Source organism: Salinimicrobium sediminilitoris (assembly GCF_020866905.1).
GTDB classification, from domain to species: domain Bacteria; phylum Bacteroidota; class Bacteroidia; order Flavobacteriales; family Flavobacteriaceae; genus Salinimicrobium; species Salinimicrobium sediminilitoris.
In genome coordinates, this window is record NZ_JAIVCC010000017.1 from 115,344 (window position 1) to 172,525 (window position 57,182).

At 40.7% G+C, this 57,182-nt stretch carries 62 protein-coding genes (1 of these 62 only partly in view); 29 read left to right on the forward strand and 33 right to left on the reverse strand.

Features of this window, described 5'->3' with window-relative positions:
• Both LA313_RS15375 and dapF read right to left on the reverse strand, forming a co-directional pair.
• Positions 1–118: the 5' portion of a GNAT family N-acetyltransferase gene (locus LA313_RS15375; protein WP_228916570.1), read on the reverse strand. Its footprint begins 404 nt before the window's first position; 118 of the gene's 522 nt are visible here — the first part of the coding sequence; the start codon lies at positions 116–118; its stop codon lies beyond the left edge, outside the window.
• Positions 112–900 (reverse strand): diaminopimelate epimerase, encoded by a 789-nt coding sequence (gene dapF, locus LA313_RS15380; protein WP_228916571.1) that lies wholly within the window; start codon positions 898–900, stop codon positions 112–114. The genes LA313_RS15375 and dapF overlap by 7 nt, the downstream gene beginning before the upstream one ends.
• Before the next feature lie 134 nt (positions 901–1,034).
• Between dapF and LA313_RS15385 the strand changes: the two genes are divergently transcribed.
• The 7 genes from LA313_RS15385 to LA313_RS15415 all read left to right on the forward strand — a co-directional run bounded on the left by LA313_RS15385 (position 1,035) and on the right by LA313_RS15415 (position 9,942).
• Positions 1,035–2,399: a S1C family serine protease gene (locus LA313_RS15385; RefSeq protein ID WP_228916572.1), complete on the forward strand. Its 1,365-nt coding sequence runs from the start codon at positions 1,035–1,037 to the stop codon at positions 2,397–2,399.
• Positions 2,400–2,527: 128 nt separating this feature from the next.
• A complete protein-coding gene (locus LA313_RS15390) occupies positions 2,528–3,976 on the forward strand; it encodes a glyceraldehyde-3-phosphate dehydrogenase (RefSeq protein ID WP_228916574.1) in 1,449 nt (482 codons plus the stop codon).
• A 303-nt stretch (positions 3,977–4,279) separates the two neighbouring features.
• A complete protein-coding gene (locus LA313_RS15395; RefSeq protein ID WP_228916576.1) occupies positions 4,280–4,861 on the forward strand; it encodes a hypothetical protein in 582 nt (193 codons plus the stop codon).
• 66 nt (positions 4,862–4,927) lie between these two features.
• Positions 4,928–5,614, forward strand: a complete 687-nt coding sequence (gene trmD, locus LA313_RS15400) for a tRNA (guanosine(37)-N1)-methyltransferase TrmD (RefSeq protein WP_228916579.1) — start codon at positions 4,928–4,930, stop codon at positions 5,612–5,614.
• A gap of 116 nt (positions 5,615–5,730) precedes the next feature.
• The gene (gene rplS, locus LA313_RS15405; RefSeq protein ID WP_228916581.1) at positions 5,731–6,081 is read left to right on the forward strand and encodes a 50S ribosomal protein L19; all 351 of its coding nucleotides are present in this window, start codon (positions 5,731–5,733) and stop codon (positions 6,079–6,081) included.
• A gap of 535 nt (positions 6,082–6,616) precedes the next feature.
• Entirely contained in the window at positions 6,617–8,842 is a 2,226-nt protein-coding gene (locus LA313_RS15410) for an NADP-dependent isocitrate dehydrogenase (RefSeq protein ID WP_228916583.1), read from the forward strand.
• A 158-nt stretch (positions 8,843–9,000) separates the two neighbouring features.
• Complete coding sequence (locus LA313_RS15415) at positions 9,001–9,942, forward strand: LysR family transcriptional regulator (RefSeq protein WP_228916584.1); 942 nt, start codon at positions 9,001–9,003, stop codon at positions 9,940–9,942.
• Between the two features lie 46 nt (positions 9,943–9,988).
• On the opposite strand, the gene LA313_RS15420 is transcribed toward LA313_RS15415, so the two are convergent.
• From LA313_RS15420 to LA313_RS15430, 3 genes are all read right to left on the reverse strand, one after another.
• A complete protein-coding gene (locus tag LA313_RS15420; protein ID WP_029034693.1) occupies positions 9,989–10,186 on the reverse strand; it encodes a hypothetical protein in 198 nt (65 codons plus the stop codon).
• A gap of 128 nt (positions 10,187–10,314) precedes the next feature.
• Positions 10,315–11,115: a TIGR00266 family protein gene (locus LA313_RS15425; RefSeq protein WP_228916586.1), complete on the reverse strand. Its 801-nt coding sequence runs from the start codon at positions 11,113–11,115 to the stop codon at positions 10,315–10,317.
• Positions 11,116–11,304: 189 nt separating this feature from the next.
• Complete coding sequence (locus LA313_RS15430; protein ID WP_228916931.1) at positions 11,305–11,757, reverse strand: DUF4442 domain-containing protein; 453 nt, start codon at positions 11,755–11,757, stop codon at positions 11,305–11,307.
• A 143-nt stretch (positions 11,758–11,900) separates the two neighbouring features.
• Here LA313_RS15430 and LA313_RS15435 point away from each other — a divergent pair, with 143 nt between their 5' ends.
• The 4 genes from LA313_RS15435 to LA313_RS16385 all read left to right on the forward strand — a co-directional run bounded on the left by LA313_RS15435 (position 11,901) and on the right by LA313_RS16385 (position 14,654).
• Entirely contained in the window at positions 11,901–12,419 is a 519-nt protein-coding gene (locus tag LA313_RS15435; RefSeq protein ID WP_228916588.1) for a DUF4870 domain-containing protein, read from the forward strand.
• Between the two features lie 75 nt (positions 12,420–12,494).
• Positions 12,495–12,839 carry a PadR family transcriptional regulator gene (locus LA313_RS15440; protein WP_228916590.1) on the forward strand — a complete coding sequence of 115 codons (345 nt, stop codon included), beginning with the start codon at positions 12,495–12,497 and terminating at the stop codon, positions 12,837–12,839.
• A complete protein-coding gene (locus tag LA313_RS15445; protein ID WP_228916592.1) occupies positions 12,832–14,523 on the forward strand; it encodes a PspC domain-containing protein in 1,692 nt (563 codons plus the stop codon). The genes LA313_RS15440 and LA313_RS15445 overlap by 8 nt, the downstream gene beginning before the upstream one ends.
• A complete protein-coding gene (locus LA313_RS16385; RefSeq protein ID WP_255702542.1) occupies positions 14,520–14,654 on the forward strand; it encodes a hypothetical protein in 135 nt (44 codons plus the stop codon). Before LA313_RS15445 ends, LA313_RS16385 begins: the two co-directional genes overlap by 4 nt.
• A gap of 56 nt (positions 14,655–14,710) precedes the next feature.
• Here the strand turns inward: LA313_RS16385 and trxB are convergent, their stop codons facing one another.
• Positions 14,711–15,682 carry a thioredoxin-disulfide reductase gene (gene trxB / locus LA313_RS15450; protein ID WP_228916594.1) on the reverse strand — a complete coding sequence of 324 codons (972 nt, stop codon included), beginning with the start codon at positions 15,680–15,682 and terminating at the stop codon, positions 14,711–14,713.
• A gap of 141 nt (positions 15,683–15,823) precedes the next feature.
• Here trxB and LA313_RS15455 point away from each other — a divergent pair, with 141 nt between their 5' ends.
• Together LA313_RS15455 and LA313_RS15460 are read left to right on the forward strand one after the other, a co-directional pair.
• Positions 15,824–16,450 (forward strand): trimeric intracellular cation channel family protein, encoded by a 627-nt coding sequence (locus LA313_RS15455; RefSeq protein ID WP_228916596.1) that lies wholly within the window; start codon positions 15,824–15,826, stop codon positions 16,448–16,450.
• A 157-nt stretch (positions 16,451–16,607) separates the two neighbouring features.
• Positions 16,608–16,961 (forward strand): hypothetical protein, encoded by a 354-nt coding sequence (locus tag LA313_RS15460; protein WP_228916598.1) that lies wholly within the window; start codon positions 16,608–16,610, stop codon positions 16,959–16,961.
• An 80-nt stretch (positions 16,962–17,041) separates the two neighbouring features.
• Here LA313_RS15460 and LA313_RS15465 read toward each other — a convergent pair whose 3' ends face one another.
• The 8 genes from LA313_RS15465 to LA313_RS15500 form a co-directional block, all read right to left on the reverse strand.
• Positions 17,042–17,935 (reverse strand): NAD(P)-dependent oxidoreductase, encoded by an 894-nt coding sequence (locus LA313_RS15465; protein WP_228916600.1) that lies wholly within the window; start codon positions 17,933–17,935, stop codon positions 17,042–17,044.
• Between the two features lie 86 nt (positions 17,936–18,021).
• Positions 18,022–19,563 carry an acyl-CoA carboxylase subunit beta gene (locus tag LA313_RS15470; protein WP_228916602.1) on the reverse strand — a complete coding sequence of 514 codons (1,542 nt, stop codon included), beginning with the start codon at positions 19,561–19,563 and terminating at the stop codon, positions 18,022–18,024.
• A 17-nt stretch (positions 19,564–19,580) separates the two neighbouring features.
• A complete protein-coding gene (gene accC / locus LA313_RS15475) occupies positions 19,581–21,023 on the reverse strand; it encodes an acetyl-CoA carboxylase biotin carboxylase subunit (protein ID WP_228916604.1) in 1,443 nt (480 codons plus the stop codon).
• Positions 21,024–21,070: 47 nt separating this feature from the next.
• Complete coding sequence (locus LA313_RS15480) at positions 21,071–21,556, reverse strand: biotin/lipoyl-containing protein (protein WP_228916606.1); 486 nt, start codon at positions 21,554–21,556, stop codon at positions 21,071–21,073.
• Positions 21,557–21,686: 130 nt separating this feature from the next.
• Positions 21,687–22,052, reverse strand: a complete 366-nt coding sequence (locus LA313_RS15485; protein WP_228916610.1) for a DUF3703 domain-containing protein — start codon at positions 22,050–22,052, stop codon at positions 21,687–21,689.
• 8 nt (positions 22,053–22,060) lie between these two features.
• Positions 22,061–23,398, reverse strand: a complete 1,338-nt coding sequence (locus tag LA313_RS15490) for an MBL fold metallo-hydrolase (RefSeq protein WP_228916612.1) — start codon at positions 23,396–23,398, stop codon at positions 22,061–22,063.
• Between the two features lie 131 nt (positions 23,399–23,529).
• Entirely contained in the window at positions 23,530–24,018 is a 489-nt protein-coding gene (locus LA313_RS15495; RefSeq protein ID WP_228916614.1) for a DUF2231 domain-containing protein, read from the reverse strand.
• Positions 24,019–24,020: 2 nt separating this feature from the next.
• A complete protein-coding gene (locus tag LA313_RS15500) occupies positions 24,021–24,335 on the reverse strand; it encodes a hypothetical protein (RefSeq protein ID WP_228916617.1) in 315 nt (104 codons plus the stop codon).
• A 140-nt stretch (positions 24,336–24,475) separates the two neighbouring features.
• Between LA313_RS15500 and LA313_RS15505 the strand changes: the two genes are divergently transcribed.
• The 6 genes from LA313_RS15505 (at position 24,476) to LA313_RS15530 (ending at position 30,249) form a co-directional block, all read left to right on the forward strand.
• Positions 24,476–24,823 carry a hypothetical protein gene (locus LA313_RS15505; protein WP_228916619.1) on the forward strand — a complete coding sequence of 116 codons (348 nt, stop codon included), beginning with the start codon at positions 24,476–24,478 and terminating at the stop codon, positions 24,821–24,823.
• Positions 24,824–24,911: 88 nt separating this feature from the next.
• Entirely contained in the window at positions 24,912–25,334 is a 423-nt protein-coding gene (locus LA313_RS15510; protein WP_228916621.1) for a DoxX family protein, read from the forward strand.
• Entirely contained in the window at positions 25,315–25,734 is a 420-nt protein-coding gene (locus LA313_RS15515; protein ID WP_228916623.1) for a DsrE family protein, read from the forward strand. The genes LA313_RS15510 and LA313_RS15515 overlap by 20 nt, the downstream gene beginning before the upstream one ends.
• Before the next feature lie 23 nt (positions 25,735–25,757).
• Positions 25,758–26,351, forward strand: coding sequence for a TlpA family protein disulfide reductase (locus tag LA313_RS15520; protein ID WP_228916625.1), 594 nt, complete (start codon positions 25,758–25,760; stop codon positions 26,349–26,351).
• A 50-nt stretch (positions 26,352–26,401) separates the two neighbouring features.
• Positions 26,402–28,465, forward strand: a complete 2,064-nt coding sequence (locus LA313_RS15525; RefSeq protein WP_228916627.1) for a protein-disulfide reductase DsbD family protein — start codon at positions 26,402–26,404, stop codon at positions 28,463–28,465.
• A gap of 164 nt (positions 28,466–28,629) precedes the next feature.
• Positions 28,630–30,249 (forward strand): bifunctional metallophosphatase/5'-nucleotidase, encoded by a 1,620-nt coding sequence (locus LA313_RS15530; RefSeq protein ID WP_228916628.1) that lies wholly within the window; start codon positions 28,630–28,632, stop codon positions 30,247–30,249.
• 172 nt (positions 30,250–30,421) lie between these two features.
• On the opposite strand, the gene LA313_RS15535 is transcribed toward LA313_RS15530, so the two are convergent.
• The 6 genes from LA313_RS15535 to LA313_RS15560 all read right to left on the reverse strand — a co-directional run bounded on the left by LA313_RS15535 (position 30,422) and on the right by LA313_RS15560 (position 34,722).
• Positions 30,422–31,033: a class I SAM-dependent methyltransferase gene (locus tag LA313_RS15535; RefSeq protein WP_228916630.1), complete on the reverse strand. Its 612-nt coding sequence runs from the start codon at positions 31,031–31,033 to the stop codon at positions 30,422–30,424.
• A 12-nt stretch (positions 31,034–31,045) separates the two neighbouring features.
• Positions 31,046–31,663, reverse strand: coding sequence for a class I SAM-dependent methyltransferase (locus LA313_RS15540; protein ID WP_228916633.1), 618 nt, complete (start codon positions 31,661–31,663; stop codon positions 31,046–31,048).
• Positions 31,664–31,667: 4 nt separating this feature from the next.
• Positions 31,668–32,708 (reverse strand): MBL fold metallo-hydrolase, encoded by a 1,041-nt coding sequence (locus tag LA313_RS15545; protein ID WP_228916635.1) that lies wholly within the window; start codon positions 32,706–32,708, stop codon positions 31,668–31,670.
• 5 nt (positions 32,709–32,713) lie between these two features.
• A complete protein-coding gene (locus LA313_RS15550) occupies positions 32,714–33,178 on the reverse strand; it encodes a methyltransferase family protein (protein ID WP_228916637.1) in 465 nt (154 codons plus the stop codon).
• 46 nt (positions 33,179–33,224) lie between these two features.
• Entirely contained in the window at positions 33,225–34,022 is a 798-nt protein-coding gene (locus tag LA313_RS15555) for a sulfite exporter TauE/SafE family protein (RefSeq protein ID WP_228916639.1), read from the reverse strand.
• A 64-nt stretch (positions 34,023–34,086) separates the two neighbouring features.
• A complete protein-coding gene (locus LA313_RS15560; RefSeq protein ID WP_228916641.1) occupies positions 34,087–34,722 on the reverse strand; it encodes a Crp/Fnr family transcriptional regulator in 636 nt (211 codons plus the stop codon).
• 221 nt (positions 34,723–34,943) lie between these two features.
• On the opposite strand from LA313_RS15560, the gene LA313_RS15565 reads away from it, so the two are divergent.
• Entirely contained in the window at positions 34,944–35,729 is a 786-nt protein-coding gene (locus LA313_RS15565) for a TlpA family protein disulfide reductase (RefSeq protein WP_228916644.1), read from the forward strand.
• A gap of 111 nt (positions 35,730–35,840) precedes the next feature.
• On the opposite strand, the gene LA313_RS15570 is transcribed toward LA313_RS15565, so the two are convergent.
• Positions 35,841–37,640: a nitronate monooxygenase family protein gene (locus tag LA313_RS15570; protein WP_228916646.1), complete on the reverse strand. Its 1,800-nt coding sequence runs from the start codon at positions 37,638–37,640 to the stop codon at positions 35,841–35,843.
• Between the two features lie 309 nt (positions 37,641–37,949).
• Positions 37,950–39,842, reverse strand: a complete 1,893-nt coding sequence (gene serA / locus LA313_RS15575; protein ID WP_228916648.1) for a phosphoglycerate dehydrogenase — start codon at positions 39,840–39,842, stop codon at positions 37,950–37,952.
• A gap of 247 nt (positions 39,843–40,089) precedes the next feature.
• On the opposite strand from serA, the gene LA313_RS15580 reads away from it, so the two are divergent.
• The 3 genes from LA313_RS15580 to LA313_RS15590 all read left to right on the forward strand — a co-directional run bounded on the left by LA313_RS15580 (position 40,090) and on the right by LA313_RS15590 (position 42,559).
• On the forward strand, positions 40,090–40,500 hold the full coding sequence (locus LA313_RS15580; RefSeq protein ID WP_228916650.1) for a hypothetical protein: 411 nt from the start codon (positions 40,090–40,092) through the stop codon (positions 40,498–40,500).
• A gap of 144 nt (positions 40,501–40,644) precedes the next feature.
• Positions 40,645–41,952, forward strand: a complete 1,308-nt coding sequence (locus LA313_RS15585) for a rhodanese-like domain-containing protein (protein WP_228916651.1) — start codon at positions 40,645–40,647, stop codon at positions 41,950–41,952.
• 40 nt (positions 41,953–41,992) lie between these two features.
• Positions 41,993–42,559 carry a cupin domain-containing protein gene (locus tag LA313_RS15590; protein WP_228916653.1) on the forward strand — a complete coding sequence of 189 codons (567 nt, stop codon included), beginning with the start codon at positions 41,993–41,995 and terminating at the stop codon, positions 42,557–42,559.
• 118 nt (positions 42,560–42,677) lie between these two features.
• Here LA313_RS15590 and LA313_RS15595 read toward each other — a convergent pair whose 3' ends face one another.
• Positions 42,678–44,147 carry an SLC13 family permease gene (locus LA313_RS15595; protein WP_228916655.1) on the reverse strand — a complete coding sequence of 490 codons (1,470 nt, stop codon included), beginning with the start codon at positions 44,145–44,147 and terminating at the stop codon, positions 42,678–42,680.
• Between the two features lie 134 nt (positions 44,148–44,281).
• Between LA313_RS15595 and LA313_RS15600 the strand changes: the two genes are divergently transcribed.
• The 5 genes from LA313_RS15600 to LA313_RS15620 all read left to right on the forward strand — a co-directional run bounded on the left by LA313_RS15600 (position 44,282) and on the right by LA313_RS15620 (position 48,764).
• Positions 44,282–44,746 (forward strand): hypothetical protein, encoded by a 465-nt coding sequence (locus LA313_RS15600; protein ID WP_228916656.1) that lies wholly within the window; start codon positions 44,282–44,284, stop codon positions 44,744–44,746.
• A 293-nt stretch (positions 44,747–45,039) separates the two neighbouring features.
• Entirely contained in the window at positions 45,040–45,474 is a 435-nt protein-coding gene (locus LA313_RS15605) for an RrF2 family transcriptional regulator (protein WP_228916658.1), read from the forward strand.
• 20 nt (positions 45,475–45,494) lie between these two features.
• Positions 45,495–46,442: a quinolinate synthase NadA gene (nadA, locus tag LA313_RS15610; protein WP_228916660.1), complete on the forward strand. Its 948-nt coding sequence runs from the start codon at positions 45,495–45,497 to the stop codon at positions 46,440–46,442.
• Positions 46,443–46,444: 2 nt separating this feature from the next.
• Complete coding sequence (gene nadB, locus LA313_RS15615; protein ID WP_228916662.1) at positions 46,445–47,974, forward strand: L-aspartate oxidase; 1,530 nt, start codon at positions 46,445–46,447, stop codon at positions 47,972–47,974.
• 58 nt (positions 47,975–48,032) lie between these two features.
• Positions 48,033–48,764, forward strand: a complete 732-nt coding sequence (locus tag LA313_RS15620) for a PepSY domain-containing protein (RefSeq protein WP_228916663.1) — start codon at positions 48,033–48,035, stop codon at positions 48,762–48,764.
• Between the two features lie 126 nt (positions 48,765–48,890).
• On the opposite strand, the gene LA313_RS15625 is transcribed toward LA313_RS15620, so the two are convergent.
• Both LA313_RS15625 and trhA read right to left on the reverse strand, forming a co-directional pair.
• Positions 48,891–49,178 (reverse strand): DUF202 domain-containing protein, encoded by a 288-nt coding sequence (locus LA313_RS15625; protein ID WP_228916664.1) that lies wholly within the window; start codon positions 49,176–49,178, stop codon positions 48,891–48,893.
• Between the two features lie 77 nt (positions 49,179–49,255).
• Positions 49,256–49,906: a PAQR family membrane homeostasis protein TrhA gene (trhA, locus tag LA313_RS15630; RefSeq protein WP_228916667.1), complete on the reverse strand. Its 651-nt coding sequence runs from the start codon at positions 49,904–49,906 to the stop codon at positions 49,256–49,258.
• Between the two features lie 221 nt (positions 49,907–50,127).
• Here trhA and LA313_RS15635 point away from each other — a divergent pair, with 221 nt between their 5' ends.
• A complete protein-coding gene (locus tag LA313_RS15635) occupies positions 50,128–50,472 on the forward strand; it encodes a hypothetical protein (protein ID WP_228916669.1) in 345 nt (114 codons plus the stop codon).
• A 27-nt stretch (positions 50,473–50,499) separates the two neighbouring features.
• Here LA313_RS15635 and LA313_RS15640 read toward each other — a convergent pair whose 3' ends face one another.
• From LA313_RS15640 to LA313_RS15675, 8 genes are all read right to left on the reverse strand, one after another.
• Positions 50,500–50,952: a hemerythrin domain-containing protein gene (locus LA313_RS15640; protein WP_228916671.1), complete on the reverse strand. Its 453-nt coding sequence runs from the start codon at positions 50,950–50,952 to the stop codon at positions 50,500–50,502.
• Positions 50,949–51,578 (reverse strand): hemerythrin domain-containing protein, encoded by a 630-nt coding sequence (locus LA313_RS15645; protein ID WP_333473568.1) that lies wholly within the window; start codon positions 51,576–51,578, stop codon positions 50,949–50,951. Before LA313_RS15645 ends, LA313_RS15640 begins: the two co-directional genes overlap by 4 nt.
• Positions 51,579–51,728: 150 nt before the next feature.
• Positions 51,729–52,484, reverse strand: coding sequence for a LytR/AlgR family response regulator transcription factor (locus tag LA313_RS15650; RefSeq protein ID WP_228916673.1), 756 nt, complete (start codon positions 52,482–52,484; stop codon positions 51,729–51,731).
• A 254-nt stretch (positions 52,485–52,738) separates the two neighbouring features.
• Complete coding sequence (locus LA313_RS15655; protein ID WP_228916675.1) at positions 52,739–53,290, reverse strand: hypothetical protein; 552 nt, start codon at positions 53,288–53,290, stop codon at positions 52,739–52,741.
• Between the two features lie 295 nt (positions 53,291–53,585).
• Entirely contained in the window at positions 53,586–54,944 is a 1,359-nt protein-coding gene (locus LA313_RS15660; protein WP_228916677.1) for a Kelch repeat-containing protein, read from the reverse strand.
• A gap of 196 nt (positions 54,945–55,140) precedes the next feature.
• On the reverse strand, positions 55,141–55,878 hold the full coding sequence (locus tag LA313_RS15665; protein WP_228916679.1) for a carboxypeptidase-like regulatory domain-containing protein: 738 nt from the start codon (positions 55,876–55,878) through the stop codon (positions 55,141–55,143).
• A 187-nt stretch (positions 55,879–56,065) separates the two neighbouring features.
• Positions 56,066–56,710 carry a hypothetical protein gene (locus LA313_RS15670; protein WP_228916681.1) on the reverse strand — a complete coding sequence of 215 codons (645 nt, stop codon included), beginning with the start codon at positions 56,708–56,710 and terminating at the stop codon, positions 56,066–56,068.
• Between the two features lie 112 nt (positions 56,711–56,822).
• On the reverse strand, positions 56,823–56,963 hold the full coding sequence (locus LA313_RS15675) for a type I restriction-modification system subunit M N-terminal domain-containing protein (RefSeq protein ID WP_228916683.1): 141 nt from the start codon (positions 56,961–56,963) through the stop codon (positions 56,823–56,825).
• Between the last annotated feature and the right edge of the window lie 219 nt (positions 56,964–57,182).

Here is a 57,182-nt window from a genome sequence, read left to right on the forward strand (position 1 = left end):
GAACGCTGGTAGCACTAACCTCCCAAAGCTCCTCATTATTCTCCACTTCAAAAAGCAGGTCGAGATCTTCGGGTTCCAGGGCTCGTAAGAAGACCAGTTCTCCTTTTAAGGTTAACATGCTATTTCTCCTTTAAAAACCTGCTTTGCAGGTCCTTTTAACCATATATTCCTGAATTCGTCACCCGAAGGTTCAAAGCTCACCTCAAGTTCACCTCCCGGAGTGTTCAAAGTAACCGAAGTAGAAGAGGTCCTGCCAGAAAAATAAGCAGCCAGAGCAACAGCTGTTACGCCGGTGCCACAAGAAAGAGTTTCATCTTCTACTCCTCTTTCATATGTTCTCACTTTAAAAGTATCTTTATCTATAGGGGAAACGAAGTTTACATTTGTCCCCCCCCGTTCCATGTACTGTGGAGAATATCGCACTGCAGCACCTTCTTTTTTGACATCTTTTCCGGTTACATCTTCAGAAAAAATGACATGATGTGGAGAACCGGTATTCAGAAAAAAGGCATTTTCAGATTCAGAAATCCCGTTTACATTTGTCATTTTCAAACTTACCTTTTTATCCTCTATCACTGCTTCATGAAAACCATCTATGGCAGTAAAAGCTGCCCTGTCTGATATTATTCCAAGGAATTTTGCAAAAGCCACAAGACACCTACCTCCATTGCCGCACATACTGCTTTCATTCCCATCTGCATTGAAATAGACCATTTTAAAGTCTTCTCCTGCATTGGCTGGTTTTTCCAAAAGAATAAGACCATCTGCTCCAATACCAAATCTCCTGTCACAAAGGAACCTGATAAAAGTGGTATCATTTTTGGATAAAAGCAAACTACGGTTATCTACCATAATGAAATCATTTCCCGTACCCTGATATTTAAAAAAGTTCAGCTTCATCTGGCATTTTTAAGGGTTCAAAGATACAATAATATGTAAAAAACGGGAGCAGTTCGATGAGAGTAATGCAGTGGAAGATACATACTAAAGTCTTAAATATTTTGTTCCACAATTAATAAAAACATACAAGAAACATGAAAAGATTCACAAGTGTTCTCATGATCTCTGTTTTAAGCGGAATTCTTACCCTTGGTGGTTACGTCCTTTTTATTGAAGAAGACAACGTTTTCATCCAGGAAAGTAAAGTTCTTCCGGATTACACCCCGGTAAATCTAAATTCCCTTCCTGCAGATGTTAATGCAGATTTTACAGAAGCGGCCAACAAATCGGTAAATGCTGTGGTACACGTAAAAAATGTAGCAACAGTAAGAAAATCACCTTTTTCCTCCAGTACGACTCAAGCCCTGCAGGGAGCGGGAAGTGGTGTCATTATTTCTCCAGATGGTTATATAGTAACCAACAATCACGTTATCCAGAAAGCTAACCAGCTTCAGGTAACCCTTAATAATAATCAGAATTATATGGCAGAAGTCATAGGAACAGATCCTAAGACAGATATTGCCTTGCTTAAAATTGATGCTGAAGACCTTGATTACCTTCCGTTTGGTGATTCGGATAATGCCCGAATTGGAGAATGGGTCCTTGCAGTTGGAAATCCTTTTAACCTTACCTCTACAGTAACTGCCGGAATAATATCGGCTAAGTCACGAGACCTGGGAATGGATTCGAATGTATCTTCATTTATTCAAACAGATGCAGCAGTTAACCCGGGAAACAGTGGGGGTGCATTGGTTAATATTTTTGGAGAACTTATAGGTATCAATACAGCCATTACTTCTCAAACCGGGACTTATGTAGGCTACGCCTTTGCCGTACCCTCCAATAATGCAAGAAAGATCGTAGAAGACATTCTAGAGTATGGTGATGTACAACAAGGTATCCTGGGTATTCGCGGGGTACAGGCAGCTAACGTTCCACGGGATTATGGCGTAAAAGTTTCCGAAGGAATATATGTAGACCAGGTTGAAGAAGGAAGCGGTGCAGATAAAGCCGGAATACGTTCGGGAGATGTGATCACCAAACTTGACAATATTGAGATAAGAAAATTCTCGGACCTTACAGGCTATATAGGTTCTAAAAGACCTAATGATGTAGTAAATGTACAGGTTATTAGAGATGGAAACACCAGGGAATTTGACGTTACACTTACCAAATACGAAGTATTTCAAATAAAGGCCATAGGACTTGAGGTAACTAACGCCACACCTAAAGAACTAAATGAAAAGAATGTTTCCAATGGTGTGAAGGTCACAAGAGGGTTGACTCCTCAAATGCAAAATGAACAACTCTACGGCACAATAATTACGGCCATTGACAATATTCCGGTAAAGAACGTAGGAGATGTTGAAAGAATAATGAAGCAAAGATCTACCGGAGATCCAATCACAGTAACTTTTGTAACTCCCGACGGAGAAAAACAAAAATACGTTTGGCGATAAACTTTACCGTTAAAATTGATATGAAATACCTGCTTTTTGAGCAGGTATTTTTTTTGTTAAAATACTTTTACGAAAACGTTTGAAATATATACTTTTGCGGCAGTTTTAAAACAACACAATAAAGAGAAATGAACTCTAACGAAGTCTACGAAAAAGAATTAGCCTTTCAGGCAGATCGTCGCAGAGCGGCAGTACAATTTATCAAGACCGTAAGTGATCTTTGGTACGATAAGTCGATCGAATTGGTCTTGTTTAGAAATCAATTAATTGATCGTAATGTCAGCGATATTCTGGACCTGCACGAGTATGCAGGAGAATTTGTTCAAAAGCCTATATCAATATTTGATTCGGTCGAGATTGCTGAAGCCATTAAAAAGTTAGATTTTCCACCTGCAAAACTGGACATTGGAAAATTGACCTATGAGTATCACCTGGAGGACGAAAAATATTCTAATGCCACGGCTTTTGTTTCCAGCAAATTGAAGGAAGCAAAGACGGTTGAGGAGCTTACTCCAAAAGATGTGATCCTTTATGGTTTTGGTCGCATTGGAAGACTGGTGGCCCGTGAACTTATGACCCGAACAGGAAAAGGAAGTCAGTTACGGCTTAGAGCAATAGTTACTCGCGGAAAGATTGATGAAACCACTCTTGAAAAAAGAGCAAGCCTTCTTAAAAATGACTCTGTACACGGCGATTTTTCGGGAACCGTTTCTTATAATGTTGAGAAAAAGTGTCTTATAATCAACGGCACCACGGTTCACATGATCTCGGCTAACGAACCGGAAGAAGTGGACTATACTTCATACGGAATAAAAGATGCACTTGTTATTGATAATACTGGGGCCTTTAGAAATGAAGAGGCTCTTAAAAGACACCTTAGCTCAAAGGGAGCTTCTAAAGTTCTACTAACTGCTCCGGGCAAGGGTGTGCCCAACATTGTACACGGCGTAAACCATTTAGAATATAACCCGGATGAAGTTTCCATATTCTCTGCGGCATCATGTACTACAAACGCCATTACCCCGGTATTAAAGGCTGTACAGGATTCTCTTGGTGTTGTTCACGGTCACCTGGAAACTATCCATGCCTATACCAATGACCAGAACCTGGTTGATAACATGCACAAGAAATACAGGAGAGGTCGCGCTGCAGCTCTTAATATGGTAATTACCGAAACAGGTGCAGGACAGGCCGTAGCTAAAGCATTACCCATCTTTGACGGCAAGCTTACCTCCAATGCCATTCGTGTTCCGGTTCCTAATGGTTCGCTTGCAATCTTAAATTTAGAGTTGGAAACTCCTACCACAAGAGATGGAATTAATGAAATTCTCAAGAAATATGCTCTTGAAGGAGTCCTGGTTGAACAGATAAAATATTCTATAGATAATGAACTTGTATCTACAGATATTGTAGGTTCTGCCCAACCATCAATATATGACAGTCACGCAACAATAGTATCTGCCGATGGAAAGAATGCAGTGCTGTATGTTTGGTACGACAATGAATACGGCTACAGCCATCAGGTTATCCGTCTTGCAAAATACATCGCGAAAGTGAGAAGATTTACCTATTATTAATGTTGAGTTCAATTAGTGAAGAGGCCCGTCATTTAAAAGTGACGGGTTTTTTTTGTTCCGCAATGAAACCTGAAGGCAGTAAAAGGAATATTTACGATGAGGACGTACAGAAAACAATAGAAAATTAACTAAAAATATTCCCTTAGGCAGAAAGCCGTGCAATTTTAATTCTTTAGTTTTGCCACCGCTTTCCCAATGGCCACAGATACACAGGAAGTTAAAGAAGAAAAATTTAAAATTTTCTCTACAATAACAGGTAGGCAGGTTCGTTGTTAGAGTGACTGAAAAAATTAATTACTTGCTATGAAAAACATTTTATTTGCCTTCTTATTTTTATTTACTGCTGCCACAACAGTAGCTCAAAACCCGGGTGAGACCACTATTGCTGAAAAGTTCCAGGAATTGATCACCAGTTCCAATAACTTTAAAGGCTATAAGGTAGTTGACACAGATCAACTTACGACCTTGCAGGAACTCACCTCCAACAGGATAGCAGAACTTAAGGAAGAAATCGCTTCTTCTAAAGAAGCTTTTAATGCCCAGGAAGCTAAGATTTCTGAACTACAGGCTGAATTAGATAACCTTACAGAACAATTAAGTACTGTGACAGCCCAAAAAGATGAAATATCTGTTTTGGGAATGTCTTTAAGTAAAGCTTCCTACAACACTGCTATGTGGAGTTTAGTAGGAATTCTTGTTCTGGCCCTTGCTCTTTTTGTAGTGCGGTATAAGAAAAGTCATATTCATACTGCAGAGGCCCGTAAAAACCTGGCAGAACTGGAAAAAGAATTTGATGCTTATAGAGTTAAAGCTCTTGAAAAAGAGCAAAGACTTGGGCGTCTTCTACAGGATGAGAAAAACAAACAGCTTAAAGTAGCGAAGTAGCAGTTAAATATTTTAGGTATTAACTAACTTTGCATCTCAACCCGGCCCGGCCAAACCTCTGTCCCAATGCGACTCGATATTCTTACCGTTGTTCCCGAAATCCTAAAAAGTCCCTTTGAGGCTTCTATCCTTAAAAGGGCAATTGAAAAAGGTCATGTGGAAATTCATCTTCACAACCTGCGGGATTACGTAAGTGACAATTATAAACAAATTGACGATTACCAGTATGGCGGAGGTGCAGGAATGGTAATGATGATCGAGCCAATAGATAAGTGCATCCAGGCTCTGAAGAAGGAAAGGGATTATGATGAAGTTATCTATATGACACCCGATGGAGAGACTTTGAAACAGGGAATTGCTAATGAATTATCTCTTAAGGAAAACCTTATCATCCTCTGCGGACATTATAAAGGAGTAGATCAAAGAGTGCGGGATCATTTCATTACCCGCGAGATTTCGGTTGGAGATTATGTTCTTTCGGGAGGAGAATTGGGAGCTGCGATTCTAAGTGATGCGATAATTCGGCTTCTACCGGGAGTTTTGGGCAATGAAACTTCTGCTCTTACAGATTCTTTTCAGGATAATTTACTTGCCCCACCAATTTACACCAGGCCGGCAGAATACAAAGGTTGGAAAGTACCGGAAATCCTTACTTCAGGAAACACTCCTAAGATTGAGGAATGGCGGGAAGACCAGGCGTATGCCCGCACTATGGCACTACGTCCAGACTTATTAGATGAGGAAGAAAAATAAATAAGACCTTTCTTTTTTGAATCATAAAAATTATTACTTTTGCACACGTTTCTGAACCAACCTCTGGCGATCTCCGTGAATGTTGCTTTAGACTTTATTTTTAAACCATTATAGATATGGAATCCTTAATTAAATTTGTACAAGACGAATTTGTAACGAGTAAAGATTTCCCTGAATTTGCAGCAGGAGATACTATTACTGTTTACTATGAAATTACAGAGGGTCAAAAAACCCGTACTCAGTTCTTCCGTGGAGTTGTTATTCAGAAAAGAGGAACAGGAGCTTCTCAAACTTTTACTATTCGTAAAATGAGTGGAACTGTAGGTGTTGAGCGTATTTTCCCACTTAACCTTCCTGCCCTTCAAAAGATCGAGATCAACAAGCGCGGTAAAGTACGTAGAGCAAGAATTTACTACTTTAGAGAACTTACTGGTAAAAAAGCTCGTATTAAAGAAAGAAGAAGATAATCTTTCAAAATATACCACGAAAAAGCCTCATTTATTGAGGCTTTTTTATTGGAATTTTTTTTAGGAAATATTTACAACTTTCTGGAAGCGAATTACTTGGAGATAGAAAAATTATTTTGTAAATTTAGTATAGAGTTTAAAGTTATAGAATGTCGCAAGGAATTCTTCTTTAAAACTCAATGTAGAGCAAAGATCTTTACATAAGTTTTTACCCTTTTGAATAACAATATGCCCGACATAGTTGGTTTAATTCGGTAAAAACGTTTTGGATGATTTACACACACTCTTTTGGGACATGTAAATCTATCCAGATGAAATAACAACTTGCTTGTGAAATTTAGATTTCACTTGAGAATGTAAAAGTTCAGCAAAGAATGTTATTTCATTAGAGCCATTTCATTATCAAAATAGTGAAATGGCTTTTTTTTTGCCCTGTTTACCCCTCTTTCTCACGCTATCTTAACCTTCCAACCTGTGAAATAAGCTTTAAAAATGGTAAATTGCACACTCTTGATCAAAAATTAAAATATTCAATATGTCAAAAACAGCCAGAATTATTTATACTAAGACAGATGAGGCTCCTGCCCTCGCTACATATTCTTTTTTACCAGTTGTTGAATCCTTTACAAAACCGGCAAATGTCAAACTGGAAACAAGGGATATATCTCTAGCAGGAAGAATCCTTTCCCAATTTCCTGAAAGATTAAAGGAAGATCAGAGAATCTCCGACGATCTTGCTGAATTAGGAGAACTGGCAAAACAACCCGAAGCCAATATCATCAAGCTCCCAAACATTAGTGCTTCCATTCCGCAGTTGAAAACAGCTATAGAAGAATTGCAGCAAAAGGGATACGATCTTCCAAATTATCCCGATGAACCAAAGTCAGATGAAGAAAGAGAAATCCAGTCGAAGTATGATAAGGTAAAAGGTAGTGCTGTAAACCCTGTACTTCGCGAAGGAAATTCGGACAGGCGTGCGCCAAAGGCTGTAAAAAACTACGCAAAAAATCATCCACACTCCATGGGTGAATGGAGCAAAGACTCCAAAAGTCATGTTGCTACTATGAGCAAGGATGACTTTAGACATAATGAAAAATCGGTTACTCTTCAGGAGGCAACAAAGGTTAATATTCAGCTTAAAAGTGAATCAGGAAAAATTACGGTTCTTAAAAAAGATCTTCAGCTTCAAAAAGGGGAAATTATTGACGGAACTTTTATGAGCAAAAAAGCTCTTATTAAATTTCTTGAAGAACAGGTCAAGGATGCCAAAGACAAAGGGGTTCTTTTTTCTTTGCACATGAAGGCGACGATGATGAAGGTGTCCGACCCTATTATTTTTGGTCATGCAGTAAAGGTTTTCTTTAAAGACACATTTGAAAAGTACGGAAATGAACTTCAGGAGGCCGGTTCCGATCCCAATAGCGGACTCGGGGATGTGCTAAATGCGATCAACAACCTTCCCGATGATAAACGACAGGAGATCAATTCCAGGATCGAAAAAGATCTACAGGAAGGACCGGATTTGGCCATGGTAAATTCAGATAAGGGAATTACAAACCTTCATGTCCCGAGTGATGTGATCATTGATGCTTCTATGCCTGCAATGATTCGAACTTCAGGAAAAATGTGGAATGCAAATGGTAATCCACAGGATACGAAAGCCGTGATCCCCGATAGCAGTTATGCAGATCTTTATGAAACCACTATCCAGTTCTGTAAAGAAAAGGGTGCTTTTGACCCAACAACAATGGGTACAGTTCCCAATGTGGGTCTAATGGCTCAAAAAGCCGAAGAATATGGATCTCATGACAAGACCTTCGAATTAAAGGAAGCAGGAGTTGTACAGATCGTAACCGGAGACGGTAAGGTTCTTATGGAGCATAATGTGGAAAAAGGAGACATTTGGAGAGCTTGTCAAACAAAGGATGCTGCGATCCAGGATTGGGTAAAGTTGGCAGTAAATCGTGCAAGAGCTACAGGTTCTCCCGCCATTTTCTGGCTGGATAAAGACCGTGGCCACGATGCAGAGGTTATAAAAAAGGTAGAGCTTTATCTAAAGGATCAGGATACAGCCGGGCTCGAAATCAAGATAATGTCTGTTGAAGATGCTACCAGGTATACTTTGGAGCGCGTTAAAGAAGGGAAAGATACAATCTCGGTAACAGGAAATGTTCTTAGGGATTATCTAACAGATCTTTTCCCTATTCTGGAACTGGGTACAAGCGCCAAGATGTTGTCTATCGTTCCTCTTATGAATGGCGGCGGATTGTTCGAAACCGGTGCCGGTGGTTCTGCTCCAAAGCACGTTCAGCAATTTGTGGAGGAAGGACACCTGCGATGGGATTCTCTGGGAGAGTTTCTCGCACTGGCCGTTTCCCTGGAACACCTTGGAGAGAAGTATGACAATAAAAGAGCACTGATTCTTGCCAATGCCCTTGATAAAGCTACGGAAGAATTCCTGGAAAAAGATAAATCTCCATCCCGCAAGGTCAATGAACTTGATAACAGGGGCAGTCATTTTTATTTAGCTCTTTATTGGGCACAGGCTGTAGCTGAACAGAACGAAGACAAGGAGCTAAAAGAGCATTTTGAGAAGGTAAGCACTAAGCTGAAAGAAAATGAAGAGAGAATCTTACAGGAGCTTATAGATGCACAGGGCTCTCCGGTAGATATTGGAGGCTATTACAAACCTGAAGGAGATAAGGTCACAGCAGCAATGCGACCTAGTAACACTTTTAATAAAATTCTCCGCGGAGAGTGATTTGAGAATATATTTTTTTGGAAAGAGCCGGGATGACCCGGCTCTTTTCATTTTATATAACTTTATTGTTCAAAATCCAATTATAGAGGAATGAACCTTTTTTTATTATTTCTATAGAAAAAATAAATACTTTTGCATCTAAACAAATTCCGGAACCTATGACCATTACACAGTTACACTACGTTTTAGCGGTGGCCGAGCATCAAAACTTCACAAAAGCTGCACAAAAAGTATTTGTAACCCAGCCTACTCTTAGTATGCAGATTCAGAAACTGGAGGATGAACTGGATGTACTTATCTTCGACCGTAGTAAAAAGCCCATTGAGCTTACCGAAACCGGTCGTAAGATCGTTCAACAAGCCCGTAACATTGTGAACGAAAGTGACAGGATTAAAGATATTGTGGATCAACAAAAAGGATTCGTAGGCGGACTTTTTAGACTGGGAGTAATTCCAACTGTCATGCCTACACTCTTGCCAATGTTCTTGCATAGTTTTATAAAGAAATACCCAAAGGTAAAATTAAAAATAGAGGAACTTCATACCGAAGCAATAATTGAGAAACTTGAAGACGGTCATCTGGATGCAGCTATTGCTGCCACTCCTTTGGACTTACCAAATATTAAAGAACAGGTTCTATATTATGAACCCTTTGTTGGTTATACTCCGCCGGGGCACAGATTACATTCTAAAAGTAAACTTGAGGCCGAAGATCTTGACCTGGACGACATCCTTTTGCTGGAAGACGGACATTGTTTTAAAGACGGAATTCTCAATTTATGCAAAGCTACACGTAAATCAAGTGATCAACATTTCCAGCTGGAGAGCGGTAGCTTTGAAACCATGATAAAGCTTGCCAATGAGGGACTGGGAATGACCCTTCTCCCCTACCTTCACACCTTGGATCTTAAGGAAAATGAACAAAAGAATATAAAGATGTTCTCGGAACCTAACCCGGCAAGGGAAGTAAGTCTCATTTACAATAAGAGCGAATTAAAAATGCAGATCGTGGAAGCTCTACGCAGCACAATCGCAGGTGTAGTCAAAGGAGCAATTGCCTTCCAGAACGTGAAGATCATTAGCCCAATTCATAAAAAATAGCAGTTAAAGAACAAAAAAAGCGGCTTTAAATGCCGCTTTTTTTATTTTAAGGATTTAGATAAATTAGACATTTATTTAATTCGGGATTTTGCCGAATCAGGGTAAAAATGTACAACTTCAACTCCTCAATTTCATAAGGTAATAATCGCTGAAGTGCCTTTTTGACCTCTTTGCAGAACAGAGTTACATCAAAACTTACTTTACTTAGTACTGTCTTGGTGTACTCAAACATCGCTCTTGCCATAATGGTAAAAATTAGTTAACCTTGGTTAGAAAAAGTAGTGGTTATCTATAAGCGAAATCGTTTTCGTTAACAGTTATAAAAATAAGCTTTTTTTCCTAAAAGAGAACAAGAAGAAGCTAATTTAACACTTAAAAACGGTTATCTCCACTTACCATATTTCCAAGGCCTCCAAGGATACTTCCTTCACCTTTATCTCTACCGCCGCCTTGTGGTGCTGCAGCTAAAATTCGGCCTGCCAGTCTGCTAAATGGCAAAGACTGAACGAAAACTGTGCCCGGTCCTGTTAGGGTAGCATAGAATAAACCTTCCCCTCCAAAAAGGCTGTTTTTGATGCCTCCTATGAACTCAATGTCATAGTTCACATCTTTGGTAAAACCAATGATACAACCGGTATCCACTTTTAGCTTTTCTCCAGGTTGCAATACTTTTTTTGCTGTAGTACCGCCCGAATGCACAAAAGCCATCCCGTCACCTTCCAGCTTCTGCATAATAAATCCTTCTCCCCCAAAGAAACCGCGACCGAGTTTACGGCTGAACTCTACGCCAATGGCAACTCCTTTGGCAGCGCATAAAAAAGCATCTTTTTGACAAATGAACTTCCCGCCATACTCGGTAAGATCAATAGGGATAACTTTCCCCGGATAAGGAGAGGCAAAACTTATCTTCTTTTTTCCCGGAACCTGATTGGTGAAAATGGTCATAAAGAGACTTTCCCCGGTAAGCAATCTTTTTCCGGCTCCCAGTACTTTCCCTAAGAACCCTTCATTTTGTTTGGAACCATCCCCAAAGATGGTGTCCATCTTGATCCCGTCGTTCATCATCATAAAATTGCCGGCTTCGGCAATTACAGCTTCCTGTGGATCCAGCTCCAGTTCCACATACTGCATCTCCTCTCCAAAGATCTCGTAGTCTATTTCGTGTGCATTCATCTTTATAAGGTTTAAGGTTTAAAAATTAAAGATTTAGTATAAGGTTTGAGTCCTAATAAAGGACTAGAAAAATTCCTCATTTTTAACACATTATAAATTCTAGGTCTTTGAAATATATTAAAAACTTGAACAACGTCATATTCCAAACTCAATACTCAATACTCAATACTCTATACTCTGTACTCTATACTATTTAACTTTAATCGTCCACTCGAATTCAAAGACAGATACCTCCTGTCCTTCCTCATTTAATCCCCGGGAACGCATCCAAAAGGTCTGTCCCTCGCCGGTCTTTATCGTCTCTTCAATAGCTTCAGTGACAAGATGAGCATCATTACATATAAAGGAAATTTTCCCTTTTGCTTTCTTGCTGAATTTAGCGTTATTCTGGGCAACCAGCATTGAAATATGCTCGCCCTTAGCTTGTATGGCTGTCATTACAAGAGCACCTGTACTCAACTCTGCAGCCATAGCCTGCACGGCAAAATACAAAGAGTTGAACGGATTTTGGTTGATCCAGCGGTGCCTTACTGTTGTAAGACAGTGATTTTCATTAATTTCCTTTACTCTTACTCCACAGAGCCAGGCACTGGGAAGTTTAAACATTAAAAAAGAATTTAATTTTTGGGAAGAAACTTCCATAGTCATTGTAGATTTCTTTAAAAGTATTCAAATTTTTCAACATGCTAAAATGTTAAATTTTACAACTCAACAAAAAAATATAGTACTTTGTTTTGCATAATACCATCTTTAAGATATATATTTGTATAAGAAAATCAATCATAATGAACAATCAATCAACAAATCCAGACAAAACCGTAGCAGCACTCATCCATCTGTCTACCTTCAGCCAGTTTTTCTTTCCCTTTGGAAATTTTATTTTTCCTTTGATCTTTTGGACAGCTAAAAAGAATGATCCTTTTGTGAATGAACACGGGAAACAGGCTCTTAATTTTCAAATCAGCCTTTTTCTGTATGTGATTTTTCTGGTCATGGCAGGAATTGCAGGAGCAGTCATAATTGGAATTAATATAAACTTCGATGGTCCATTATACATGAATGAGCATCACCAGTGGATAGGAAATCCCATGGAAGCCAGTCCAATTATTATTTATGTGGTGATCATGGCGCTTCTTATTCTGGGGTTACTTGTCCTTAATATTTACGGGGTAATTTCAGCAACCATTCGCGCCGGGGAAGGTCACTTATATAAATACCCTTTGACCATTAATTTTCTAAATGCAAAGAATATTGACAATTATTCCGCAGCTACAGAAAAAACAGAACCTCAACAGGATCTATAATCGTATCATCAATCAATCATTAATCATCAATCGATCAAAAAATGAACAGTTCATCAACATTCAAAACAAAACACTATGAAGATTGAAAACACAAAGGCACAAATGCGCAAAGGTGTTTTAGAATACTGCATACTGTCTGTATTAAGAGACAATGATGCATACGTAGCCGAAATCCTCGACACCCTTAAAAGCGCAAAACTCCTGGTGGTGGAAGGAACAATTTATCCTTTGCTTACCCGTCTCAAAAATGCCGGGTTACTAAACTACCGCTGGGAAGAATCAACCAGTGGACCACCAAGGAAGTATTACGGGCTCACAGAAACAGGAAAAATATTTTTAAAAGAGCTCACCCATACCTGGGATGAACTGCAAACAGCAGTAACAATTGTAACCACCCAAAAACCTAAAAATCATGAATAAGACAGTCAATATAAATCTTGCCGGCATTTTCTATCATATTGATGAGGATGCTTATGCCAGGCTTCAACATTACCTAGAGGCGATAAGAAGATCTCTCACCAACACTTCGGGCCAGGAAGAGATCATTCATGATATTGAAGCACGTATAGCCGAACTTTTTGCTGAAAAGATCAAAAATGAAAGACAGGTAATTGGAATTAAAGAAGTAGATGAAGTGATCTCTGTCATGGGACAACCCGAAGATTATGTGCTGGATGAAGAGATCTTTGAGGATGAACCTGTATATCGTAAAAAAAGAGGAAAAAAGCTATTTCGGGATACCGAGAACAGCTATATAGGAGGAGTATCATCGGGGCTTGCTCACTATACGGGAATAGATGCCTTATGGATAAGAATCCTGTGGGTCCTTCTAACCATTTTCTCCACCGGTGCTTTCATCTTAATATACATCGCTCTTTGGATCTTTGTGCCCGAAGCTAAAACCACTGCCGATAAACTTGCAATGCGTGGAGAGCCGGTTACCATTAGTAACATTGAGCGTAAAATAAGAGAGGGGTTCGACGGGGTGTCGGGAAAGATGAAAGACATCAACTACGAGAAATACGGTTATAAGGCGCGGTCAGGTGCAAATTCGGCTGCGACTGCAGTAGGTGATGTCGTAAAATTCTTCCTTAACCTTTTTGTAAAACTCATTGGAATCTTCCTCTTATTGATCGCGGGAGCCACCTTGATAGGATTGTTCATTGGTCTCTTTTCAATAGGAACTTTTGGAATCATAGAAGCTCCCTGGACAGACTTTGTGGAGATCGCTGGACCGGGAGCCGACAGTATCTGGATCATTTCCCTTCTTGCTTTCTTTGCCGTGGGAATTCCATTCTTCTTCCTCTTTATCCTGGGACTAAAGATCCTGGTCAAGAACCTAAGATCTATTGGAAGAAGTGCAAAACTGGTACTGCTGGGACTTTGGATAATCTCTGTACTTGGTTTAATATTCTTCGGAATTCAGCAGGCTACCGAGAGAGCTTTTGACGGGGAAGTGAGGATTACCGAAAATCTTCCTGTTACCGCCAATGACACTTTATATGTGAATATGGTGGGGGATCCACAGTTCAATTCCACTCCATATCAGTCAGAAGATTTCAACATATCCTATGACGACAATAACAGGAAGGTGATCTGGTCGCAGAATGTGCAGTTGATCGTTAAATCTACTATGGATTCTTTGGCAAGACTGGAAATCATAAAAGAAGCTGAAGGCAAGAATTACGAGGAAGCTCGTCAAAGAGCCGAAGAGATAAGCTACAACACCAGCTACTCAAGCGGCCGACTTGACTTAAGCGGTTTACTCACTACAGATCCTTCCAACAAATACAGGGAGCAGAAGGTGCAGGTGACGTTATTTTTACCGGTAGGTACTGTGCTCTATGCTGCAGATAACACCTATTCCTTCCACAGGAATACAGATTACTATGGGGACATCCTGCACAATGGATATGAAGAGAGGCATCTAAAGATCACCCGTGAAGGAACGGAATGTCTTGATTGTCCCGCCGAGGAAGAAGATCCCTGGGGAGATTCTGAGAGTGATTGGGATACAGAAGAGAGCGAAGGGGAATCTATAAATGAAGATTTTCCGGATGAAGAATTACCCACAACAGAAACCGATACAATAACAGGACAATGAGCGTACTCATCGAAATTGTAGTAGCCACTTTCTTTACCCTCGTATTTTCTAAAGGGGAAGAAGTTAAACCCGAAGTAGCGGAAAAAGCAAAAACCGAAAAGGTCTGCAAAATTTTTTCTGAAGAATGTTAAGCTAAAAAAAAGAGGCCGTCACAAGACAGCCTCCTTTTTTTTATAAAACTGCTATATTATTTTGCAGCAACCTCTTCATTACTTTCCACAGTTGCCAGATATCTCTCGGCATCAAGAGCGGCCATACATCCTGTACCCGCAGCAGTGATCGCCTGGCGATATTCCTTATCCTGTACATCTCCCGATGCAAAAACTCCGGGCAAATTGGTCTTTGTACTTTTTCCCTTGGTAATAAGGTAACCTGTGTTATCCATGTCAAGCTGACCTTTAAATATCTCGGTATTTGGTTTGTGACCAATGGCAATGAAAAGTCCGGTGATATTAATCTCCTCCTTTTCACCTGTTTGATTATTGAGGATCCTAAGACCTTCTACAACCTGCTCCCCAAGAACTTCATCAACTTCAGAATTAAATCTTACTTCCAGGTTTTTGGTATTAAAGACCCTGTGCTGCATAGCCTTTGAAGCCCTTAATTCATCTTTTCTCACCAACATAGTAACTTTATTACAAATATTAGCAAGATATGTAGCTTCTTCGGCTGCAGTGTCCCCTCCTCCTACTATAGCCACATCCTGGCCTTTGTAGAAGAAACCATCACAAACGGCACAAGCCGAAACTCCGCCGCCTCTCAACCTCTGCTCACTTGGAAGTCCTAAATATTTTGCCGTTGCTCCAGTAGAAATAATAATGGTTTCGGCTTCAACCCAGGTAGAGTTGTCTACACACACCTGGTGGATACCTCCTTTTTCTTTGCTCAATTGCACCTCTGTCACCATTCCCATGCGCACCTGCGTTCCAAACCTTTCAGCTTGTTTTTGAAGATCGATCATTAAGGCAGGTCCGTCAATTCCTTCGGGATAACCGGGAAAATTATCAACTTCGGTTGTAGTGGTCAACTGCCCGCCTGGCTCCATTCCGGTGTACATTACCGGGTGAAGATCTGCCCTGGCGGCATAAATAGCTGCAGTATAACCTGCAGGACCAGAGCCAATAATTAAACATTTTATTCTTTCTCTCGTTTCGCTCATGATAGTAAAATTTCTTACTGTAAAAATAGTAACTTTAAAAGAAATCTTCAGGTTTAATGCATACAGATTTGATATACCGGAATAACTTCTATCATTAGTAGCGGGTTTTTCAGGCTCCTGCTATTGCATTACCTTTGGGCCATGATCGAATTATCCTTATTTAATGTTCTGGATCTTTTAGGAACCATAGCCTTTGCAATTTCGGGGGCACTTTCGGCGATGAACAGGCGGCTTGATCTTTTCGGGATATTTATTATTGCCTTTGTCACAGCCATTGGTGGCGGAACTGTAAGGGACATCCTAATTGGTAATACTCCTGTCACCTGGATGGAAAACATCATCTACATCTATTTGATTGGATTTGTCACTATACTCGCCATTATCTTCAGGAAATACCTCGACCATCTGAAGAAGTCCCTGTTCTTGTTTGATACCATTGGGCTTGGGATCTTTACCATTACCGGGGTGGAAATTGGTATTCAGAATAACCTTAACCCAATTATTTCTATCACCCTTGGCGCCATGACGGGTACTTTTGGTGGGGTTATACGGGATATTCTTTGTAATGAGATCCCTGTTATTTTTAGAAAAGAGATCTATGCAACCGCCTGCATCGTTGGAGGTTTGGCCTTTATAATATTTTACGAACTGGGAATGGCCCAGGATATTATCTATTTGATCACCTCTCTTACCGTGATCCTCATAAGGCTTATGGCTGTAAAATTCCACATCTCTCTTCCTGCCTTTCATCTTTCGCAGGAAAAATAACTCTCAAAAATGCTATTTCTGAAGATGTTTTTTTAACAGGAAAAGATTTACAATATTTTCCCATATTTTCTGTAACGATTTCATTTTCAGGCAGTCTTTAAGATATAAGTTCCTCTCCCCCGAAGAAACTGATTATTAACTTTTAAAGATCTGCATTATGAAACGTTTTAAATTATTACTGTTGACTTTAGCGATCACTATAAGCACAGTTATCTACGCCGAAAAATCTGAGAAAATATATGACCTAAACGGTCTCTCTGCCGAAATTGAGCTATTACTTCGGGATACCAATCATAGTCTTGAAGAAGGAAGTTCTGTTACTGTTTTCTTTTCTGTTGCTGAAGATAACAGCATACAATATGTAGGAGTAACTGCACAGGAGTTGGAAGTAAGCGATCTACTTCAAAAAAAGCTTATGGGCCAACAACTAGACGGTGCCAAATGGAGGGAAGGAATGATCTATGAACTTACCATCTCCGGAAAATCACATGTGGCCTGTGCTTCCCGTTAATGTGGTAAATGCTTCCGAAGCAACCTTAGAAAAGCCCCCCAATGCCCCCACCCGGACTCACCCGGAAACCTGTAATGGGATCACTGAAGAAAATCCCTTACGTTATCCAACACCTTTTCTGAAAGTCTTCTTTGGGTTTCGGCCGCCCAGCCCGCACTTTTAGGGGTTGTGATCACACGTAAAAGTTTTTCGGTTTCTTTGGAAAGCTGCTTTTTTCCATCCCCGTCAAAAATGGCAAAATTCCCCTCCTTTTTTATCCAGTTACTAAAAGCACTTTCTTCAAATGGCAAACCAAGGGAGGTATTAATAAGGATTTTACCCGTTCCAAAAAGTTCAAATTCAGGTGCTTTTAAAGTTAAAGTATTCTTGGGAAGGTGAAGAGAAATAACATCCACCGTCTTCATCAATTCTTTAAGAGGCAGGTAGGTTATTTCATTTTCAAGATCTTTCTTGCGGGTGCGACTATAGTAATAGAGATCGGTTCCAAATGGCAGCAGGCATTTTGCAAGTAATTGCCCTGTAACCCCCAGGCCAATGACACCTATTTTCTTATCGGTTAGTTCCACAGGCATTTCCTTCCATTGATATTCTCCCAGCCCATGGAATAATCTCACTAATTCAGAAACAATGAATTCAGCTACGCCGGGATCCCCGTAATCTCTTATTCCCGTTACTGTGATCCCTTTGCTACGCGCAAATTTGACCGCAACATTAGCCGAAGCATCATCATATAAGCTACACGCCATACCAATGTACTTCAGGTTAGGGCACTGCTCAATAATGTATTCAGGAATTTCTGTTTTCCAGGAAACCAGCACTGCATCTGCATTAGAAATTCTTTGCAGCGTTTCCTCTTTGGAACCAGGCTCATCATGGTACACTACGACCTTCTCTTCACTCATTTCCTGAAGCGCTTCAATGGCCCAGGGTTCAAGTTTGGTATAATCGACACAGACGATCTTTTGGAACTTCATGTTAGATGTGAGATATGAGATTATAACGTAAGACATTAGACGGTAGACGGTAGATTTTGACTCCACAGACCTTGAACTTTAAACCTTTAGAGGGGTATGTTTCCATGCTTCCGGTCAATGCGCAACACTTCTTTGTTTTCGAGCATGCTAAATGCTTTTAAGAGTTTCCTGCGGGTATCTTTAGGTTTGATAACTTCATCAATGAAACCACGTTGGGCAGCTTTAAAAGGATTGGCGAATTTTTCGGCATACTCTTTCTCCTTTTCTGAAAGCTTAAGCTCAGGATCATCGGCAGCTTTGATCTCTTTTCTGAAGATGATCTCGCTGGCACCCTTAGCTCCCATTACAGCGATTTCGGCTGATGGCCATGCGTAGTTGAGATCGGCACCAATGTGTTTGGAATTCATCACATCATAAGCACCACCATAGGCTTTTCGGGTAATGACTGTAACTCTTGGAACGGTCGCTTCACTAAGGGCGTAAAGTAATTTCGCACCATGCAGGATGATCCCGTTCCATTCCTGGTCGGTTCCCGGCAGGAAGCCTGGTACGTCCACCAGCACGAGTAAAGGAATATTGAAACAATCACAAAAACGGGTGAACCGGGCAGCTTTTCTTGAAGATTCAACATCCAGCACTCCGGCGAGACTCATAGGCTGATTGGCCACTATTCCTATGCTCCTGCCTCCCATCCTGGCGAAGCCAACTATTATGTTATCTGCGTAATTCTTATGGATTTCAAAAAAGGTATCTTTATCAATAATTCCTGCAATTACCTCATGCATGTCATAAGGTTTATTGGAACTATCGGGGACAATATTTTCCAGTTCTTCCCGCACTTCCTCGCCCAGTTCAAAAGACAGCCTTTCAGTAACATCTTTGTTGTTCTGCGGCAGATAGCTTAGCAGTTTTTTTATGTCCTCCAGGCAGCCAATATCATTTGCTGAAGTAAGGTGCGTGACCCCACTTTTGGTGGAATGGGTACTTGCCCCTCCCAGTTCTTCGGATGTAACTTCTTCATTGGTTACCGTTTTCACAACGTTGGGGCCGGTCACAAACATGTAGCTGGTATCCTGAACCATTAGAGTAAAATCTGTCATGGCAGGAGAATATACTGCGCCACCGGCACATGGTCCCATAATTGCAGATATCTGCGGAATAACTCCCGATGCCTGCACATTTCTATAAAAAATGTCGGCATAACCTCCTAGGGAACGCACTCCTTCCTGAATTCTTGCTCCTCCCGAATCGTTTAGTCCGATAATTGGAGCGCCCACTTTCATCGCATGATCCATTACTTTACAGATCTTCTCAGCATGAGTTTCTGATAGAGAACCTCCAAAAACAGTAAAATCCTGTGCAAATACATATACAAGTCTACCATTTATAGTCCCGTACCCGGTGACCACTCCGTCGCCATAATACTGTTGATCTTCCATCCCAAAGTCGGTCGTGCGATGGGTGACCAGGATTCCAATTTCTTCAAAAGAACCTTCATCCAGCAGGTAATCTACCCTTTCACGGGCGGTGAGTTTCTTTTGCTGGTGTTGTTTGGCTATTCTTTTTTCACCGCCACCTTTAAGGGCTTCGGTGATTTTTTCATTTAGCTTTTTGGTATTTTGGCTCATGATTTTTGCTTCCGGAATTATTTATTGGGTAATCTCAACTGCTGCCTGTCTTCCAGGTACTGCTTTATTGCCACCAGGGCGGCTATTTCTGCTTCTTCTGTGGTTTGGGATTCCAGCTTTTCGGCCGAATAATATTTTTTCACAAAATGGGTATCAAAATTCCCACTTCGGAAAGCTTCATGTTCAAAAACAAACTTTCCGAATGGTAAGGTAGTGCTTACCCCTTTAACTTCATATTCGCTTATTGCCTTCAACATTCTTTGAATAGCTTCCTCCCGGGTCTTTCCATAAGTGATGAGTTTTGCCAGCATAGGGTCGTAGTAAATTGGCACCTCCATACCTTCCTCAAAACCATCGTCAAGCCTCACCCCTTCTCCAGAAGGACCCTGATATTTTTCCAGCACCCCCACACTTGGCATAAAATCCTCCAGTGGATCTTCGGCATAAACCCGTAACTCCACAGCATGGCCGGTAATCTTGAGGTCCTCCTGAGAAAAAGCAAGAGTTTCTCCCCTTGCTATTTTAATTTGCTGCTCTACAAGGTCAATCCTGGTGATCAACTCGGTTACCGGGTGTTCTACCTGCAGCCGTGTATTCATCTCCAGGAAATAAAAATTCTTATTTTCATCCAAAAGGAATTCTACAGTTCCCGCACCCACATAATCACAGGCTTTGGCAACTTTTATTGCAGCTTCCCCCATTTCCCGGCGCAAATTCGCGTCAAGAACTGCCGAGGGAGCTTCCTCCACCACCTTTTGATGGCGCCGCTGTATGCTGCACTCGCGCTCAAAAAGGTGCAGGATATGCTCGTGGGTATCGGCGAGTACCTGGATCTCGATATGCCGCGGACTTCCAATATATTTTTCAATAAATACAGAACCATCCCCAAAAGCAGATTCCGCTTCACTTATTGCCCGCTTCATCTGGTCTTCCAGGTCTTTTTCTTTTTCGACCACCCGCATGCCTTTTCCGCCACCACCGGCCGAAGCCTTTATGAGGATGGGAAATCCAATTTCGGCAGCAATTTTTTTAGCTTTTTCAGGATCTGTGATAGCTTCATCAATTCCCGGAACCATGGGAATACCATAGTCTTTAACTGCATCTTTGGCCGCGAGCTTGCTCCCCATGATCCTTATGGCTTTTGAACCGGGACCAATCCAGGTGATGCCATTCTGTTCTACTTTTTCGGCAAAATCGGCATTCTCACTTAAGAAACCGTAGCCCGGATGGATCCCATCCACTTCCAGGTCTTTTGCAACTTTTATGATCTTGTCCCCAAGAAGATAGGATTGATTTGAAGGGGCTTCCCCTATGCAGACGGCTTCATCGGCAAATTTTACGTGGGGTGCATTACGATCTACAGTAGAAAAGACAGCAACTGTGCGTATCCCCATTTTTCGGGCCGTTTTCATCACTCGCAAAGCGATCTCCCCCCGGTTTGCTATTAAGATTTTTTTCATTCTAAGACTTTTAATTTCCTGGTATTCAAAAAGGGCATTTTGAAGAACTACTCCATTTCTATAAGTAGCTGACTCTTATCAACAGTTTCCCCTTTTTGAACCTTTACAGATTTTACTACCCCGTCCCTGGGTGCAGTTAATGTATTTTCCATTTTCATAGCTTCAAGAACCAGAAGGTAATCCCCTTCCTTCACTTCATCTCCTTCTTTTACCTGTACGTCAAGAATAAGCCCCGGCATGGGTGCTTTGATATCATTTATCACCTGTGCAGCCGCCAGGCTTAGTCCCATCTCCTCAATTAAAAGGTCGAGTTCATTCGATATCTTCACTTCGTAAGGTTTAGAATTCACCTTTACGGTATATGACCTTCCCAAAAAGTGTGATTTCTTAAGTTCGGTTTTAAAAGAACGGTTGTTTTTTAAAACATGTGCTGCACCTCCAACCGATTTTTGCAGATCAAGTGCTTCGACTTGCTCTTTAGTAAATTCGAACTCCATGTTCCCATTTACCGTTACTTTATATTTTTCTTCCATAAATGCGGTTTTTATGCGCTTTTGGTAAATATAATAAAATAATTATCTGCCAATTTTCAGAAATTTTCAATAACGACCAACAAAAAAGCCACCTTGAGGTGGCTTTTTATAATTTTTTTAGGATTTATTCTTACAATTTCAGTTTAAAGAGCGCCTGGATATCTTCAGGCAAAGGCATAGACTTTAAGGGAGGAACATTTGCTCCACCTGTATTTCCTAAAGGAATTTTGCCAACAAAAGACTTAACCCCACCTACAAGTAATCGGGGGATTTGCCCCAGGATCTCTTTTGCATCTTTTATTGCTAAGCCAAACTTCAGCATAAGCCAGTGTGCATAGGTGTGCTCCCATGGGTAGGATTGACCAATCACATGTGCCCGTTCAAGGTGATGCCACGCATGAACAAGGTTTCCCTGGCTAAATGCAGCTTTGTATAAAACCAATTCTCTTAAATAGTAGTATTTAAGCCGCTTTGGGATCCTGAAATTGAATTTCATCGTATGGATTAATTGAACTTCTTTATATCCTCACTTAGATCAAAAACATCTGTTTTATGAAAAAAGTTCTCGAGAATACTGGCTCCTGCAGTAGACCTGTATCCACCTGCACAATGCACCACTATAGGTTTATTTGCCGGAACTTCATTTGCCCTTTCTCTCAATTCATTTAGAGGAATGGTTAGAGCAGAATCAAATATTTTACCCTCGGCAACTTCACTTTGATTCCTTATATCTACAATAGTATAATTGTCTTTATGTTCTCTAAAATCGTGCAGATTAAACTCTTCTGAAGTCTGGAATGCTTCCTTTGGAAGGGTTAAAATTCCTCTTAATTGTTTTTCATAACCAATTTTAGCAGTCCTTTCAAGGATGTCACTTATTTGCTTCACACTTTCTACCACCAGATAAAAAGGTTCCTCTGGCTTTACAATAGCCCCTAACCAGGTTTCATACTTGTCGTCTTCATTCCGGGCCATAATGTTGATACTGTTTGGCAGATGATTTTCCTTGTACTTGTCTCCGTCACGAACATCGATAACGGTTATTCCTGATTCAACTTTTTCTGTCAACAACTTAAGCTTTACAGCTGCCTTGGTTTGCTGAACATTATCTGCTCCTGTTTTGTTGACATCCACATTAAACCCAAAGTAATGGGGAATGAATGGCTGATCCTTGAGAATAGTTTCAACAAATTTCTCTTCTGTCTGCTCCTGAAAGGCCCAATTATACTTCTTTTCATAGCCTAATGTACTTGAAGAATCTGTACTCATATTCTTTCCACAAAGAGATCCTGCACCATGTGCCGGATATACTATGGAATCATCGGGTAAATCATTGTACTTGTTCTGCATGGTATCATACATCGCTTTTGCCAGCTCCACTCTTTTAGCTGTCATATTACCAGCTTTTTCCCTAAGATCGGGCCTGCCTACATCTCCAATAAACAGGGTATCTCCTGTAAAGAGAGCTGTTCTATGTTCATCCTGGGCAACAATAGTTATACTGTCTGGGGAATGACCGGGAGTATTAAGAGCTTTGAACTTTACATTTCCCACTTTAACAGTATCACCTTCATCAAAAGCCTGATGTTCGTAATCTGCACCCAGTAACTTACTTACGTAAATGTTTGCGCCGGTTTGCTCTCTCACTTGGCAATGACTACTCACAAAATCGGCATGGGGGTGAGTTTCAAACACTGCTACGATCTTTGCATCCTGTTCCTCGGCGTATTGATAGTACTGTAGTGGATTTCGACTTGGATCTATAAGTGCCATCTTTCCCTCACTTACCACTGCGTAAGAATAATGAGCCAGAGGACTGTCTTTAAATTGTTTTATTGTCATATCAATCAGTTTAAAATTAAAGTGCCGGGAGTAACCCGATCTAAAAATTGAAGAGCGAAAATAGCCTTTTTAGGCAGGTTAGTCCGTAACACGGGTTACAGAGCGTTTAAGCATTCAGCTGTAATGACTTACTACTCGAATTCGGCACAGTTTCCCGAAGGTGTATAAACTCCTGCAGCCTGTTGATAAACCAGAGTGGCGCCGAGATGGCCGGTGTAAGTCAGCGTTCCCGTGCCAATAGCCAGCAACAGGATCATAAGCAATCTAAAAAGCAGGTTTCTAAAAATGGGATATTTTAGTTGCCTTAAAAGGTCAACCCCCAGTCCTGCAGAAAAAAGCCAGGCCGTAGTCCAGGCTAGATTCTCGTGGTCTTTTAATACGGTGGGGTCGCAGATCTTTCTGGAAACCACACCATCGGCCAGATCTCCGGTAAAAATAGCGATCCAGACCGTCACAACTCCGGCAATAAGTAATACTGTTCCTCCCCGCTCCCAAACCTCCCGGGAATATTTAAGAGCAACAACTTTAAATAGAAAAGCCACCACCAGCAGGGCGATGGGAAAATGAACAGACAGAGGGTGAAAAACCTCTGTCCGCCAAAAATCTGGTATTTCTTCCATATTTATTCAAGAACCCGCACAGCAAGCGGATTAAGTCTTTTTCCTTCTTTTTCTACATCAACCTCAACTCTCATTCCTTCCTCCAAAGTTGAGAAATCTACTGTACTTCCATCCCGGGTAAGTTCAGTATTGTCTGAGAAATAAAGCTCAAGGGTTTGATCATCATCTGTTTCTACATAAATTTCGGTCTTAGATGGCTCTACTTCCTTAATAGTTCCTTGATAAGTTCCGGACTCCACAACATCTGTGCTTTCCCCACAAGCAAAGAATAAAAGGGTGATAGAGAACATTACAGTCTTTAAAATGTTGGCTTTCATAATTTTGATCGATTAAATAAATTATTTGGTTACTTTCAATCTACTAAATTACCTAAAAACCTGTTCTTCCCAAAACCTTATGAAACTTATGTAACAAATGTGACACATATTTTTCAAGTCAATTATTACTTTTGCTCCTCATGGGTTTTAAAAACTACATAGCGGCATTTTTCGTCCTTCTTTTCCTTGGAAAGATGGTCTCGATAGATGCAAAACTTTTAGGGATCATTTATAGTGCTTCCGAAGTGACGCTGGTAAATAATATGTGTCCTAAACAGCAACTGGATAATGATTCTCCCGATGAATTTGCCCAGGCCGATTTAGAATCCCATTTTGAATTTGACTACCTGTGCCAGGTGGCTTTTGACTTTAAGCCGGACGAGGAGGTCAATACCGTTACCCATAACAACTTCAAAAAACACAGTTACCGGGCGCCGGGGATTTTTTCTATTTCCCGTGACAAATTCTATCCGCCCCCCAAGGTTTAATTTCAATTCCTAAAAATTATTCCGGCTGAAAATCTGGCTCCCTGCCGATTATAACAGCCATTATTCATTCATTTTATTTATTACTACAATGACCACTACAACCATAGTGAACCGTCGTTCGGTACAAATTTTCCGAGTGATGTTAAGCGGGATATTCCTTGTGGCGAGTTCAAGCCATTTGCTCAAGTTGGAAAGAACGCTGCAACGAATAGAGCAGGCCAGTTTTAAAGGCATAGCGTATTTTTTCGGGGAGCCCCGTGTCATGGTGATCGCTTCCGGAATCGTAATGCTCCTGGCTGGAATAAGTTTACTAATTGGGTTCAGGACCCGATGGGCAGCAGCAATTTTACTTGCCGTTCTTATCCCAATTACTCTCACAATTCAAGTAGGACAGATCACAACCCTGGGCCCCTTATTTAAAAACATCGCCATTATGGGCGGGCTTGTTTTCTTCATATTAAACGATTTCGATAAACCTCAAAAAACATATCATGAAAAAGATTTTTTATAGCAGCATACTAATCATGTTCGCATTTTTTACAGTAAGTACTCAGGCACAAACACAGCCTTCAGAAAAAACGAATTATGTAGTTCTTACCAGAAAAGTCCCCCAGTTGAAACCTATTCTGCTGGCGGCACAGGAACTGGCTAAACAAGATGGACATCATTTCGGAGATTTCCAGGTAGTAGTTTGTGGTAAAGCTGTTCAAAACCTCACCAATGAAGAAATGATGAAGGATTTCATCACGCAGGCCGGGCAGGCAAATGTTACCTTAAATGCATGTGGTTTCTCCCTAAAGAAGTTTGGAGTAGATCGTGAAAAACTGCCTCAGAGTTTAAAGGTGGTGGAAAACGGTATTCTATACAACTTTGAATTACAAAAAAAGGGCTATTTAAGTATTGAACTATAACATCAACAAAAAACGATTTTATCATGAATAAGAAACTAAAAAAGAATTTATTAGAATACGGAATTATAGGAGCAGTCTTAATTGGCCTTTTTGTCACCGGCCTCCACACAGAGGTATTTGGATTCCTGCAACGTGGTATTTTGGCAACCGGAATTATGGACCCGAAAATTGAAGAAAAAGCTGATATAGCTGCGGTAACTCCTGCCAAAGGAGCAGTTCTGGACCTTAACCTGGTCAATTCCAAAGGTGAAAAAGTTAATATGGAACAGTTTCGTGGAAAAGTTATTTTTCTAAATTTCTGGGCCACCTGGTGTCCTCCATGTATTGCTGAGATGCCTGGTATTAATAATCTTTACCAGGATGTCAAAAACGACAATGTCGAGTTTATAATGCTCTCTGTAGATCAAAATTTCGAGAAAGCTAAAAAATTTAACGAAAGAAAAGGTTACGGTTTTGAGATCTATAAAGCTGCAGGACCAATACCTCAAATGTATTCTACCCGCAGTATTCCCACCACTTATGTGATCGATGCCGATGGAAATCTTGCCCTTACCCATCTTGGAATGGGGGATTTTGACACAAAAGATTTCAAAAAATTTCTAAACGAGCTTCAATAGAGAAATGGCTACCCTAAGCGGGTAGCCTTTACTTTAACCAAAAAGAATTCATGAAAACAAAATATTTGAGCCTCCTGCTGGCATTATTCTCATTTCTTCCCCTTGTAGCACAGGTGCAGGAAGCACCAGAATGGCAGGTAAAAGCAGATAATGAGGATGCTGCACCGGAAGATGAGGTTACCCTGACATTTACTGCCGATATACCTCAGGACTGGTACATGTACTCCAGTGATTTCGATCCCGACCTTGGACCAATGCTTACAGAATTTAGTTTTGATCCTTCCGGAAAATTCGAACTTTTGGGGGAGATCATCCCTGTAGACCCTAAAGAAAAATATGAAGAAATTTGGGAAGGGGATGTCACCTACTTTACCGAAAAGGCGGTTTTTAAACATAAGATCAAACTTATTGATGAAAAACCGGTGATTTCGGGAAGTATTACCTACCAGATCTGTTCAGATGTGACCGGACAGTGTATTCCCTATGAATCTGAGTTTTCCATTGACCTTTCGGGGGAAAAAACTGGTGCAGCAGCAAATGCCGCAAATTCTTCCAACTCTTCAAATCAACCGGTTCTAAAAGAGTTGGAGCCGTTTACCAACAGCTTCCAGCCTGTGGAAGAAGAAAAAGGATGGATGGGATTGATGACCTTCTTCCTCATCTCGTTTGGAGCAGGACTGGCAGCCCTGCTTACTCCCTGTGTTTTTCCAATGATCCCCATGACCGTTACATTCTTTACAAAATCCAGTGGTAGCCGCTCAAGGGGAATAATGAATGCGGTTATCTATGGGGTTTCTATTATTGCTATATATACTCTTGTAGGAACGGTCTTCGCTTTAATATTTGGAGCTGGTTTTGCCAATTTTCTAAGCACACACTGGCTTCCCAATCTTTTGTTCTTCGCAATTTTTGTATTATTCGCTCTCTCCTTCTTTGGATTGTTTGAAATAAGATTGCCAAATAAACTGGTCAATAATATTGACAACCAGGCGAACAAAGGCGGTTTAGCCGGGATATTTTTTATGGCCTTTACGCTTGTGCTCGTTGGCTTTAGCTGTACAGGTCCTATCGCAGGAACTATTCTACTGGAAGCCGCCAGTGGACAGGCAATTAAACCCTTAATAGGAATGTTAGGCTTTTCTACTGCCTTTGCAATTCCATTCACGCTTTTTGCGATCTTTCCGGGATGGCTTAGTTCCCTGCCTAAAAGCGGCGGCTGGCTCAATACGGTAAAGGTTGTTCTTGGGTTTCTGGAACTCGCGCTCGCGCTTAAATTTCTTAGTATGGTAGACCAGGTTTATCACTGGAACCTCCTTGACCGGGAAATTTATTTGGCCCTGTGGATCGTAATTTTCACTCTGCTCGGATTTTACCTTTTAGGAAAGATCATTTTTCCACATGAACAGAAATCTGAAAGCACTTCTATTTCACGATTGCTCAGTGCCATCTTAGTATTTAGTTTTGTGGTCTATCTTATCCCCGGCCTCTTTGGTGCGCCTTTAAAAGCACTCGCAGGTTACCTGCCGCCAATGAGTACTCATGATTTCCAACTCCTGAATACAGAAGTATCTTCGGAACAGGACGCGCTTGCGGCAGAATGTGAACAGCCGATGTACGATGATTTCCTCGAGCTCCCCCATGGCATCAAAGGATATTTTGATTACGAACAAGCGCTTGCCTGCTCAAAAAAGCAAAATAAACCGATTTTCATAGACTTTACCGGCCACGGTTGTGTGAATTGTCGGGAAATGGAAGCAGCTGTATGGAGTGATCCTGCAGTCTTGAAAAGGTTAAAAGAAGACTACATTGTGGTCGCCATGTATGTGGATGAAAAAACAGAACTCCCCAGGGAAGAATGGTACACTTCTGTTTACGATAATAAAGTAAAAAAAACCATTGGTAAACAGAACATGGATTTCATGATCCAGAAGCTTAATGCAAATGCACAGCCTTACTACACGCTGGTTGGAGACAATGAAGAGTTACTCTCTCCTCCAAGAGCATATGATCTTGACGTTCAGGAATTCGTTGAATTTCTGGATGCGGGAAAAGCCAAATATGAAGAAAGCTTAGATATTTCGGAACCTGTATTTTTAGGGCAGGCAGGGAGCTAACAAGTGTAAACACCCGCAGCGGTATTTTTCCATGCGGGTGCTAACATTGATTTTATAAGTCGGGCAGAAAAACAGCCTATAATCACCTCATATTAAAGCACAAAGCTTTTATGTATCTTTATTAAACTGCCCTTCAGAATCAATAAATTTAAAAAGATAAAACCATGAAAACATTAAAATTATTGACTATAATGGGCTTTGCAGGTCTCGCTTCCTGTGGGGGAACGGCAATAAGTCAGGAGCAGCCGCAATCAATCCATTACTCAACCTCTTCCGAAGATATTATAACTATTCTTCATACGAATGACCGGCATGGCACACATATGCCTTTTAAAACCACAGAACGAAACTCAACGTCTCAAACCGGCGATGAGGGACGGGAAACGCTGTTTACTTTTGATAGGGAAGCAAAAATAGAAGGTTTCCCCTATCTGGCCACAGCAGTGAAAAAGATTAGACAGGAAAAAGGCGCAGAGAACATATTGCTTCTTGACGCGGGAGATACCTTTAGTGATGATCAATTGGGAAACCTTACCAAAGGGGAAGCTGTTATACAATTGATGCAAAGCCTTGACTATGACTTCATGGCGTTGGGAAATCACGACTTCGACTACGGAAAAGAACGTACAGCCGAGCTGCAGGAGATCGCAGGGTTTCCCTTTGGAGCAGCCAATATCACCGACAGCATTACCGGAAAACCTTTTCTGGACCCTCCGTATATAATTAAAAAAGTAGGCAGTTCCAGAATTGCAGTCCTTGCCATCGGCTATCACAACACGCACTTAACCGGAAACAGGGAGAACATGAAAGGCCTTAGGTTCACCCCGGGTCATGAAGCCATTAAGGAGTACATCCCCACCCTGCAGAATCAATCGGATATTCTAGTAGTCCTTTCCCATGCGGGTACGGCTGTAGACAAACTGATCGCCCGGGAAGTAGACGGTATTGACCTCATCATTGGAGGACACAGCCATGATCTTATCTCCCCGCCGCAGAAAGTAAATGGAACCTTTATTGTGCAGGCCCTTTCAGATGGTGCCATTTTGGGAGAAACTCAGCTTATTATTAAGGATAACCGACTTATTGATGTGAAGACAGATCATCACTTCTTGTGGAATGATGAATGGAAGCCCGATCAAGAAACCATGGAGCTGGTTACCCGACTGAGATCACCTTATCTGGATCAACTGGAAGAAAAGATCGCAAATACTGAGACCGTCATAGGTCGGCAGTACAAATCTGAAAGCCCTTTTGATAAATTAACAGGGAACCTGTTACGGGAGGAATACGACGCAGAAGTTGCTTTATTACCCGGCGTGGGCTACGGAATATCCCTCAACGGCGACATAAGCAGTGAAAACCTTTACAAACTCCTTCCCCACCCCAGCAAGATCGTAACCCTTACAATGACCGGGGAGCAGTTAAAAAGTGCCCTGGAACAAACCGCACAGAATTTAAATCCACAAAACACTCTTGATCTTGTTGGCGGTCTGCTTCAAAGCAGCGGCATAGACTACGAGATGGACCTCACAAAACCGGTAGGCCAGCGGGTAACCAACATCAATATTGGTGGTTCTCCGCTAAAGGATTCACAGGATTACAGGGTTGTCACACATACAGGAATGCTAAGGGGCATTCATAAATATAAAGAAATTGGAAAGGGTGACAATATCCTGAAAACGGACAGACAGCTTAATGAATTCATCCTGGAAAAATTCCGGAAGTTGGGCAGCATCAATTTTCCTAAAAACATGGGAGAAATAAAGATCACCAGAGAAAAATGATATCTCCTTCTTACATAATCCTGAACAATGCTTCAGGGAAATAATACAGGAATGGCTGGTATTAAGAAATAACAGCCATTTTTGATTTTAGAAATCTCAGCCTCACTTCTGCCCTTACTTTTATATTTCAAATTCCGAATCTTTATAGTCTCAATAATTACTGCCGGCACCTTTACTTCTTCTGGGCTACAAAGCGAATAACTGCGCCCAAACCATCGTGTCCTTTTCCTTCTTTTAAATCTACTTCGGCTTCATACAATTCCAGGAAGTTCAGGCTTCCAAAATCCTCTTTTATCTCCTCCATAGAAAATAACAAGGCTTCGTCCTTTGGACCTCCTACTCCCGGATTTTTATCCTGATAGATCTTATGTTTCTTGCTAAAACCTTCAAAAAATATTAACCCATCTCTTCGCAAATAAGAGATCAATAATTCGTGGTATTTTTTTCGTACTTCCACAGGAAAATGTGCATAAATCAATGCTATGGCATCAAAATCCCCTTTTTCAAACCCAAGATCTGGCAGTTCCCCCACCCGGTAATCCAACTCCACCTTATGCTTTTTGGCTAGTCTTTCAGCTTTCTTTTTCGCCTCTATACTAACATCAAAAGCAGTTACTTTCCAGTCACATTTAGCTGCAAAAACAGCATTTCTCCCTTCCCCTTCAGCGGCAAATAATATTTCCCCGGGATCGAATTGAGTAAATCGTGAGTGGAAATACTCATTAGGCACCTCTCCATATACATATTCTTCGCTATTGTATCTTTCATTCCAAAATTCTTTCATCTCTTTTCTGATTTATTTTTTCTTCTGAAAACTACATACCGTAAAATTCTGTGTTTTGCCCGAGGGGGTGGTGTGATCTAAACTTCTTCCACTCAAAACACTAAATTCTTCTTCGAATATTTTTTGCATTTCTCCTACAGAGTATCTTTGCACCGGAAGTCCGCTACAGGTAGGCGGACCTTTATCCGAAAATGTACTCAGGACCACGTAGCCTCCCGGTTTTATAGATTCAAACAAAGTTTTTAAGTAATTCTCCCGTTGTTCTTCGTTTGTAAGAAAATGGAAGGCGGCCCTGTCATGCCACAGGTCATATTTTTTATCAGGTTTGAAATTGGCTGCATCGGCCACGATCCAGGTGACCTGATCGGCTTTTTCACACATTCGCTCCTTTGCCCGTTCAATGGCATTTTTGGAGATATCTACCACCGTAACATCGGTATAATCCTTGGATACCAGGAACTCTGCTAAAAAACTGTCCCCTCCTCCAATATCTATAATGGCAGCATCCTTTTCCAGATTACAATCTTTAATGAGATTTAAAGAGATCTCGGGCATGGGCTCATACCAACTAACTTCTGTTGGCGCTTTTTCAGAATAAACCTTATCCCAGTGTTGCTGATTCTCGTTCATGTTGTTAATCTTTATTTTCAAAAAGCCACCATGGCTGCTGTTCATATTCCGCAGTAAAATTAACCGGTTCTCCAATTCGTGGAGAGACATAATCTACTCCGGCTTTTTCGGCTGCTGCCACGAATCTTTGGATAGGTTCATTCCACGGGTGATATGAAAGTACAAATTTCCCCCAATGCACGGGAATGACCTTTTTTGCCTGTAAATCTGCAGCTGCCTGCCCAGTTTGCTCCGGGAACATGTGGATTTGAGGCCAATATTTTCCAAACTGTCCGCACTCAAGTAAAGCGAGGTCAAAAGGACCGAATTCATCTCCTATTTTTTTAAAACTGTTATCATAACCAGAATCTCCTCCCAAAAATAACCTGAACCGGGGCAGTTCCAGGACAAAGGAAGACCAGAGTGTTTGTCCTCTTTTAAATGCCCTGCCAGAAAAATGTCTGGATGGGGTGGCGGTGATCTTCACTTCTGAAGTGATTCTTACCTCTTCCCACCAGTCGAGTTCTGTGATTTTTTCTGAAGCTACATTCCACTTCTCAAGGTGTGCACCCACGCCCAAAGAGGTGACAATTTTTGCCACTTTTGGATGTAATGTTCTTATGCTGTCATAATCCAGGTGGTCGTAATGGTCATGTGTTAGCACCAGCAGGTCAATTGCAGGAATATCTTCGGCATTATAATGATCTGCGCCCTTGAAAGCCTTTCCAAAGAAACGAAAAGGAGAGGCATTTCCACTAAAAACGGGATCCACAAGTATCCTGAAGCCTCCCACTTGTAAAAAATATGAAGAGTGCCCAAACCATACAAGCAATGGCTCCGTGGAAGGAAGATTATTCAAGTCGACTTTTTGATTTGGTATCTCTACTGAAGGTCTTACTGATGAGGGTCGAAAAATCATCTTTTTAAGTATCCTGAACATGGAAACATCATTTGGATTAACCGAAGTTTTCTCCACATTTTGAAAGCTTCCGTCCCTGTAATTTGGTGAATTCTTAATTCGGTGCAAACGTTCCCCTGCAGGGTATTTTCCAAAAGTAGTGACCATGAGTTTTAAATTCTACCTCTAAATTTAGGAAAAAATCTTCCCGTATTTCTTTTGTAGACGGGATATTCAGGAAAAGCTTCTTCCAGCCTTTCCTCTTCGTATTTACTTTTAAGGTAAAAAAGAAGAAAAAGCAGGAGACTCATGGTCAACTTATAACCTGAACCAAGCCAGAAACCAAGACCAAAAGCCATAAAAAGAATTCCGGAATAAATGGGATGACGTGCAAAAGCAAAAACCCCTCCCGTAATAAGACTGGCTCCTTTTTTAGGACTTGGAAAAGGGGATAAATTGGTGTTGAGCTGAAGGAAAGCAATTGAAACAAGTAAGAACCCCAATCCCGCGGTTATGAGGGCAAGTCCATGGAGGTTATTTGATAATTCGAAGTGCCACGCCTCCACAGGAATCATCCAGGCTAAGAAAAACAGGAATTGAAGTGCTACAAAAATCTTGTCCTTCTTTGGAACAGCCATTTTATTATCTTTTTCAGGAATTTCTTTACTGCAACCCCGGATTTTGTCAAAAGATCTCTTTCCAAATAATGTAAACTCCCATAAGGAGGACAAACCAACCAAAACCTTTCTTCAGCTTTTTTCCGTCAATAAAGCGGTTAAGCCATATTCCCAGAAAGATACCTGCCACCGAGATCGCTGTAAATATAAGGAGAAAGACCCAGTCAATTTCCAGATTCTGGACATCCCCAATAAAACCAATTAGGGATTTCACGGCAATGATCACCAGGGAAGTCGCCACGGCTCGCTTCATTGGCAGTTTCGCCATTAGCACCAACGCCGGAATGATAAGGAACCCTCCACCGGCTCCCACTATTCCTGTTAGAACCCCTACTATAGCGCCTTCTAAAGTAATAAGTAAATAATTGAACCTCACCTTTCGTGGCTTAGCATCCTTTTCTGAAGGTTCAAGGATCATGGATACCGAAGCCAGTATCATGATAAATGCAAAAAACAACATGATCCCAATATTTTTGGTAACAGTGAAATCGGCAATTGTAAAAATATTCTCGGGGATCGCCGGCACCAGGAATTTCCTGGTAAGATAGACAGCTATAAATGCCGGAATGGAAAAAACAATGGCGGTACGTATGTCCACCTGTTTTTTCTGAAAGTTCTTTATCGAGCCGAAAAGAGATGTGGTTCCTACTACGAAAAGAGAATAGGCTGTTGCGGTTACAGGATTAATAGAGAGCAGGTATACCAGTACAGGCACGGTTAAAATAGAACCTCCACCGCCTATGAGTCCCAGGACTACCCCAATTAGTAAAGCTCCCAGGTAACCAATAATTTGTATTATCTCCATTCTTTAAAAGTTCTGTGCAAAAGTACCTTTTTTGAGCTGCAGGCTATGTAACAAAGATCACATACTAAAGATCATGCACCATGATACTATTACGCTGTAACCCGATTTTACCTTCTATCTCCAGCTTTTTTAAGAGTCTCGAAACCACTACACGAGAGGTATGAAGGTCGTAAGCGATCTCCTGGTGAGTTACCTGTATTTGTTCATTTTTGTTGATCTTGGCTTTATCCTGCAGGTACCGCATAAGGCGCTCATCCATATTATAAAATGCAATAGTATCAATTGTATCAAGCATCTCGGTAAGCCTGGAGTGATAACTTTCAAAAACAAAGTTCCTCCAGCTTTTGAACCTGGAGGTCCACTCCTCCATTTTGTCAATAGGGATCATTACCAGGTGTGTATCCTTTTCTGCAACCGCCCTTATCTCACTTTTTGTGTGACCCAGGCAACAGGCAAGTGTCATGGCACAGGTATCACCACGTTCCAGGAAGTACAGCAGTAATTCATCCCCATCTTTGTCTTCACGCAGGATCTTAATTGCTCCTTCCAGTAGCAAGGGCATGCTTTTTACATAATCTCCAATATCGATGATGGTTTCCCCCGCCTTTACTTCTCTTAAAGTCCCAAACTTTGTAATTTCTATCAGTAATTCTTCTTCAAATATAAAATGATAGGCATCTCTGAGTTCTTTTTCAAGCATGGATAAAGGTTTTGTTCGGTAAATTTAGGTTATTTCTAAAGAATTTTGAAGTTTGATTGACGCTTCTCTTTAACTGGATTTCAAATGTGGTAAATCCGGGGTCTGACGGTTTAAAAAATCGCTTTTTTCATACCTTTTAATTTCTGCGGAAGATTTCTCACAGGCATTCCCGTCTTTTGCCAAAATCCTTATCTTTAACCCCTATATAAATCAACAGTATATTGCGACTTTTTAAGACCATTTCTCGTGCTTTTTTCTTCGGAAGCATTTTCCTTCTAAGCTCCTGTCAGGAAAACGAAAAAATTACCGAAACCGATCTTCTCTTCTCTTCCATTCAGGGCGACCAGGCCAAATGGTGGAGATATCACAAGACCAATATCGACCTGGCTTCAGATTTTGTGCCCCTGGGAGAAGAAGGAGATACCATCTCCAAAAAGGCTTTTTTGGAGGCTATATTGACGGGCGAATTCATTGTCCTTGAAAAGAAAAACAAGAAAGAGAGCGAACTATATCAACTTTTCAGGATGCAGGAAGATGCAGATGATGATATAAGCTATACTATAATGGCCGACACCTATCCTGCGTATAAGCATTTTATCATGGAAGGAAAGGACTTTCCAGAGTTTGAATTTACGGACCTGGAAGGAAAAAAATTTTCAAAAAAATTAGCCGAAGGCAAAACCTTAGTCGTAAAAACGTGGTTCCTAAGATGTAAGCCATGTATTGAAGAAATGCCCATGCTCAATCAATTAGTAAGTGAATATGAAGACCGGGAAGACGTGGTTTTTCTTAGTCTTTCCCTTGACCCAAAAGAGGAGCTTGAAACATTTCTTTCAAAAAGAGAATTTAACTATCCGGTGATCCCAAACCAGAAAGCTTTTATTGAAGACACCCTTGGTTTTTCTGTATATCCAACACATATAATAGTAGAACCTACGGGAAAGATCAGGAAAGTTGTGAATACGGCACCCGAAATGATCGCCGCTCTGGAAAGAAACCAGGAATAGTATCGATAGGAAAATCTACCGGCTTATCCAATGATCTTTTTTGCCAGTTGACTCTCAAATTAGATGAAAAATTATCCCCTCCAAAAAGCTTTTTAGAGGGGATATTTTTTTTTAGTTATTACTTAGTCCGGTCCTTATTTCCAGTACCGCGTGTTCCATTTTGCTCAAGCCTTGTTCAAAAGCATCTTTTTTCTTTATAAGCTCCTTTTCCAACAAATCCCTGTAATGTGAAACCCCTTCCAATAGATTATTGCAGAAACCGGTCCAGCCTTTTATATCCCTTGGCCCGGGATTAAAAGTATTACGCACCTCCTCTTTTAGGTAATCCACATAAAGCTGCAGCTCCTTAATGAACATATGTGGGCGATCCTCATTTTGAGAGAATTCCTTTCGTCCATAAATATGATCTGTCATTTCCTGCAAACTGGCTACCTTATTGAAGTTTACAATATTTGGCCCGGGGCAGATGGTCACCGCATCGAGTTTTTCCACGATTGGCACCTTGTAATTAAGTCCGGCGGAGTTACTTAACCCAATGCACAAACATTCTTTGCTTAGCAGGTCATCTACCTGCAGTTGATATTCGTTTTCCGGTAGTCCTGCATTTTCAAGTTGCTCCAGTTTTAATTTCTGATATTTTCTTGAAGCAGTACAAATAGGTTCTTTAGTGAACTCGGTATTTGAGACAAGATATTTTTCGGTACATGGACTTCCCGGTTTTCCTTTGTCAATTCTTTGCTGTCTTTCCTTATCGGCAGTGGTTCCTTTAAGATAATTGAATCTCACTCCCAGAGGTGAAGCTTTGCTCAGCACCACATCGTTCTCTTTACTTTTTGCGAGCAATTCAAGAGTGTTATCATCTACAGTTGTAGCTTCGGGACAAAGCAGGAATGGAGTTCCCCAACCGGCGCCGTCAACATTATAATATCCGTAAAGCAATTTTTGCTCTGCGGCAGTCCCAATTCCACCCTGTACAGTAATATTCACGGGATGTGGCTCTTCAAAACCTTTTTCTCCTTTTGCTTTTATCGCAGGATTATAAAGGCTGAACAGCTCGTTTCTTAACTCATCTTTTTTATTTCTGAATTCTGCCAGGATCGGTCCCAGTAAATATCCCTGGGTGGCAAAGGCATGTCCGCCGCAGTTCAATCCAGATTCAATTCTGAATTCACTTACCCAAATACCTTTTTTGGCCAGGTATTTCCCCTGTATCAATGCCGAACGGTAGTCGCTAACTTTGATGATCACTTTCTTCTTAAAAACTCCCCAGGCCTGGGCATCAAATGCCCTGAAATTCTCGAGGTAGTTAAATAACCTCGGATTCATTCCCGCAGAAAATATCACAGCAGAATTCTCAAGATTACTTTCAGCGTAAGCTTTCAACGCTCCCAGGGCATCAGATCCTTCAGGAAGGATTTCCCCCGATTTATCTTTGTTGTTCTTATCGACCTTGGTCATGATGTTCACTTCAATTCCGCCGGGACGAATATGCTTCCGAAGAAAAGTTTCCAATTCTGCCTTAGCTTCTCCATGCGCCTGCTGGAATTGATGATATTTTTCTTTGAGTCCGCTCTCCTCGGGCAACATTTCGAAGTACTTCACGATCTCAGACCCTTTTTCAAATGCCGAGTCCTTGAGTTTATCGAACTTAGTCTGCACGTTGCGGTTCACCAAATTAAGATAGTCGGTAATGCGTCGCACGCGATAATTCTCCTCGTGTTTTTCAATAGGAACGTAAGTTTCCTTATTTTCCTGGTAGTAATGCTTCCTCATCATTTCAATGAGATTGTCTTCAATAATAGACAGTGCCGAAGTGATCCCGTAGGAAGCAACTTTAATTGGCGTGTCTATTGTGAAGGCAATTCCCATTACCGGGATGTGAAACCGGTGCGGGGTTAGATCATATGTCATAAATAAAGGTTTTTAAAGGCAAAACCTCAAAGATGAAGAACCTCCCGCAGCTTAAATATGATTTAGATCAGGTTTGAGGTAGATATGAGATATGAGATATGAGATGTTAGATTTGAGTATTGAGTATTGAGTATTGAGAAATACGGATTTTAGTGCAGGGTCAAATCAAACAACCCTCAACCTGCAATTTTGAACCTTAAACTTTGAACTTTAAACCCTTAGAGGGCAGTGGGTAGGAAGTTAGAGTTACGAAGTAAGATTTACGTTAAATCAAATAACCTTAAACCTTAAACTTTGAACTTTAAACCTTTAATAGAGCACTCTGAATCTTATTGTTCCGTCAATTCCCTTCATCTCCTGGATAACTTCTTCATTGTAAGCTTTATCAATATCTGTGATCACGTAACCAATGGTCTCATTTGTCTTAAGATATTGCCCAACGATATTACAATCATGATCTGAAAGCACGTTATTGATATGGGCGATAATACCCGGCCTGTTGTGGTGAACATGGATAAGGCGATGCGCATTCTCGAGTATAGGCAGTTGCAGGTTTGGAAAGTTGACGCTGTTTGTGGTGCTTCCGGTATTGATGTATTCAATGATCTTCCCCGGAACAAAATTTCCGATATTTACTTGTGCCTCTTCTGTACTCCCACCAATATGCGGAGTTAAAATGACATTTTTGACACCTCTTAATTCAGATTCGAACTGCTCTTCATTGGTCTTTGGCTCCTTTGGGAACACATCTACTCCTGCACCACGTATCTTTCCGCTTTCAAGATATTTTCTCAGCGCTTTTAGATCCACCACATGTCCCCGGCTAAGGTTGATGAATACCGAACCTTCTTTCATGAGTTGCAGTTCATTCTCGCCAATAAGATTTTCATTCTCCTTGCGCCCGTCCACATGAAGGGTCACAATATCTGATACCTTGAGCAGTTCCTCCAAACTTTTGCACTTGGTCGCATTTCCAAGAGCCAGCTTCTCCATAAGATCGTAATAGTACACGTCAAACCCAATAGCCTCGGCCACTACAGATAATTGGGAGCCAATATTCCCATAACCCACAATCCCAAGTTTTTTTCCGCGGACTTCCCTGCTTCCGTTTGCCGACTTATTCCAGTTACCTTCATGCATTTCTGCAAGCCTGTCTGGCAAGCCGCGCATAAGAAAGATGATCTCTCCAATAGCGAGTTCCACTACAGATCTCGTATTGCTGAAAGGGGCATTAAAGACTGCGATCCCCTTTTTAAGACATTCCTCCAGGTCAATTTGATTCGTACCAATGCAAAATGCTCCTACTGCAATGAGCCTGTTGGCATTCTCCAGCACCTTTTTCGTGACCTGGGTTTTAGAACGTATTCCCAGCACAGAAACATCTTTTATTTTCTCTGCCAGCTCATCCTCATCTAAAGCACCCGAAATTGTCGTGACGTTATAGCCCTCATTTTTCATGATCTTCACGGCATCTTCATGCACATTTTCCAGGAGCAAAACTTTAATACGGTTCTTGGGATAGGAAATTGCTTTATTCATCTTGTGCAGATATAAGAATTCATCAAGGCTGGGAGTGATATGATCGGCTTTTTCGAGGACGTTGCCACGTTCCACATTTTCGGTAAATGCGTAAAATTTATTGGCAAGACCGGCAGCCTTTATCTCATAATCTGTATACCCATCCCCTATCACATACACATCTCCCTGCAGGTCCAGTCTTTTCAACATTTCCACCTTGCCGTTGTTGGAAGAAAGAACATTTTCTGTGTCGAAATTATTCAGTTTACCATTTTCATCGGTGAGGAAGGTATTGGCAAAAACATTTTCTTCTCTAATCCCAAACTCCCTTACAATGGGTACAATGAACTCTTTAAAACCGTTGGAGATAATATAAATATTCTCGTGGTTTTCTTCAAAAAATTCCCTGTTTCGTATAAAACTTGTGGATACCTTACTTTTTAACCTGTCAACCAGTTTTGGCAAATGTTGTTCTTCAGCATTGAGCAGGGCCAGGCGCTGTTCCAGGGATTCCCTGAAAGAAAGTTCTCCGGCCATTCCGCTATTAGTAAGATCAGACAATCTTTGAAGCCGTTCATTTCTTTCCTCATGATTTTCCAAAGAAATCTCTCCTAAAATATCAAGAGCTTCGACCTGTGTGAAGGTACTGTCAAAATCGATCACAAAATGCCTGTTGTTGTTCATGCTGAAGTTGTTGAAATGAACCCAAAACTAAGCTTTTTCGGGCACAAGCCGAAGGTTTCCTCAGCAAGTCCATAAGATTTTACATATCCTGAAATAATCCCTTTAAAAATTATTTTTTTTTAATTTTTTTCAGAAGAAACTGAAGTTCTTATAACGTTCCACAAGAATAGAACTTGTAAGGAAAGTTTTGCAAGTGTAACGAATTAGTATTGCCGCACACTAACAGGTTTAAAATAACCATCCAACCATGCAAATTAGAACTTTATTTCCTTTGCTATTGCTCCTCATTTCAATAACGGCATGTGTAACAACAACAACTGAAACCTATTCTATTAAACCTAATTATTCAGTAACAGAAGAGACTTTAAAGAACCAGGTCGCCGCTGTTATTCCTGCAGAAACTGTGACTTTCACATCGACACGCACCGAAATATCTGATGGAACGGAATTTAACACAATCCATGTGGAAATCCGGGCCCCAAGATTACCTGACAATGGATTATCCTTCTCCCGAATGGCCGATGAAATACAAAAAGCTATAGAAAACGGAATCAGGGACATTGAAGATTATAAGACAATGACCATTGAAGTTCATCTCACTGAGGATGACAATGAAATAAAATATAATAGGTCTTATAAAAGGGAAATAAGTTTGTAAAAGGAGAAACAGTGCTTCAGCAAGATTTAGGAATATCTTAAGTCATGAGCTTCTTCAGAAAAAACGGATTTTACTTATCTTCGGAAAAATGATAAAAAAGAGCTTCTACGGAAGTTCTTTTTTTGCCAAACTATTCGAGAAAAGATGACAAAATTCAGGGAAGTAACCACTCAGGAACTTATAGAAAGACAAAAAAAAGGAGCACGTATCATTGATGTGCGTCCTGTAGATGCTTACAACGGCTGGAAACTTCGCGATGAGCATCGGGGAGGACATATTAAGGGCGCAAAATCCCTTCCGGCAAAATGGGCCGGCTATATGGACTGGATCGAGATAGTGAGGCACAAGGAAATTGATCCATCCGAAGAGATCATCATCTACGGATACACTCACGAAGAAGCTCTAAAAGTTGCCGAAAGTTTTGAAAAAGCAGAGTACTCTAAAATAGCAGTTTATAACTTCTTTTTAGACGAGTGGGCTCCAGATGAAACTTTGCCGATGAGTTATCTTCCAAAATACCGGCAGCTGGTATCTGCACAGTGGGTAAAGGACCTGATCTCTGGAAAGAATCCGGCAGAATATGATAATGATAAATATGTTGTCGTGCACTCGCACTACCGCAACAGGGACGCCTACTTAAGCGGACATATTCCCGGTGCTATTGACATGGACACAAATGCCCTGGAGTCTCCGAAAACCTGGAACCGCCGCAGTCCCGAAGAATTGAAGAAAGCACTGGAGGAGCACGGGATCACCGCCGATACAACAGTTGTTCTTTATGGAAAATTTATGTTCCCCGATAATGATGATGAATTTCCGGGAAGTGCTGCCGGAGACATTGGAGCCATTAGAAACGCGTTTATCATGATGTACGCCGGGGTCAAGGATGTGAGGGTACTCAACGGCGGGTTCCAGTCCTGGGAAGATGCAGGATTTGAGGTAAGTAAAGATGATGTACCGAAACAACCTGTTCAGGATTTTGGAGCAAAAATCCCAACCCACCCGGAGTTGGCTGTAGATGTGCCCGAGGCAAAAGAGATGATCGCTGCCGGTGATGCCGACCTGGTTTGTGTACGCAGTTACCCCGAATATATTGGCGAAGTGAGCGGTTATAATTATATCGAAGCAAAAGGTCGTATACCCGGGGCTATTTTTGCCGACTGCGGGAGTGATGCCTATCACATGGAAAACTATAGAAATGTAGACCACACCACCAGGGAATTTCATGAGATCATAGAAAACTGGAAACAGAACGACATAACGCCCGATAAGCACCTGGCTTTTTACTGCGGAACAGGATGGCGTGGCAGTGAAGCCTGGTTCAATGCATGGCTGCTGGGTTGGCCAAATGTTTCTGTATATGATGGTGGCTGGTTTGAATGGAGCAATGACCCAACAAACCCTTACGAAACAGGGGTGCCTGAAGAAGAAGTAGGCTTCAAAAGCCCTTAACGCGAGTTTCTAGGTGGAACTTCCATAAAAAATTCTAATTATGAGAACTTTAAAAACTTCTCCCAACGTAAGAAATTTATTTCTTTTTAACCTGTTGCTCACCCTTTTTCTGGTGTCCTGCAATGGAGGCCAAGGCCAGGAATCAGCCAATTCAAAAGAGCAAGGGCAAACCTTGGAATCCACTCCGGAAAAGGTACATCCAAAGGCAGAACCTTTTGCTTTGGATATTGAGAAAAGTACTATGGACAATGATAACTACCGGGAAGTAAGCTGGACCGGAGAGTATATGCAACTTGTTTTTATGTCCCTGGCGCCGGGTGAGCAAATTGATTTAGAGCTCCATAATAATCTTGACCAATTTATCCGGGTTGAACAGGGACAGGCACAGGTGCTTATGGGTGAAAAAAAGGATGAACTCAATGTGGAAAAGAATCTAAAGAACGACTGGGCCGTATTAATTCCGGCAGGCTATTGGCATATTGTAAAAAATACAGGAGACACTCCTTTAAAATTGTATGTTCTTTATGCTCCCCCTTCCCATCCCGAAGGCACGGTTAATAGAACCTACAAAGAAGCTCAGGAATATGCAGAAGAGCATGGTCATTAATAAAAGATGGGCCCGGGATATTCTTTCTTTTCAAACTAAATTATTACACCTCTGGAACGGGGAAGAATAAATAAATACATTATTCTAGATTCCGAATACAAACGTCCTGTTTAATAAATTATTCAAAAACGGCCGGGATTTCATCAACAGTGATGTTCCAAATTATTGGAAGCAGAAAATAGATGATAAGGGTAATGATCAAAATGGAGAAAATATTCATCCAAACTCCTGCGCGCACCATATCTTTTATCTGTAAATGTCCCGACGCAAAAACCACCGCATTTGGCGGAGTTGCGACCGGCAGCATAAAAGCGCAGGATGCCGCGAGAGTAGCCGCTACCAGTAAAAAGTAAGGATGAATATTCATCGCCAGAGCCATAGGTGCAAGAATTGGCAATAGCATGGCAGTTGTTGCTAAATTTGAAGTTACTTCGGTCAGGAAGTTAACCGCTGCGACCAAAACCAGCACCAATAGAATTAGGGGAAGGTTTTCAAGATCGGTCAATTTCTCTCCAATCCATACCGCAAGTCCGGTTTCTCCAAAACCTTTTGCCAGGGCCATCCCGCCTCCAAAGAGAATGATTATCCCCCATGGAATTTTCACCGCATCCTCCCAAATGAGGATACGCCCGTTTTCTTTTCCCGAAGGCAGAAGAAACAAAACTATTCCGGCAGAAATAGCAATGATTGTATCATCAATGAATGGCATGAATGGTTGGAGTAAGAAAGAACGGGTAATCCATCCCAGTGCCGTAAGCACAAAAACCGTCAATACAATTTTTTCCTGTTTACTTATGCTTCCCAGTTCGAGGAGAAAGCGGGAAATTTCCTCCCTTCCACCCGAAAGTTTCATTCCTTTTAAATTGAAAGCAAGGGATGTAAGATATTTCCAGCAAATGGCCAGAAGAAATAAAGAGATAGGTAAGCCCAATTTGATCCATTCAAAGAAAGTGATCTCAATCCCGTAAAGCTTCTGAACTATCCCTGCCAAAACCAGGTTTGGTGGCGTTCCTATAAGCGTAGCTATACCACCAATAGAAGCACTATATGCAATAGCGAGCATTAGCGCCTTTCCAAAAATGACATTTTCATTTCTTTCTGTTTCAGGATTGTCCTTTAACTGGCTGATGATCGCAGCACCAATGGGCAGCATCATTACAGAAGTCGCGGTATTTGAGATCCACATGGATAAAAAAGCCGTGGCAACCATGAATCCAAGAATAATAAATTTAAGGTCTGTACCAATTAGCTTAATAATATTAAGTGCAATTCGCCGGTGTAACTCCCATTTTTCGATAGCAATAGCCAGTAAAAAACCTCCTAAATAAAGAAATACGAATTTATCGCCATATGCCGAAGTTGTCTCTCCTATAGATAAGGCACCGGTTAACGGAAAAAGCACAATGGGAAGTAAGGCTGTGACCGCAATGGGGACAGCTTCGGTTACCCACCATAAAGCCATCCACAGGGTTACACATAGCACATCCCAGGCGGGGGAAGGCATAGATTGAGGATGATCCAGGCTTTGAAGTACCAGGTAAATCAAAGGACCAAGAAAGATCGCTATACGCTTTACAGAAATTTTCATCTAACCTAAGTTAAGAAAAGCTTAAGAATATTCGGGACTTCAATCTTTTATACTAATTTCATAGAGCCTGAGGACTTTAGGCGCCAGAATTCATTTCTTAGAATTAATTACTTACCAACCAAAACCTTTTAAATATGAAAACCAGTATTACAAAAATTTCAGCCTTCCCCTTTCTTCTTCTTGTTTTTTTAATTGTCTCCTGTGAAGATAATGAGCAAATAAATCTTTCAGAAAATCAAGAGGCAAGAGAAGATGTCTATGAACAGATACTTAATGATGAACAGCTTTTTGGCGAGTTCATGAACGAATTGAGAGAAAACAGAAAATCAATGGAATGGATGGACAACAACCGTCCCATGATGAACCGTTTATACGGCAGGGAAAGAATGCATAATATGATGAGAAGAAATCCACAGATGCGGGATTCCATGATGCAGGGAATGATGGCAAGTATGGAAAACGATACTATTATAAGATCTTCTCCTCAAATGCGGGAAAGAATGCTACGGCACATGAGCACCATGATGCAACGGGATACAGCTTTTGCAAGGCAAATGCGACAAATGGTACGACAATCTACTGCCGGTGAGGAAATGTAGAAAAAGTGTATATTTTTATTTTACAGAGGCTGTTTGAAAAGCTGTTAAATCGTTATTCTGACTTCACCTGCCTGTTCAGTTCAGGAGTGATTTTTTAATTTTAACAATTAGATCTTCAGAATTAAAAGATGAAATTTCTAAAGCTTTGGAAGTTTCAGGTTCACGTAAATACAGGATTTCAAACAGCCTCTTATATTTTTTCCTTTCTCAAAAAATGAGCAGTTCCTGACACAGGTCATAAAATAAAGACATTTATGTCTCTAATTTTGTGCTTTAACCTGATAATAAAGCTCATGTTTTCAAAAGCCTGTGAATATGCAATTAGGGCAGCTATTTTTATCGCTTCAGAATCTGAAAGAGGCAGAAGAGCCAGCCTTAAAGATATTGCGCGGGAAATAGATTCTCCGGAAGCCTTTACTGCAAAAACTCTTCAAAAGTTAAGCCGAAGCGGCATTATTGTTTCTACCAAAGGTGCTCACGGCGGCTTCGAAGTAAAGCAGGATATGGCGACCAAAATCAAGATTTCAGAAATTGTTCTCGCTATAGACGGAGATAAGGTTTATACCCGTTGCAGCCTTGGACTTCACGATTGTTCCGAAAACCATCCCTGCCCTTTTCACTCCCGGTTTAAACCGGTAAGAAATGGACTAAAGGAAATTGTAGAAAATACCAGCCTTAGAGATCTCACCAGCGGACTTGTTTCGGGAGATACTTTTTTAAAGATCTAAAACCATCAGAGCCAAAATTTATGACAGTGACAACCCTGCCTCAAAGAATTTCACAAGTACAGGTAACACGATTAAAAGAGGAAAAAAATGCAGTGATCCTGGCTCATTACTATCAGGAGCCGGAAATACAGGAAGTTGCCGATTTTATTGGCGATTCTCTGGAACTTGCCAAAAAAGCTGCTCAAACTTCTGCCGATATTATAGTATTTGCGGGGGTACATTTTATGGCCGAAACGGCAAAGATCCTAAACCCCTCAAAAAAGGTGCTTCTGCCCGATCTTAATGCCGGCTGCTCCCTTGCCGACAGTTGTCCGCCGGAAGCATTTAAAAAACTTAAAGAACAGTATCCCGATCATGTGGTGGTCACCTATATTAATTGTTCGGCAGAAATTAAAACCCTGAGTGACATTGTATGCACCTCTTCCAATGCCGAAAAGATCATAAATTCAATTCCCCGGGACAAGCCAATCATCTTTGCGCCAGATAAGAATCTGGGCAGGTACCTCATGGAAAAAACAGGCAGGAAGATGCTGCTGTGGGATGGTGCATGCATCGTGCACGAAGCATTTTCTCTGGACAAACTCCTGGAATTGTATAAGCTGCATCCTACAGCCCAGATCATTGCGCATCCCGAATCTGAAGCGCATATTTTAAAGGCAGCCAATTACGTTGGTTCAACATCGGGGATGCTCAATTATGTGAAGAACAGCGAAAAAAACACATTTATTGTAGCTACAGAAGCAGGAATCCTTCACCAAATGCAAAAGGATGTGCCATGGAAAACCCTTATCCCGGCCCCTGCAAAAGAAGACAATACCTGTGCCTGCAGCGAGTGTGCATTTATGAAAATGAATACCCTTAAAAAGCTGTATGATTGCCTGGAAAATGAAGACCCGGAAATTATTCTTTCCAAAGACCTAATGAAAAAGGCTCTTGTACCTATTGAACGTATGCTTAAACTTTCTTAAGAATGAAAACAGATGTGCTGGTAATAGGATCGGGAGTGGCAGGTTTGACCTTTGCTATTAAAATAGCGAAGGCCCGTCCCGATGTAGTAGTATCGGTGATCACTAAAGAAAGAAAAGAGGTTTCCAATACGGCACAGGCCCAGGGCGGAATTGCCGTGGTCCTGGATAGGTTAAGGGATAGTTTTGAACTGCACGTAAAGGACACTATAAAAGCGGGGCGCGGCCTTAATGATCCTAAGGTTGTGGAAATGGTTGTTTCCCAGGCTCCCGAACGACTGCTGGAATTGATGGACTGGGGCACTTCTTTTGACGCAGGTAAAAATGGAACTTTAAAACTTGGCCTCGAGGGGGGACATTGCCGGCATCGCATTGTACACCACCGGGATCTTACCGGACTGGAAATTCAACGGAAGTTAATCTCCCATTCAAAATCTTATCCCAATATCCACTTTTACGATCATTATTTTGTAACAGAGCTTTTGGTGAATAAGCAAAAAAACAGTTGTATCGGGATCACCGCCCTGGACAAAGAAACAAGTCAAAAAATAAATTTCACTTCAAAAATCACCTTTTTGGCAAGTGGAGGCAGTGGGATGGTGTTTGGCAACACTACAAATCCTTCTGTAGCCACGGGGGATGGTATAGCTATGGCATGGCGTGCCGGGGCCAGGGTGAAAAACATGAACTATATACAGTTTCACCCAACGGCATTGTACGAAGAAGGAAAACATCCACTTTTCCTCATTTCTGAAGCTGTTCGTGGTTATGGTGCATATGTGGTGAATCACAAAGGCAACAGGTTCCTTTTTAAAACCGATTCCCGCGGGGAACTTGCTACCCGGGATGTGGTTTCAGAAGCCATAGTTAAGGAAATGAAATTCTGGGGCGAGAAACATGTCTACCTTGACTGCCGTCATCTTGATCTCCATGATTTCAGCAAAAAGTTTCCAACCATCATTTCCTACTGCAATTCCATAGGTCTTGACCTGGCAACAGATCTTATTCCGGTTGTACCCGCTGCTCATTATCAGTGCGGGGGTATCGAGGTAGATCAACAGGCGCGAACCTCGGTAAAGCAGCTGTATGCTTCGGGAGAGTGCGCACATACCGGCCTTCACGGAGCAAATAGATTGGCATCAAACTCTCTTCTGGAGGCACTGGTTTATTCACATGAGGCTTCCAAAGTCGTTTTACAGGAACTGGATCTTATTCCGCCACCGCAACTTCATCAACAAAAGGTGCTCCTTAACTGTGAAGCTGAAGCCGATGACGAGATCATTGTCAGTCTTCGCATGCGGCTTAATGAGATCATGGATTACGATCTTTTACATTCGGTTTCAAAAAGGACAAAATCTGAAGCTCTTGAACAACTGCAATATTTACAGGACATGCTTGAAGATTACCCGCAATTTAATTCGGGCACGGTGGCATTTTTTGAGCTCAGGAATATGGTTCAAACGGCGATGTTGATCCTCAACGATGCAATAGATCAATCCCTCCCAAAAAAGGGAATTCCTTCTGAAACTTTTTAAAGTATATATATTTAGCTGAAGCAAAAGAATTATACTTGTAAAAATCTTAGACCAAAAGATGCCTTTTGTAAAACGAAAAACTGCTTCTAAATTTCGTAAAGCCCATCGTTACCTCGGAATCTTTCTCGGAATCCAGTTTCTAATGTGGACCATAAGCGGAATGTATTTTAGCTGGACAGATATCGACGAGATCCATGGCGACCACTTTCGGAAAAGCCATGTACATCCTGCTTCTTTTACTAATTTAAAAGGTATTTCTGAAGTGATTCCCCAAGTACAGATCAATTCCCTTCAGTTAAAAGAAGTTGCAGGGGAACCATATTACTGGGTCAATGAAGAAACCTTAGTGCATGCCCGCAGCGGAAATCAAAAACAGGAAATATCCCGGGAGGAAGCAATCAAAATTGCAGATAAGAACATGCTCGATACACTGGAGATCTCGGGTATTGAGAGGATCACTTCAACCGGGGAACACCATGAATACAGGGGCGGTCGACTTCCGGCCTTTGTAATTTCTTATGCAGGAAGCGAAAATATAAAAGCTTATGTATCTGCGGTTGACGGCACCTTCAGGTCTGTACGACACAGGGATTGGCGCTGGTTTGATTTCCTGTGGATGACCCACACCATGGATTATGAAACAAGAGATGATTTCAATACAACTATTCTTCGGGCTTTTTCTCTTCTTGGATTGATCACGGTATTAAGCGGTTTTGTTTTATGGTTCATCTCCTCTCCTACCATGATGAAGATTTTTGGTAAGACAGGGAAGAAAAAGAGATTTCAGTAAAGTTTATTTTCTGGTCAATTTCCCCCTTACGGATTCAGGATAACCAATTCAATAATTCAGGTTTCCTGCTCAATTTTGCAATTCTACACCCAACGGGGCTGCAGCTTTCTACCCATTAATATTTAGTTATACGTTCTCCCTATAATATTTTTTGATATGCCTCTTCACATAAATAAATCTTAGGAGGCCAATTAGCAGCACAATTGGAGCAACAATGAGAAGAAAGATCCCAAGATCAAACATGTCTTGCAGAACCTCAACCCGAAGTATAGCCACTCCCGAACCCAGCACCACTATAAATGTCCGGAAATAAGCCAGAAAGGTACGTTCATTTGCCATACGGGTACGGTCAATGGCCAACCAGTCCCGCGTGATGAGATCTTCCCTGACTTTTGTTTGTTTTGTTTGTTTCAATTTATTCCCCGGACTTTATAATTACTTTGAATAAAGGTAGAGATTTAAGTGAGATAATTAAAAACTTCAGATCTGCGTTAAGGACTTACGTGATTGTAAATTGCCATATAGTGGCAGTAACTTCCCAGCAATACAAAGAAGTGAAAGATCGCATGGTTATAGTTTATTCTGCTTATGCTATAGAGGATTGCACCTATAGTATAGGCCAGTCCACCTCCTAAAAGCCAAAGCAGCCCCTGGGAAGAGAGATTTTCCATTAAAGGTTTTATAGCAAAAATAATGACCCAGCCCATTCCTACGTAGAGAAGTGTTGAGAGGATCTTGAACCTTCCGGTAAAGAAGAGCTTCAGGATCGTTCCAAAAAGGGCAATACCCCACACTACTCCAAGAATGATCCAGCCGGTACGGCCCTGCAGTGTCACGAGTGCGAATGGCGTATAGGTGCCGGCAATAAGTATAAAAATCGCAATGTGATCGAAAATCTTAAAACTGAACCTTTTTCTTCGGTCCCTTGTACTGTGATAAAGGGTGGAAGCCAGATACAATAATATAAGAGAGCTGCCAAAAATGAGAAAACTGAGCAATAATCTCCTGCTATCAAATTCAAGGGCTTTAAAGATTAATAAAAACAATCCCAGTACACTTAGAACAAGGCCTGCCCCGTGAGTAATTACATTCAGGAGTTCTTCTTTGGGAGAGTAAGACCTGATCTTTAACGGCTTCTTCATTTGTTCGTATTCTTCCTGTAAAAATAAACCTATAAATCAGCTTTTTCAAAATTCACGGACACAACCTTATGAGAATTTTCCAACCAAAGATGTAATCCCATTATTCTTTGATCGACGAAAGACCATTTTTATAGCTGAACAGCAAAATAAACATCAATTAAACTTGCAGGATAAAATTTTTATTTTAATTTAGCTCGTTCAGTTTCACCTACTTATACCATATGGATCTGTTACTAGCCCTGGTTGCTTTTGAAATTATTGCCTCAAAATTTTTAGTGTCTTACATTTCATCAAATGGCCCGGTTGTTTCTTATGAGGAAAAGAATCCGCTGCTTCGTTTAATGTTCAAGATGTTGAAGATGGATCATGATGCATGGATCTCTTTCTTCTGCACCCTTCTTCTAACGACAGTATTGGTATACCTGCTGGCTTCGTTTTATTCAGCCACGGCTTACCACATTTTATTTATTCTGGGAGGTTTCTACACTACCGTATTGAATCTTGGGGCAGCTCACAGCAGCTATTTCCAAAAAAACAACTTTATTACCCGAAGGCTTCTGCGTTAATATTGAACTGCAATTGAATTTTAGGATCTAAGAGATCCAGAATTTATCTTTCCAGTCATCCTGATTAAAACTTATTTTTTCATGATTTTCTTGGATCATGATAAGATCTTCCGGTTTTACACTCTTCGCGAGCTCTTTATAAAGTACACGCTCTTCGAATCTTATATACGTGCCCAGTTCTTCTTCAAGCAAGTTTAAAACCTTTTCATTGTCGCAGTCGCAACTAAGTAGTTTATTAATTCGCCGGTGATTTGCCAATGCTCTTTTGACTCTCACATTGTTTCCCAAAAGCGGAAATATATACTGCTCTTCCAGCTGAAAATGAGGGTCTAAATAGTTATTCTTAAACCAGTTGGTGTAGTTCCTTATTCTCTCTTTTTCAATATTCTTATTGAGACCTTTTCTTATATTATTACAAAGCTGAAGCGCCTGCCGGTGTTCCAGGGACAAAGGCTCTAAAACCAAAGATGTTGCTGTCATACTTCTGTTTTTACTCCCCTTTTAATAATCCAAAATTTATCATCCCAGGTGTCATCTGAGAAAGCAATGGCGTGATGTTTCTTCTCGATCTCTTCAAACTGCCCGGGAGTAGCCGCCTGTTGCACCTCGTTGAACACCACACGTTCCTCAAATCTTATGTGCTTTTCAAGCTCCTCCTCTATAAGGCTCAACGCCTTAAGAATTTCTGACTGCTGGTCGAATAGTCTCTTGAGCCTCCGGTGTTCGGCAAGAGCTTTTTTTACAAATGGATTTTCATCTCCTAAAACAGGAAAAACAAACTTTTCTTCGGCTTCAAAATGTGGATAGAGATACTTGTTTTTGAACCAGTCGGTATAGCTTTTAATACGCTTAGGCTCAACCTGCATCTTTATTCCCTGTCTTATTTTCCAGCACAACAACAGGCCGTGATGATGTTCACGACTTAAAGGCTTCAGGGCCTCATTTCGTTTTATCGGTTTCTTCTTTTCCATTATTCTTTTTTCGTCCAGATTCTTCTTCCCCAGTGGATTATTCCTTAGCTCGCCACAAATATTGCAAAGCTTCACCGGTTCTTTTCTTACTTCGGAAGCAGCTTCAGTAGGTTTTATTTGATCCTTTTCTTCCATAAAATATCGGCTAACAGGACAAAGATGCTCAAATTAATTCCCGAATCTTATGAGGTCGGTCATAATTGAGAGGGATGAAAAATGGAAAATCTTAAAATGAAATTGGAAATAGAACAACAGAAGGAAGAATGTTCATGAACCCTGATCCCTTCAGATTCCAAGTTTCTCCAAAAAAGGTTTTTTTTGAGCTTTACTTGTATGCAGGAGTCGGCCGTCGGCCATCTTTGCGTCAATTTCACCATATTCAGAATGCACCAGCTCCTTCACGTGATCCAGGTTCACAATAGCCGATCGATGTATCCTGAAGAACAAATTTGGATCGAGAATTTCATCCAGGGCACATAAGGATTCCCTAAGTAAGTATTTTTTACTGTGAGTATAGATCTCGGCATAACAGCCAGAGGAGATGATGTAAAGAATATCCCGCGGATCAACCAGGATTGTTTTATTTCCCTGTTTCACCGGGATCTTAAAAATGGTTCCGGTAGAACGGTTTGTGTAAAACCCTAACAGGTTCTGGATCTTGCTATCAATATCAAGCTCTTCGTGCAGAACAGTGTTGAGTACTTTAGAAACTGTTTTGTAGAAACGTTCCTCTTTAAATGGTTTTAAAAGAAGATCACAGACGTTGGCATCAAAAACTCTGGAAGCATCGGGGTTGTGTGCTGTGAGAAAAACAATTGCGGGACGGGGAGAAATTTCGATCTTTTCAAGGACCTCAAAACCATCCATGTCTTTCATTTCAAGATCCAGGAAGATAAGGTCGGGGTTGAGGGAATTGATTTGTTCGACTGCAATTTTTCCACTGGCGCATTCTCCCAAAACCTCAATTTCCGGAACCTTGTTTAGAAGGTTGATCACCCGCTTTCGTGCGAGGGCTTCATCGTCTATTATTAAAGCTTTCAAAGGCCGAAGCTTAATTACTTATTTCTTCCTCAAATTTACATTTTTTAGCCCCAATTAAATAAGAAAAGGAAACAAAAAGAGTATAAAAAATTTCTCTTTTTGGCCCCTATATTCAAGATTCCGTGAAATATAAAAGACTGTCAAAAAATTTATTCATCCCCCTTCCTCTCCGGTAATTTGGAGACCCTGCACCTGTTCAGTGCAAAATGAATTTCTTTTTTGACAGTCCTAAAACGAGCCTCAACTATCAACTTTTACAAGCTCGTAATTTCTATTGGTTTTATTTCATCTACATCGATTTTTAATTTCTGCACCTTATCCCCCTGCTCCAGGCGAATTTTAAAGTACTCTTTCTGTACATCCCCATCTATTCCTCTTGCAATATGAATATTTCTGGTCATGTTCCAACCTTTATATTTGCTGTATATGTCTCTCTGCAAACTGGCAGGAAGCAAAACATTTTTCAGCCTGTAAGAAACTCTTTGCAAATTTCCTTCTTTACAATATTTAGCCTTCATCCTGCCTTTTGTACTCTTAACCTCTACCTGGTATTCCACTGTTTTTCCATCCTGCACAAGATCAATAAAGGCTTCTATATTGCAGTACTTATCAAGAAAAGCAACAGGATCTTTTTCAAATTCTCCGTTATATTTTTCTTCTATTTTAAAGATATAATTCTCCCCATCTACCGTAATTTCAGGTAAAACAGGATCAAACCCTACACGGGCTTCTTTAAGTTCAGTAAATTGAGCATTGCCAATTCCTGCCCACAATAAGATCAAAAGGGAAACAAAAAATTTTCTCATAATAACAGCTTTAATTAGTGATTTTTGAAACCTGAGTTTTACCTCAGCCTGTCAAAATTTCCTTCAAATTTACACTAGATGGCAGCCCTTTTTATAGTTGTGATATCAATAGCCCGAAAGTAGTAACCGGGAGCCATTTTATGCATATGGATTCTAGATTTTGATTCTGCCATTGCAGCTAAAAAGCACACAGCTCCTCAAATGGCCGCAACAAAAACAGGTAATCTGATCTGACGTAAGAAAGTTTAGAAAAATCTCTTTTTTTAGAAACCTTTCTTTATACTGACGTTAATTATTAGAAATGAACTTTTTCCTTCACTTCAGTTTGCTTAAACTCTTCAAGAGATATCTTGAAGCACTCAGCAACAGGAGTTTTAGTGTAAAGTTGGCCTTTATAACCACCTATAACGAATAATTTATTATTCCAAATATGGAGATTCGGTTCTTCAACCTGAAGATCAATTCCATAGGTTTTCATCTCTCTCCTTGCCACATCAATGGTATGGAATTTTCCTCTTTCGTATATATAAATCACATTTCCGTTAGAAACTACCGCTGGATGATCAAAACGATGCTGCAACTTAGCTTCAGTTTTATATTTACCTGTAGCCAGGTTTAAGGACTCAATAACATTAACTACGCTTCCATCACTCCCACCAATAATAAAGATTGTGCCTTGAATATTAACTGCTTTAATTTCTTTTCCCTTGGGCACCTTTCCTGCTTCAAACCAAAGTCCTGTTTGAAAGTTAAAAAGATGCACTTCATCTGTAAAGATTTTTTTTCTCTTTCTGTTTAAGCGGGTGGAGCCTCCCAACACCAGGAGATCATCACCATGAATGACTGCAGCAGCACCGGAAGCTTGATGAGGATAAACACGATCCACCAGTAATGTATCCTTATGTAAATCAATCACCTCTATTTCTGAGGAAAGTAGGACCTTCTGGCCAGATTGATTAAGATGTTTTCCACCCAACACATATATTTTGTTTTCATGTAGCACTGCGTTATGTCCGGCTCTCTTATTTACTTTGATAGGAGAAACTGTCCATTCATCAGTTACCGCATTATAAACCTGTATCTCCTCCGAATATTGAGGGGAAGAAAAATTTGCCCGTGCTGTACTCAAAATGTTTGAAAGGCTTGTTTCCCCTAAGGTCGTCACCATTGCTTCTTTCATTGGTTCCTCAACAACCGAGGCATCCCCTGCGACTACAAAAATTTTGTTTCCCACGGCTGTTGAACCAAAAGAATACACCCCTTTTTTAAGTGGAGCTACCACAGAGAATTTTAAGGTCTTGCTGAGCTGTCTCTTAGGATCTAAATTAACCTCAGATAATTGATCCACTAGAGGCATGAGATAAACTTCATTTCCGGCTCTTTCTAATTCAGCCAGACTTAGAACAAGAGTAGCGTAACCTATATAGGAGAAGGAAATGCTATCGGTCCACGTAAAAACCTCTTTTAGTTCTATTCTGAATTGGCCTTCTTCTCCGGAAATTGTGTTCTTTTTAATGGCTGAAGAGGTTATATGGACATCCCTCAACGGCCCTCTAGTAGTAATATCCTTTACTTCCCCGTGCAGCGTTTGAGAAGAAGAGATGCTACTGAAGCACAAAACTGTGAGTAATATACTTAATCTCAATGTAGACATGCAATACAGGTTCCTCAAAAGATAACACAGAGATCCAGGCCAGAAATTTTTAATAGCGGGATAAGAATTAGTATTTGCTACTAATCTGAGTCCGGGGATACTTCTTTCATTGAGGCTCAATTGGGTCATTTTTTAATTTTCTAATGAACGGGTTTGTTTTATCCCCGAGAATCAAATAGTATTTGCCGACAAACTTTTAATATTCTACTTCTACATTAATTGATTGTGCCCCATTCACTTTTTCCCATTTTCCAAGACTACTTGTTCTCATAAAACCTTTTCCTTTGGTAAGAATAGCTCCCATGTAAATTTCCCGTGGGTTTTTGAAATCCGGAATAATTTCGACGCCAACAAAGAAATCTTCATCAAGATAAACCGCATGTTTTTCAAGATTAATATTTACCCAACCCTGCTCTACTTGCTTACGTTGTATAATATTCCCAAATACTATTTTTTCACCCGGAGAACCGTCAAGGTCTTTATAAAAGTTAATTCTTACAAAAGCACTATCCGTTCCAAATCCCCGTCTTAAATAAAAATTTACATCCTTCACCCTAACGGTTTTATTATTTGGAATATTAATTTGTTTTGAACTTTCGATAATGTCCATTTCATCTGAGACTGTACTCACCCATAACAATGGATTATAGCTTTTAACCCCAATTTTTCTTTTCTTCTTCTTTTTGTTTGTAACAACAACCTCAGATAATTGATTTTCATTTGGTTGAAGTGTAATAACCAGGTTCTTAGAATTTTTAATCGGAATTTTTGCGGTTTTATATATCACGTGACTAATTGTGAGACTGTCACCTGCAAACCCTTGGGGAAACTTGATCCTGAATTTTCCGTCGGGATCAGAAACGGTGCCTTTATTTTTATTGATTACGCCAATGTTTGCAAATTCAACCGGATTATTTGTTTCAGAATCGATCAACAATCCACTCATGACAATTTCCTGGGAAAAGGTCAAAAGGCTTATGAACTGAAATAGGATAAAAGTGTAAATGGTTTTTTTCATATTCTTGTTTTAGTTTACGCACCACATCCCGTATAAAAAAGTGCGATTCGCACCAGGATCAAGCATTTGTTTTTGATAGAATTATACTATGTCTTTTACCTTTCTAGAACTGAATACCTAAGCTTACTCCATAAGATCTGAACAGGATATTATCCGATCTTTCATTATTTTCATTTAATATGGGCTCGTTGTAGATGTAGTAATTATAGTCTCCAAATACGTTCAAATTCCAATTGAAGGTATCTGTTCTTGCGATGGGGAATTGAAGCCCAAGACGCACATTTGCCATCTCACTCTCTATATTGTCGCTTAAAGCAATATTATAAGCAGTCATCAAATTTATATTTACGCTTTCGTAATTAACAAAATGATACCTGAGAATACCCCCAATTTTTAATGCCGAAATATTTTGCTGAACCTGGTGTTGAAAACCACCTACAGCACCTATGCTCAGCTTATTTAAAATGGGATAGTTAATGTTATATAATATGCCATAGGAAACTTTATTTTCTAATTCGGCACTACTTCCTCCTAAAGGCTTTCCATTGTTATCATATAGGGAATAGTCATACCTGACTTCATTATTTACTCCAAATTCCACTTCAATATTGGAAAACCAGCGTTTTTCTAATCGATCCTGACTTGAACTTTGGGAAATACCTTTTCCTATATTAAAAAGGTCAGAGGGACTTTGGGAGTAGGAATAAAAACTTGTAAAAAGTAATAAAGCGAAGAAATAATTTTTCATTATTTGAATTAAAGGGTTTTGTTTCTATAGATTATGTCATGCAAAAACATTGCACAACAGCTTAAAATCCATGTTTTCCCAATTTTTCATTTCCAGTAAGTTTTTATGGTACTCAAAAATGCCATTCGGTAAGGTGCTTTACGAAAATAAGGGGAAGGATGTAGTTTTTATTGTTAATCTCGGATACCGCGCCGCGCAATTCGTTCGCCGCATCCCAAAGTTCTTGTTCAAAATCAATGTCTGCTTTTGCCATTTTGGGGAAAATATGGTGCTTATGGAAAACAGAATCCTGTAGGGAAGAAACTGAAGGGGAAAGTTAGTTAATATTTTTAACACAACGAAGTGTGTATTCCATCTTTCCGCAGGTTAAGCCGATTTTAATTTATAAAAAATTCACAGGCAGTTATCTCCGGGCTAAGTCCTGGTCTAAACCTTCGATCCTGATACCTAAATCTTTATCTTTCAAAAATGA

Coding starts and splice junctions, on each gene's coding strand:
- dapF (WP_228916571.1), bottom strand. CDS start 900: ATGAAGCTGAACTTTTTTAAATATCAGGGTACGGGAAATGATTTCATT.
- LA313_RS15385 (WP_228916572.1), top strand. CDS start 1,035: ATGAAAAGATTCACAAGTGTTCTCATGATCTCTGTTTTAAGCGGAATT.
- LA313_RS15390 (WP_228916574.1), top strand. CDS start 2,528: ATGAACTCTAACGAAGTCTACGAAAAAGAATTAGCCTTTCAGGCAGAT.
- LA313_RS15395 (WP_228916576.1), top strand. CDS start 4,280: ATGAAAAACATTTTATTTGCCTTCTTATTTTTATTTACTGCTGCCACA.
- trmD (WP_228916579.1), top strand. CDS start 4,928: ATGCGACTCGATATTCTTACCGTTGTTCCCGAAATCCTAAAAAGTCCC.
- rplS (WP_228916581.1), top strand. CDS start 5,731: ATGGAATCCTTAATTAAATTTGTACAAGACGAATTTGTAACGAGTAAA.
- LA313_RS15410 (WP_228916583.1), top strand. CDS start 6,617: ATGTCAAAAACAGCCAGAATTATTTATACTAAGACAGATGAGGCTCCT.
- LA313_RS15415 (WP_228916584.1), top strand. CDS start 9,001: ATGACCATTACACAGTTACACTACGTTTTAGCGGTGGCCGAGCATCAA.
- LA313_RS15420 (WP_029034693.1), bottom strand. CDS start 10,186: ATGGCAAGAGCGATGTTTGAGTACACCAAGACAGTACTAAGTAAAGTA.
- LA313_RS15425 (WP_228916586.1), bottom strand. CDS start 11,115: ATGAATGCACACGAAATAGACTACGAGATCTTTGGAGAGGAGATGCAG.
- LA313_RS15430 (WP_228916931.1), bottom strand. CDS start 11,757: ATGGAAGTTTCTTCCCAAAAATTAAATTCTTTTTTAATGTTTAAACTT.
- LA313_RS15435 (WP_228916588.1), top strand. CDS start 11,901: ATGAACAATCAATCAACAAATCCAGACAAAACCGTAGCAGCACTCATC.
- LA313_RS15440 (WP_228916590.1), top strand. CDS start 12,495: ATGAAGATTGAAAACACAAAGGCACAAATGCGCAAAGGTGTTTTAGAA.
- LA313_RS15445 (WP_228916592.1), top strand. CDS start 12,832: ATGAATAAGACAGTCAATATAAATCTTGCCGGCATTTTCTATCATATT.
- LA313_RS16385 (WP_255702542.1), top strand. CDS start 14,520: ATGAGCGTACTCATCGAAATTGTAGTAGCCACTTTCTTTACCCTCGTA.
- trxB (WP_228916594.1), bottom strand. CDS start 15,682: ATGAGCGAAACGAGAGAAAGAATAAAATGTTTAATTATTGGCTCTGGT.
- LA313_RS15455 (WP_228916596.1), top strand. CDS start 15,824: ATGATCGAATTATCCTTATTTAATGTTCTGGATCTTTTAGGAACCATA.
- LA313_RS15460 (WP_228916598.1), top strand. CDS start 16,608: ATGAAACGTTTTAAATTATTACTGTTGACTTTAGCGATCACTATAAGC.
- LA313_RS15465 (WP_228916600.1), bottom strand. CDS start 17,935: ATGAAGTTCCAAAAGATCGTCTGTGTCGATTATACCAAACTTGAACCC.
- LA313_RS15470 (WP_228916602.1), bottom strand. CDS start 19,563: ATGAGCCAAAATACCAAAAAGCTAAATGAAAAAATCACCGAAGCCCTT.
- accC (WP_228916604.1), bottom strand. CDS start 21,023: ATGAAAAAAATCTTAATAGCAAACCGGGGGGAGATCGCTTTGCGAGTG.
- LA313_RS15480 (WP_228916606.1), bottom strand. CDS start 21,556: ATGGAAGAAAAATATAAAGTAACGGTAAATGGGAACATGGAGTTCGAA.
- LA313_RS15485 (WP_228916610.1), bottom strand. CDS start 22,052: ATGAAATTCAATTTCAGGATCCCAAAGCGGCTTAAATACTACTATTTA.
- LA313_RS15490 (WP_228916612.1), bottom strand. CDS start 23,398: ATGACAATAAAACAATTTAAAGACAGTCCTCTGGCTCATTATTCTTAC.
- LA313_RS15495 (WP_228916614.1), bottom strand. CDS start 24,018: ATGGAAGAAATACCAGATTTTTGGCGGACAGAGGTTTTTCACCCTCTG.
- LA313_RS15500 (WP_228916617.1), bottom strand. CDS start 24,335: ATGAAAGCCAACATTTTAAAGACTGTAATGTTCTCTATCACCCTTTTA.
- LA313_RS15505 (WP_228916619.1), top strand. CDS start 24,476: ATGGGTTTTAAAAACTACATAGCGGCATTTTTCGTCCTTCTTTTCCTT.
- LA313_RS15510 (WP_228916621.1), top strand. CDS start 24,912: ATGACCACTACAACCATAGTGAACCGTCGTTCGGTACAAATTTTCCGA.
- LA313_RS15515 (WP_228916623.1), top strand. CDS start 25,315: ATGAAAAAGATTTTTTATAGCAGCATACTAATCATGTTCGCATTTTTT.
- LA313_RS15520 (WP_228916625.1), top strand. CDS start 25,758: ATGAATAAGAAACTAAAAAAGAATTTATTAGAATACGGAATTATAGGA.
- LA313_RS15525 (WP_228916627.1), top strand. CDS start 26,402: ATGAAAACAAAATATTTGAGCCTCCTGCTGGCATTATTCTCATTTCTT.
- LA313_RS15530 (WP_228916628.1), top strand. CDS start 28,630: ATGAAAACATTAAAATTATTGACTATAATGGGCTTTGCAGGTCTCGCT.
- LA313_RS15535 (WP_228916630.1), bottom strand. CDS start 31,033: ATGAAAGAATTTTGGAATGAAAGATACAATAGCGAAGAATATGTATAT.
- LA313_RS15540 (WP_228916633.1), bottom strand. CDS start 31,663: ATGAACGAGAATCAGCAACACTGGGATAAGGTTTATTCTGAAAAAGCG.
- LA313_RS15545 (WP_228916635.1), bottom strand. CDS start 32,708: ATGGTCACTACTTTTGGAAAATACCCTGCAGGGGAACGTTTGCACCGA.
- LA313_RS15550 (WP_228916637.1), bottom strand. CDS start 33,178: ATGGCTGTTCCAAAGAAGGACAAGATTTTTGTAGCACTTCAATTCCTG.
- LA313_RS15555 (WP_228916639.1), bottom strand. CDS start 34,022: ATGGAGATAATACAAATTATTGGTTACCTGGGAGCTTTACTAATTGGG.
- LA313_RS15560 (WP_228916641.1), bottom strand. CDS start 34,722: ATGCTTGAAAAAGAACTCAGAGATGCCTATCATTTTATATTTGAAGAA.
- LA313_RS15570 (WP_228916646.1), bottom strand. CDS start 37,640: ATGACATATGATCTAACCCCGCACCGGTTTCACATCCCGGTAATGGGA.
- serA (WP_228916648.1), bottom strand. CDS start 39,842: ATGAACAACAACAGGCATTTTGTGATCGATTTTGACAGTACCTTCACA.
- LA313_RS15580 (WP_228916650.1), top strand. CDS start 40,090: ATGCAAATTAGAACTTTATTTCCTTTGCTATTGCTCCTCATTTCAATA.
- LA313_RS15585 (WP_228916651.1), top strand. CDS start 40,645: ATGACAAAATTCAGGGAAGTAACCACTCAGGAACTTATAGAAAGACAA.
- LA313_RS15590 (WP_228916653.1), top strand. CDS start 41,993: ATGAGAACTTTAAAAACTTCTCCCAACGTAAGAAATTTATTTCTTTTT.
- LA313_RS15595 (WP_228916655.1), bottom strand. CDS start 44,147: ATGAAAATTTCTGTAAAGCGTATAGCGATCTTTCTTGGTCCTTTGATT.
- LA313_RS15600 (WP_228916656.1), top strand. CDS start 44,282: ATGAAAACCAGTATTACAAAAATTTCAGCCTTCCCCTTTCTTCTTCTT.
- LA313_RS15605 (WP_228916658.1), top strand. CDS start 45,040: ATGTTTTCAAAAGCCTGTGAATATGCAATTAGGGCAGCTATTTTTATC.
- nadA (WP_228916660.1), top strand. CDS start 45,495: ATGACAGTGACAACCCTGCCTCAAAGAATTTCACAAGTACAGGTAACA.
- nadB (WP_228916662.1), top strand. CDS start 46,445: ATGAAAACAGATGTGCTGGTAATAGGATCGGGAGTGGCAGGTTTGACC.
- LA313_RS15620 (WP_228916663.1), top strand. CDS start 48,033: ATGCCTTTTGTAAAACGAAAAACTGCTTCTAAATTTCGTAAAGCCCAT.
- trhA (WP_228916667.1), bottom strand. CDS start 49,906: ATGAAGAAGCCGTTAAAGATCAGGTCTTACTCTCCCAAAGAAGAACTC.
- LA313_RS15635 (WP_228916669.1), top strand. CDS start 50,128: ATGGATCTGTTACTAGCCCTGGTTGCTTTTGAAATTATTGCCTCAAAA.
- LA313_RS15640 (WP_228916671.1), bottom strand. CDS start 50,952: ATGACAGCAACATCTTTGGTTTTAGAGCCTTTGTCCCTGGAACACCGG.
- LA313_RS15645 (WP_333473568.1), bottom strand. CDS start 51,578: ATGGAAGAAAAGGATCAAATAAAACCTACTGAAGCTGCTTCCGAAGTA.
- LA313_RS15655 (WP_228916675.1), bottom strand. CDS start 53,290: ATGAGAAAATTTTTTGTTTCCCTTTTGATCTTATTGTGGGCAGGAATT.
- LA313_RS15660 (WP_228916677.1), bottom strand. CDS start 54,944: ATGTCTACATTGAGATTAAGTATATTACTCACAGTTTTGTGCTTCAGT.
- LA313_RS15670 (WP_228916681.1), bottom strand. CDS start 56,710: ATGAAAAATTATTTCTTCGCTTTATTACTTTTTACAAGTTTTTATTCC.
- LA313_RS15675 (WP_228916683.1), bottom strand. CDS start 56,963: ATGGCAAAAGCAGACATTGATTTTGAACAAGAACTTTGGGATGCGGCG.